Consider the following 57,671-nt stretch of genomic DNA (forward strand, 5'->3'; position numbering starts at 1 on the left):
GACAATTTCATGGACTTTTTGTTTTTTGAAATCTTCACTAAAATAACGTCTTGACTTTAACTTAAATTGTGACCGTCTATTTTTCATAAGTTTCAATTTTTGAATTGTTTTAAAAATCGTTCAAAAACGGTCAACCTATTTCAGGACGGCACAGGAGGCGAAGAGTAACGAAGTCCCGCAACGCGGAACCGGAAGAAACCCCATAACCATAAACCTTAAACTCTTTAACCCTTTTAATCTGTAACCTCAAAAACAAACCATCAACAATCAACCCTGTTACCTTGTCACCTTGTCACCCTGTTACCTTACAACCAAAAACCATTCAACCATAAAACCATGTCCACCCCATTCACTGAAACTCTGATTTTAACTGCCAAACTCGCAATTTACACCACTGTAATATTGTTGGTTATTGGTATGCCCATCAGTTATTTCCTGGCATTCTCGCGTTTCAGATTTAAACCAGTTGTTGAAGCGCTGGTGAGCATGCCCCTGGTGTTGCCCCCATCGGTCATTGGATATTACATTTTGGTAGCATACAGCCCAAACTATTGGTTTGGCAGCTTTTTAAGTGATGTGTTTGATGTTCACCTGGCTTTTTCGTTCGAAGGGATACTGATAGCTTCTGTTGTTTTTAGTGTCCCATTTATGGTACAACCTCTTACGAACGGTTTACGGGGAATACCCGTAAACTTGCGGGAAGCATCATACACTCTTGGAAAATCAAAAGCAGAAACATTCTTCAGAGTACTCATCCCAAACATTAAACCATCACTCATTACTGCCATAGCTTTAACATTTGCCCATTGCATTGGCGAATTTGGCATCATACTGATGGTGGGAGGCAATATTCCCGGCGAAACACGTGTGGCCTCCATTGCCATATACGATGAAGTACAGGGATTGAATTTTGATATGGCCAATCGTTATGCCCTCACCCTGTTTCTCATCTCTTTTGTGATTCTGACTTTAATTTACACCATTAACCGGAGGAGTAAAACATGGAAAATGATGTGATTACCATTGATGTGCAAAAAGAACTGATTTCAGCCTCCGGCCGCATGCAATTAAACATCAGCACCGTTGTGCCAATGGGTGAATTGGTTGTGCTATTTGGAGAATCGGGAGCCGGAAAAACCACTTTGCTGCGAATGATTGCCGGATTAACCAAACCCGACAAAGGGTTTATAAAAGTGGGGAATTCTGTCTGGTTCGATTCAAAAAAAGGCATTAATAAATCGCCCCAGGAACGTAACATTGGATTTGTTTTTCAGGATTATGCGCTTTTTCCGAACATGACCATATTTGGCAATGTGGCTTATGGACAAAATCGCAGAGATGAAGCTTTGGTGAATAAACTTCTTGCAAAATTCGGTTTAACCGAATTTGCAGCCAGAAAGCCCGACAAATTATCGGGAGGCCAAAAACAGCGCGTTGCACTGGCAAGAGCCCTTGCCCGGAAACCTGACTTCCTGCTGCTGGATGAACCATTGTCGGCACTGGATTCAAGCATCCGAACATCGCTCCAAAATGAAATATTAAAAGCCCATTCCATTACCAATGCCACAACCCTTTTGGTGAGTCACGACCTCACAGAGGTTTTTCGTTTGGCTCAAAAGGTTATTAAAATAGAAAACGGCAAAATTACCGGAACCGGAAAACCCGACGACATATTTCTGAACAACAGCATAAGCGGCAAAGTACAAATCACCGGGAACATTGTAAAAATTCAAAAACAGGACACCTTTTATCTGCTCACCGTAGTTACAGGCATGAACCAAATAGTAAAGGTAACCGCTTTTGAAAACGAAATCCATGATTTGGCCGAAGGCGACAAAATCATGGTTTTCTCAAAGGCATTTAATCCGCTTATTATGAAAGTTCAGAATTAGTTAAAAAAAACTACACATAGAAGGGGGATAAGGTGACAACCGAAAGACTCAAAAACAGTGAGTTTTATATCAGCCCCACCCCGTCCATAAGGGCAAAACCGCCTTAAAATTAGAAACTCACTCACATTATACGAATCCAACAGTATGTCCTTCCCGATGGGGCTGGGAGGTGAACACATAAAAAAGCAACTCCCCATTAGCCCATTGCGCTCATTGGGTTTACTTTGAGTCCATTGTGGTTAAAACTTATATGACTTATGTGGTTTAAATTGTACACCTAAAGCGTGCCGCGGTTCAATATGGTTGTTCTTTTTCTATTTTCTATCAACATTTGTCACCTACGGCGACACAAAAAACGCCCCGATTACAAATCGGCGTGAACCAAGTCTGATTCACTATTAAAAATCTCTTCCAAACGAGTACTTAACTCCTCCCCCCTTAAGTCTTCAGCAATAATCACCCCTTCTTTATCCAGAAGATACATCTTAGGAACATATTGGACTTTATAGGTCATTGGGATGTCTCCATCAAAACCTTGCAAATCAGAAAGAGTCCTCCAAGTCATATTGTAGTTTTCAACTGTTCTTTTCCAGCTATCACGATTTCTGTCAAGAAAAACATTAACTATCTCAAATTCCTTTTCCTGAAACTTTTCATAATTCTTAACAAGAGTTGGAATTTCCATTACACAACCGCCACACCCCGAACCCCAGAATCCCAACAACACATATTTACCTCTAAAATCACTAAGGCTATAACTATTTCCATCTAAATCGGGCAAAGTAAAATCAATGGCCGGGTCACCAATTTCCAAATCATGGCTAAGTGTTAAAAACCTCTCGATATTTCTGCCAAACTCTGAATCTTTTACATCAGAACTAAATGAATCGTACAATTCTTCTATCACCTCGTTAGGGTATCCAGCCATATAACTATTTAGCATATATGCTGAATACAGATATGAGGGATTTGAACGAATAAACTCTAAAGATATCTCATTAGTTCTATTATGCAAATCTCGAATCGTTTCAGAGATGGCTGTTCGTTGCTCAACATCATCATAAGGAAGTGAGTCAAATACGTTCCATAAACTATCTATCTTAGCCATATATGGATTTGTATATGAATCTAGTTGAGCCTTCTGATTCTGAATTTCAGACCCCGTGACAAGTGCCTCTCTAAAACGTTCATTTTCAATTACAATTTCAACAGAATTGCCCTCTTTCCAAAAATCAATATATAGAAAATCATTTTGATTTTGAAAGCCATTATGTAACAAAAAAACCTCAGGAGAGGAATTCTCCACTATAAACTGCAGCTTGCCATTTACAATATATCCCGAATCAATGTTTTGCTGAAGGTTTCGGCTGTATAGGTACAAAACGACACCATCGTCTAACCCCTTAGCCAAAATATTAATTTCGTCGTTATTAGAAGGAGAACTGCATGACAACAAAACTCCCAAAGCAAAAGCAATTACTAAATTTCTCATAATAATGAATTAAAGGTTAATGTTAATAAAAACATTAAAAAACGAAAAATATTTTACTTAACCAAAAAACAGCAATTACGGATAAGTAACAAATTAATTTATTCCCATAAATTTGTTTTAAGATAACAATACAGAATGGGAAAAATGAGACCTGAAACCACCAACCATTACCAGCAAAGACTTAACAAAACGGTTGATTACATCAACCGGCATCTCAATCAGACCATTGACCTGGAAACCCTGTCAGCCGTTGCAGGAATCTCCTCTTACCACTTTCACCGTATTTTTAAAGCTTACATTGGAGAAACACCCGGAGGATTCATCTCTCGGCTTCGATTGGAAAAAGCAGCTCAATATCTACAGGTGAGTAAAAAAAACTTAACAGAAATCGCAGAATTAACCGGATATCAAAATCAACATGCCTTATCAAAAGCCTTCAAAAAGCACTTTGGTGTTAATCCTTCGTCCTTTCGTAACATGCATAACTTTTTCACTTCGCATGTTAATTCGGGTAAACATCCTGATGTTGAGCTGCATTCTGAAATCAGGCATGAAAACCATAAACAGTTGCTTTACATCAGAATAATTGACCAGTATGGAGCAAAATCATACAATGCAGCATGGGAAAAATTATTGAAATATGCTTCACAAAACGGTTGCCTGGACGGGACAAACGATTTCATCGGACTCAGTTTTGACGACCCAAACATCACCTCTCACGAAAGATGCAGATTTTATGCTTGTGTATCACTCAAAAAAAAGTTCAAACCGGAAGGAGAGTTTGGAATATACCATCTCAAAGAAGGAAAGTACTGTGTATTTACGCTAAAAGGTAGTTATTCAGGTCTGGCTGATTTATACAATGCCATATACCGGCAATGGTTGCCGTCTGCAAACTTTGAATTACGGGACTCCATGTCGTTCGAAAAATACCTTAATTCGCCTGGTGGTGTTCCTGAAGAAGAGATATTAACAGAAATCTACATTCCAATTCAATAATCAAAACTAAACCAACCATGAAGAAAACTTACAAATTCTGCCAAAGCTGCGGAATGCCAATGAAACAAGACCCCAAAGGAGGCGGGGTAAATGCCGATGGAACCATTAACCACAAATATTGCAGCTATTGCTACGAGGATGGCGACTATACTTTTAACGGAACTGCTGCCGAAATGCAGGAGTTTTGTCAAAATAAAATGCGAGAAATGGGGATGAACAGGTTTTCAGCGTGGCTCTTCACCAGGGGGATTCCAAGATTGGAGAGATGGAACGCTGTTTCTTAGAAGCGTAATTCCTCGCAGAGAACACAAAAAGCACAAATATCTGTTTACATTAAGATGTCAGGGCTAAGCCCTGACACACTCAATAATGAAATAGATATCAAGGGCCATGGCCTTGATATCAAAATCTTCCATCTCATCAAAAATAACATCTTCCTAAAATTATAGATTATGAATTGTCTGATTTTCAAACTCAATAACAATATCAAACAGCCTTTGCCATGTGCCATAATCATTCACATGCCTTAATAACGAGTTGGCGGCATTTGTACCTTCAAACCAACTGACACCAGCAGCCAACAATTGTCTAAACATAACTTCATGGTCAAATTCAATTGTTTTTTTCAAAACAGAGTTCATGTTTATTGAATGCTCAAATTCAGGGTTTAGAAATACCTCTATAAAATTTTCGGGATTGTTACCAAGCACTACCGCTCTCACTATGTTTTGGGGGCGATTTGTAGAAGCAAGCAAATCAAAACGACTCCACCCGGCCATTTGAAGCAAGTCATAAACTTCATTGGTGGCGAAGGAAAACAGTGCGAATGCCAAGCTCTGATTTTGCAAAAAATCAGAGGCTGGTTTTACTCCTGAATTGAGCAAGTCAATGGTTACCGACAAGTTCTTTTTGAGAATAGCCGTATTAAGCAACCTCCAATTGTAGTAGTAATCATCGAACCCATCCAAATTACGAAAAGCATTTAACACGTCCATAGCTTCACAGGAAACAGCATATTGAATGGCTCTTTCAAAACCAGATGCAAAGTAGGGTCCACGGTAATTTAACTGTTCTTCGCGCCACTCTGCCTTGGAGAGTTGATTCAACAAAATCAGTGACAGTTCCACATCATCAAAAAAGATGGCTTTATTCAGAAGGTTGTAGTTGTTGCTTCCATAATCAACGGCAATAGTCCCGGATTCTATCAAATAATGCAAAATCTCTGTACGCTGATTGTTCATGGCCATATCGAACACAGAATAATATCCATGAATATTATCATCCAGATAGAGGTTCTCAAAATCTTCCCCGGCATCAATGAGTGCAGAAACCAACTCCTTGTTTTGGTGCAAAACAGCCCACGTTACCGGGACTTTCCAAACTTCCCATGATGGTTCAACAAAATCAAGCCGATGTCTGTAATAGCGACTCTTGAAAGAAGCACCCTCGCTTAAAAGCCATTGTGCAATTTCTCCTCTATTGTTGAAAGCTGCCCAATTCAAAAGGCTGCATTCATGCCATTGGGTATCAGAGTCAAACTCACTACTGTCAATCAACTCTTTTACCCGATTAATGTCACCATTATAGATGCTGAAGAAGAGCTCCTTTATTTCTTTACAGGCCGTAACATCATAATTCATGAGCAATAAGAATATTTCCGGGGTTCGATATTGAAGAGCCCTTGAATAGTTCCACATCAACTCCAATTCATTACCCTGTTGAGAATGTTTTGAAATAGCATATTTAAGAGCCTTTCGCATTTCAGAGGGAAGGGGCTTATACTCCTTAACAAAATCGAATCTTTCCTTTTCGGCTATTGAATTATTGCCGGAAAATTGTTCTATTATTTTTACAATATTGTACTCGTAAATATTGTGACGATAGTAGGGAACCCGCTGCTCATAATCTCTTTCTTTAGTTGCTTTATGATTAATAAGCAGTTCCACCAACCCCTCCCTATCAACAAGTGCAGCAATATAAACCAAAGTCCCAGGGTTTGGTAACTCATGAGCTCTATTAAACAATTCCTCTATGAATTCAAGGGGTTTTTCCCGAAAAACCCTCTTCATATAGTTACTGTTTTCATGTACATCAAAACTAAACCTGCTAAGCACCGAATGGTCTTTTTCCAAAAGCTGCACAAGAGCTTTCGGAGTGTCACTTTTCATTGCCTGCTCAAGTTCTTCGGTATAATGTCTTATTTCCTGGTTCTCAAAAAACAAACTACTTTCCAATCCTCTTTGGGAGATATAAGTATTTAAACTTGTGTTTGAATTGAAAACCTGAAAAGCATCCATAGCCTCCGAGGGTATTATAAAATCCAAATCGGCACCAAAATGGATTAAAATTCGCGCTGTTTCATAATTTCTTTCAATTATGGCTGCCGCCAATGGCGACAACCCTATGGGTTGCGTTGTGCAATTAACATCTGCACCATGCAACAGAAGATATGCACAAACCACATCATACCCATAACGTGCAGCGTAATTGATGTATGACTCTGAAAATTCTTGTCTTCTGTATGATGAGATAATTATACCGTTTGGATCTACCCCATTCTGTAATTGCTCTTTAATTTCATGAATATTGCCGGATTTAATGGAATTTGCAAGTAATTCAGCTTGAAAATCTAACGGGGATAAAGGTTTGGCAGCTTTGCTTTGAAAAAGCGAAGCAATTTGATCTGCGTCTTGAATAAAAGGTTTCCTCAAAAGAAATAGCTCGTATGCTGTCTGTCCTCTATTATCAGGAATATTTGGATCAAATCCTTTCTCCAGAAGGTAAGTGATTGCCTCTGAATCTCTTTGTTCTACAGCATTATGAAGAAGAGTTTCTCCATCACGATTTCTAAACCCGAAAAATTCCGGGTTTTGATCAAACAAATAGTCCATCAACCATGACCAACTCAAAGGAATTATCCACTCCCCAAAAATAGAGATGGCGAAGGTGACGTCGGTTCTAACAAGTTGCAGATGATTATCAAAAATATAACGGGCAAAATCCTCATTTTTACTCTTTACTGCCAGTTCAAAAAGAGGAGCGTTATACTTATTTTTGAGATGATAAAACGATTTTAGACGATGATCAGTATGCCCCATCCTTAACAACCTTTCATATTCCAGTAACTCAATATGATATTTAAAAATATCATATTGGCTGTGAAGATACCGCAACGACAATGGAGAAAAATCGAAATCCTCGTTCTCTTCAAAATAGCGAATGACCTCACTATTTTCCATTTTCCCAAGAAAACTGCCGGCAAGAACGATTTCCAAGGCCTCTTGACTGCCTGCCTCAAAAAGAAAATAAAGCACATCTTTTAAATCGGGATTTGACTCTTCTTTCATCACATCTTCCGCAATGATTAGTTCAACTAAAAACAAATTATCAAACTTTATTGCTAAAAAAAGTAAATTCACAAGCATTTCCTCATCAACCTCATCCGCAAGTAAACCATACATCTCCGCCACCAAATCATCGGATCCAAAGGCAAAAATCCATCCTGGCAAGGACTCTGCTGCATAAAAAGCCTTTAAAGACCTGTTACTAATACTAAAAGGAGTATATCGATACATCAATCCATCAAAAACAGGAGGATAGAGCATGAGATTTGCACCTAAATCATCTCTGTTGTTTATTAAAAAACTTATGAAATCATCGTTTTCTGCTTTAAGAAGGATGGAAACCGGGAAAGGGGCTTCGCTCACATCATTCAAATCAAAACCTTTTGCCAAAAGCAGATTTAGCAATTCCAAATCTGCATTCCAAAAGGCTACTACCATAAGATCAGAGATTCTATCTGAAAGATTCAATTCGTCCCAATAACCATCTAATGAGATGTTATTGGGATTCATTGCCAAGGCAAATGACTGATTCTCGCTAATTGAAAAACCATCAGACTTATTAATGCTTGCAATGGCCAAATCAATCATGGCATCATTTCCAAAAGCAAGAATTAGGTCAAAAAATGAAACTCCAATCACCCCGGAATTGAAGAGATCATAACCTTGATTAATAAAACGACGCAATCTTCTGGTTTCACTGTTAATAATTGCCAGTGCTATATCAAAGAACAGTTCTTTTTCATTTACTCCACTTCGTGGTATCGTCTTTTTGATAAGTGGAATATAAAATCTTAAGAAATCGACAGGCTCAATATTAAAAGAATAGAGGGCATACAGACTAAATTCAAAATCAACACCTTCAACTGTATCAATTAAACCATGCTCAACCAAGCTCTGCAAAATAGCAGGATTGAAAATATATAAATCGTCGCTTTTTTGTGATACCATTTCATTCCCAATAAAGCTACCCACCAAATAGTCTATAACATTCATTCCTCCGTGGTTGGAAACCACATAAAAAAAACCCTCTGTAAACAACTCCGGTTGACTCTGAAGCAAAAGCTCAACAAATTCCACCCGGTCGAGATAAACAGCCAGACTCACTAAACTCTTTAATTCACCGGAAAAATATATGTTGCTGCTAAAAGCATATTGATTACTGATTGATAAATCTCTGTCATTTTTAACTATTTCCAAAAAATCCAAAACCCGGCTCAATGGTTCAACCATTGCATGCTTATTACCATTAATAATTTGAGTAATCAAATTATTAATATCCTTTTCATACTGCCTCACTAATGGGATTGGAAATGATGTAATCTCTCCATCTGAATAGTGTCGGAGCCATTGCAATAGCTCCGGGTCATTTATCCAATCTTTATCTTCCGAAGAGAAGAGAATGTAAAATTTAGGAAGAATTTCATTCCTTTGGTTTTTAATGGTTCTTAAATCAGGCTCGTGCCCGATATTCATTAACTTATAGATTATTAATGTACTGTAATCAAAATAATCCAAAGCAGGGTGATTTATGAGTTTTTCAATGGTTCCATCTTCGCTGACATAGGTTAAAGGTGGCTCATAGCCATTTTGCAACAAAAAATAGAAAACAGCGTAATTTCCCCTATTCAATGCTTCAAGAATTGCTTCGTGGGACAAACCGGCTTGATAAAGCTCGAAAATAATTGAGTAATAATAATCACTCCCGGCTACATATCCGGGACTAACAAGCTCTCTATAAAGTGCATTCCTCTCTTCCAATGTCATCTCAGAAAGATGTTCTTCGGATTGATTCTCAATAGAGTAAGAAGCTAAAGAAATTAGCACGAAAAACAGTAGGATAGATTGTTTAATCATTCTGTGTTCGGTTAAAGTTTTTTACAATTAAATAATCGTCATTAATAACAGCATCCAACAGCTTATTATTTCAATAATCATCATACAGATTGATATTACTTCCGGCTTTTTTCAAATGTATTTCAATGCTACCAACTGACATGATTGATTTTAAGAGCTCTTCCCCGAAAAATCTAAACAAAAAAAGAAAAAGATAAGGAAGAAAGAAAAAAAAGTCCTTAACATTGCAGAATAGTTAGGGGATTTAAGAATTCTTCGCTAAGATATTAAAAGGTGGCCGATTAACAAAATGAAAATTAAAATACACTCAACACCATTACAAGGGTTCACCGATTTTCGCTTCCGAAACAATTTCCATAGGTTTTTTGGAGGGATTGATGCTTATTATGCACCGTACATCAGATTTCAGGAAGGTTTACAAGTTAAATCATCCTATCATCGTGATTTATTGCCGGAGTACAACATTGTTCCCGAACTGATTCCGCAAATCATGACCAATAGCGCAGAAGAATTTCTTTTTACTGCCAAATATGTGCAGGAAATGGGTTACAAGGAGCTAAACTGGAATCTTGGTTGCCCCTACCCCATGGTTGCCAAACGTGCTTTGGGGTCAGGATTGATAAAAGAGAAAGATAGAGTTGATGAAATCCTTAAAAGGATTTCATCTGAATCCGACATCAATATTTCAATAAAACTTCGTTTGGGATATGAAAACAACAGAGAGATTCTGGATTTACTGCCTGTGCTGAACAAATACCAAACCAAAAACCTCATCATCCATCCCCGCATTGGAAAGCAACTCTACAAAGGGAGTGTCGATTTAGACACTTTTCGGCGATGCACCGAAAACACCAATCACAACATCTGTTTTAACGGAGATATTGATTCGCCCGAAACCTTTTCAAAGCTCCAGGGAGAGTTCCCAAACATCAGAGAATGGGCAATAGGACGAGGAATCATTGCCAACCCGTTTTTACCGGCCATGATTCGAAACAGCGAATCCCACAAGCCCGAAAACTGGAGCGAGGTCTTTGGCAGGTTTCATGATGAACTATTTCGGGAATATGAAGAATCCCTCTCAGGTTCATCGCATATCTTAGTAAAAATGAAAACCTATTGGGAATATTTCTCGCTCATGTTTTCAAATCCGCATAAGGTTTACAAAATCATAAAAAAAGCAGGCAACATAGAGAAATATAAAATCGGAGTCAGTGAAATAATTCAACAATATTCTTAGGCACAAAAACATAAAAGTATAATCAACAAAAATTCAACATCATGTATAAAGTAAACGAGTATTTCGATGGCAAAGTAGCCTCCATTTCACACAACAGCGCCGATGGCAAAGCCACCGTTGGCGTTATGGCAGCAGGGGAATATGAATTTGGAACCTCTTCGGTGGAAATCATGACTATTATTGCGGGAGAGATGAAAATTAAACTGTCTGGAGAGACCGAATGGACTACTTACAAAAAGTTTGACTCATTCAGAGTTGAAAAAGATACATCCTTTCAAGTCAGCGTGACTCACGACACTCCTTACCTTTGTTTGTATCTTTAAGAAAGGTTACCACAAATTACCTGATTGGCAAGAAAGTATGAAATACAAAAATCTCAAGATGTGCTACTTTAGCACTCCTGATTTGATATAATTAATTCTTACTTTTCGGTCTTTTATCTTTACTGACAGAAAAATTGTATATTTGTTCCATCATTGGTTTCCGATTTTGGCAATTTGCTGAATAGGAATTAAAAGGGAATGCCGTGAAAATCGGCAACAGTTCCCGCTGCTGTAAGTCTCTGGTTGCCTGAGCAACCATGTGGCTTCTGAAATTAAACCACTGTTCCAGCAAATTGGAACGGGAAGGATTCAGAAGCCGGGATAAGTCAGAAGACCTGCCTTTGATACATAGATTTTGCAGCCTGCGGTGAACGGGTTAGCTGGTCAAATGATGTTTATCAGGCACTTTCTCTCCTTATTACCATCGTTAGCTGCAAAATCGGTTATTATTTTTAACTCAAAAAACAGCAACGATGGAGAAAACAAAAATCAATCTGCGTTTTGGTGTATTAGCATTAATAAATCAACACCAATTACAGGTATTGATGCTGTTCTTAAAAACACACTTATGAGCAATAATTTACTTGATATGATGTGTCTGGACATTTACCTTTCAGGCTTTGGTCAAAAAGAACATAAAAAAATCAACGAACCAATTGTAAATCCACGCAACATCCCGCCATTGATGTGTTGGGAGTTTTTTTATCCCTCTCACCTTCTCAGAATAAAAAAGTTAAAGATGGAAAAGGATATTGGAGCATTGAGGGTACTTGCCAAAGAATTCAGATGGGAGTTGGATTTACATGACATACTAAGCAGAAATCCTTACGATGCTTTGGTTATCACCCAAAGCGACAAGAAAATTCTTTGGGTAAATGACGGGTTTTCAGAAATGACGGGATATGCCAAATCAGAAGCAATTAAACAAACGCCGACCTTTTTACAAGGTGAATTGACATCCGAAAAAGCAAAAATAAAAATCAAGAACCAAGTGAGCCAACAAATCCCATTCAAAGAGGAGCTTATTAACTACAGGAAAGATAAAACCACTTATAAATGTGAAATAAATGTTTTTCCCCTTAAAGGGAAAAACTGTGTCCATTTTTTAGCTTTAGAGCGAGAGATATCTTACTAATTATCACATTACGAAAAAATAAATAATTAAAATCAAACAACCATTCCGACCTCCATCACTTATTAACACCACGTGTTAATAAGTAAAGTTGGCTTTTCTTTCTCCCAAAGTTAATATTTCGTTATTTTGAATAAGAAAATTACCGGTTCTGATAACTTTAAGCTATCATCAGATTAAAAGGGAATCCTGTGAAAATCAGGAGCTATCCCCGTAGCTGTAAAGTCCGGAGTACTGTTTTGGAGTTCTTATTACCACTGGTAAATCAGTATTCAGTTATCAGTGTTCAGTTACCACTGTTCACAGTTTACTGCTTACTGAAACCGGGAAGGTTTCCAAAAACAGGGACAAGCCAGAAGACCTGCCGGTGATATGTATTTGTAGCTTTCGGGTGAAAGGCGAAGGATAAAGCATCTGTCTGACTTTATTTTTCTACATTTATTCATTAGCTACCATTTTTCCAATTTATTAACCCGTTTCGGGAAGTCTGGAATAATGGGCAGGCACGTTGTATATGTGTAACTAACAAGCTGTGCTTCTGCTGCGCACCATTCAAACTACCGAAACTAAAAACAAAAGTTATGGAATTAAATGGTGCTTTGCAGGAGATAAAACTCCGCAAACGAGACGGACGCATCACCGGTTTTGATGCAGAAAAAATTACCTACGCAATCTTCCGTACTTTACGAGCCTGCGGAAAACCCAACCGACAACTGGCTGAAGACCTCATGCTGGATGTTTTAAAAGCTCTGGCTGTTTTTGAAAACCCCGCACAGGCCATTACAGTGGAACAGGTGCAGGATGAAGTGGAGATGGTACTTTTCAACAACAAACTGTTTGATGTTGCAAAAGCATACATTCTCTATCGAAAACAACATGAAAGTCTGCGCAATTCAAAAGAATTGCTCTCCAACACCAACCTGGTTGACGATTATCTCAACCTAAACGACTGGCGCATCAGGGAAAGCGCTAATTCATCGTATTCGCTTCAAGGGCTAAACCAACACCTGGCTACGGCGCTCAGCTCTCAATACTGGATGGAGCGCATTTATCCAGAAGCAGTTAAAGAAGCCTTTCTGTCAGGAAAAATCCATATACATGATTTGGGATTTTTGAGTGTATATTGCGTAGGATGGGATTTGGAAGACCTCCTTCTGTCGGGGTTTACCGGGGTAACCGGCAAGGTTGAAAGCAAACCTGCAAAGCACTTTCGTACTGCGCTTGGGCAAATCGTCAACTTTTTTTACACCATGCAGGGTGAAGCAGCCGGAGCACAAGCCTTTTCAAACTTTGACACTTACCTGGCTCCTTTTATCCGTTATGATAACCTTTCCTTCCAACAGGTGAAACAAGCACTTCAGGAGTTTATGTTTAACATCAATGTTCCAACCCGGGTAGGTTTTCAAACCCCATTTACCAATATCACCATGGATTTGAAAATCCCTGATTTTCTAAAAAACCAGCCGGTCATCATCGGGGGTAAACCTCAGAATGAGGTTTACGGAGGTTTTCAAAAAGAACTGGATGTTTTTAACCGGGCTTTTGCCTCAGTTATGGCTGAAGGCGATGCCAATGGCCGTGTATTTTCATTTCCAATTCCAACCTATAACATCACGCCCGATTTTGAGTGGGACAACCCCGCTTATGAAAAAATATGGGAAATTACAGCGAAATATGGAATTCCGTATTTCTCCAACTTTGTAAACTCGGATATGAGTCCCGATGATGTACGCAGCATGTGTTGCCGTTTGCGGCTCGACAAAAGAGAACTGCAAAAAAAAGGGGGAGGCCTGTTTGGTGCAAACCCGCTAACCGGAAGCGTGGGTGTGGTTACCATCAACCTTCCCCGCATAGGTTACGAAAGTAAAAGTGAGGAAGAGTTCTTCCAGCGACTGGATAAACTCATGGAACTGGCCAAAGAGAGTCTTGAAATAAAACGTAAGGTCATTGAGAATTTAACCGACAATGGACTCTACCCCTATTCAAAATTCTATCTGCGCCATGTAAAATCCAGAACCGGAAAGTTTTGGACAAACCATTTCTCAACCATTGGCATTGTTGGGATGAATGAATGTTGCCTGAATTTCCTTGGAAATGACCTAACATCTCAATCAGGTTCCGAATTTGCTTTGCGTGTAATGGACATCATGCGGTTAAAACTGGAACTGTTTCAGGAAGAGACCGGTAACATCTACAACCTGGAGGCCACGCCGGCGGAGGGAACCTCTTACCGTTTGGCAAAAATGGACAAACAGCTTTACCCGGAAATTATGGTTGCCAATAATAAAGAGTTGAGCAATGGTGCCAAACCATACTACACCAACTCAACACAGCTGCCCGTTGGTTATACCAACGATATGTTCGAAGCACTCTCCATTCAAGATAAGTTCCAGGTAAAATACACGGGAGGAACGGTGTTCCATACATTCATAGGTGAAAGTCTGTTATCCAATGAGTCGGTAAAAACCATCATAAAAAAAGTGACCCATAATTTCAGGTTGCCTTACATGACCATCTCTCCCACTTTCAGTATTTGCCCATCGCACGGGTACATTTTTGGCGAACACCATCAATGCCCCAAATGTGCTGAAGCGGGAGAATCGTCCACATGTGAAGTCTATTCACGTATTGTTGGATACATCAGACCGGTAAACCAATGGAATGATGGGAAACAGGAAGAATTTAAAGAGCGTAAGCTTTTTCATGCAACAAATGAAGCATGAGAATTGGAGGATTTCTTCCCCAAAGCCTGATTGATTACCCCGGAAAAATTGCAGCCGTGATATTTACTCAGGGCTGCAATTTTCGCTGCGGGTATTGCCACAATCCTGAATTGGTTCTGCCTAAGTGCTTTAACCCAATGCTGGATGAGGATGAAATATTGCACACCATCAGTAAAAGAGCCGGCTGGCTTGATGCCATTGTGGTTACAGGCGGCGAACCAACCATTCACGTTGATTTACCCGATTTTTTAAATCGATTAAAAAACACCGGTTTACTGATTAAACTTGATACCAACGGCAGTAACCCCAAAATGCTTAAAACAATTCTCGATAACCAATTGGTTGATTATGTAGCCATGGACATCAAGAATCTTTTTACACCGTCTGCTTACGGCAAAGTAATTGGTGTAGAAAACTGCGATAAACTCCTGGAGTCAGTCAAACACTCTTTTGAGATGATTAAATCATCTCAAATTGAAACGGAATTCCGCACAACCTACATCCCGGGCATTCATAATCATTTTGTAATAAAGGAGTTAAAAAATGCAACAGAAGGATTCAGGTATACAGTGCAGCAATTCAGGGAGGGGGAAAACGTAAGTTGTTTACATAATCTCTCTGGTCAAAACTGACAAATAGATAAGATTATGATGTCTAAAACTCTCGATAAACCAGAATTTACGATATCCCTTTAACATCACCCTCTCCGAACAATGAGATGATTGACTTAAATCGTTAAGCTCAAAAATAAAATGCAACAATGTTGCATACATGAAAGCAACAATGTATATTTGCAACACTATTGCATTTAAAACATTATTGCACTCATGAAACCTGCTGACATTTTATCGACCCATAATTTAAAACGTACCAGCTGCCGCGAAGGGATAATCAATGCCATCGCATTGAGCGAATCTGCTTTATCGGAACAGGAGATACGCAACCATCTTGAAGGCACTTATGACCGTACAACCTATTTTCGCTCGTTTAAAACCCTTGAGGATTCCGGCATCATTCACAAAATAGTAATTGATAACCAAACCATTAAATACGCACTTGGTTCCATTATCAAGGAAAAGAGAAAACATGCCCATTTTTATTGCAGCAAATGCAAAAAAGTTAAGTGCATGAGCTCTGTATTAACACCAGAAGTCAGATTGCCTGAGGGATACCACATTTCTGAAACAGAACTCATAATAAAAGGAACCTGCAACAATTGTAACTGCCATGATGAATGAGAACAAGAAACCAATTCCGGTGACCATTGTCACCGGATTTTTGGGAGCGGGGAAAACAACATTCCTAAATAAGCTGCTTAAAAAAAATCAGAAAAAAAAGTTCCTAATTATTGAAAATGAAGCCGGAAACATCAACATTGACGGCGGCTTAATTGATAAAAAAGAGAATGTTCTGATTGAATTGACCAACGGATGCATCTGCTGTTCACTCAACTCTGAATTGGGATCTCTGCTAAACAGTCTTATATTATCTAACACATGGTACGACAACATCATAATTGAGGCCACAGGTATGGCCGACCCATCTGAAATTATACAACTTTTTATGGGCAACCGCGCTCAACAATATTTCAGATTGGATGCTGTTATCGGATTGGTTGATGCAGGCTTGTTCTCATCTCAATTTGAAAAATTCACCGAAATACGTCGTCAAATAGCACAAAGCGACATCATTCTTATCAATAAAACCGATTGCGTTGAAGAACAAGTGCTGACTGACCTCACCAATCAAATCCATGCCATCAATCCATTTGCAGAACTCCATAAAACGCAATACGCCGAAACGGGCGAAATAAAAATGATTGACAGCTTTTCATATAAGCCCGGAAAAATTGAGAAAAAAATCTCTGACTTTTCATCATTCAAACCTGCCGTATCAGCAAATAATAGTCACGGCATCAATACATTTGGGTTCTCTATTGAGGGCAAGCTGAACGTGGAAAAGTTTTCTTTCTGGCTCGAAGATTTTATATATACCAATGCAGAAAATCTGCTCAGGATAAAAGGTGTGCTTAATGTTCCCGACATGAAACATAAAATAATTCTACAATCGGTATCAGGGCATTTTCAGGTTCTAAACGGATCGGAGTGGAATAAAACAGAACCTCGCATAAATCAATTGGTTTTTATAGGAACTGATTTAAACAGGGAAGAGATAGAAAAATCGTTATTTGAATTTATTAACTAAATAGTAATTTTTGCCATGGATATTAACAAGTTACCGGTTACAGTGTTGAGTGGGTTTTTGGGTGCAGGGAAAACCACTTTGTTAAATCACATTTTACACAATAGAAATGGACTGAAGGCTGCCGTGATAGTAAACGACATGAGCGAAATAAACGTGGACGCTGCGTTTATTGAAAACCAGGGAGGGTTATCCAGAACCGAAGAAAAACTGGTTGAGATGAGCAACGGCTGCATTTGCTGTACACTGAGAGAAGACCTGGTGAAAGAGGTTGAAGCTCTGGCGCGTCAAAACCGGTTTGACTATTTGCTGATCGAAAGCAGCGGTATTTCAGAACCCATCCCCGTAGCACAAACATTCACCTACGCTTTTGAAGACCTTGATATTGACCTTTCACGATGGGCTAAACTAGACACCATGGTTACGGTAGTTGATGCGGCCAATTTCGAAAGAGATTTTGGAAGTATTGCCACCATTGGAGACTTACAAACCAATGACGACGAGCCTTATGACGACCGCTCCATCGTAAATTTGCTAACGGATCAAATAGAGTTTGCCAATGTGGTAATTATCAACAAGGCTGACTTGGTTTCATCTGCAAAAATTGAAGAACTAAAAGCCATTATCAAAAAATTCAACCCTGAGGCTCGTATTCTGACATCAATAGAAGGACAAATAGATATTAACAAAATTGTTAATACTGGTCTCTTCGATTTTACCAAAGCATCGCTGGCAGCAGGATGGATAAAAGAACTGGAAGGTGAGCACACCCCTGAGACGGAAGAGTATGGAATATCCTCTTTTGTATTTCGGGACAGAAGGCCTTTTCACCCCGCTCGTTTCTGGAAATATGTAAATCAAGATTGGGATGCTTCCATTCTTCGAAGTAAAGGACTCTTTTGGATTGCATCCCGACCGTCTGACGCACTGAACTGGAGTCAGGCCGGAGGCTCGTTAAGAGCCGATAAAGCAGGAGTTTGGTGGGCTTCTCTTGATTTAAAAGAACGAAATCAAAATCCTGTGTTTCAACAAAACGAAGAACTTATATTGCAAAAATGGGACAACGTTTTTGGCGACCGGCTGAACGAATTGGTATTCATTGGCCAAAACATGAATGAACAAGAGATACGAAAAGAGCTGGAAAATTGCTTATGTACAGAAAAAGAAATTCAGGGCATGCAATCGAAAGCTCATGAATTTTTAGACGAGTGGCCTGTTTAGTATTTATTTCCTATTTTTGATTAGACGCAAATCATGATATATACCAACGAACTAAAATTCAAGTATCCGAAAGAGAATACGCTGTCATTTAAAGACATTTCACTGTTGGCCGGACAGCAGACCCTGATAAAAGGAGTTTCCGGCTCAGGAAAAACAACCCTCCTGCACTTGTTATCGGGTGTATTGACACCCGAATCAGGTTCAATCATCATCAATGATATCCATCTGGAGCAGCTTTCTAATCAGCAAAAGGATAGGTTCAGAGCCAAAAACATTGGAATCATATTCCAAAGAAATTTGTTTATAAAATCGCTCAGCATGTTGGAGAACATGCTTCTGGCTCAACGCATTGCCGGCAATAATACTGACAAGGAAATACTTGAAGAGATTCTTCGTGAGCTTGATATCAGCAACCTTTCAGGAAAAATACCACATCACTTGAGTCAGGGAGAACAACAACGCTTCTCAATTGCTCGTGCACTGGTTAACCGACCTAAAGTCATTCTTGCAGATGAGCCAACCTCAAGCCTTGATGATGTCAATTGCGTTAAATTCACAGAACTTCTGAAAGAAGTCTGTGAAAAATTCCGCGTCACTCTTGTAATTGCCACACACGACTCAAGGTTAGAGCAAGCATTTAACCACATCGTTGAATTAAACCATAAAAAATGAATCTCATTAAACTTGCATTGGCGCAACTCACATCAAAACCGCTTCAATCGTCATTAAGCATTGCTCTTTTTGCATTAGGAATGTCGGTTGTTTCTGTTCTGATTCACTTTGAAAGGCAAGTTCAACAGCAATTTCAAAACAATTTGGCCGGAATAGATTTAGTTGTGGGAGCAAAAGGAAGCCCTATGCAACTGATTCTATCATCGGTGCTGCATGCCGACAATCCAACGGGAAACATCCCGTTGCACGAAGCTGAAAAAATAACCAATAACCCTATGGTAAAATCAACCATACCAATAGCGTTGGGCGATAATTTTATGGGTTACAGAATCGTTGGCACAACTTTGGACTATGCCCTACTTTACAGCGCAGAGTTGCAATCCGGACAATGGTATAAACACTCAATGGAAGTTGTGTTAGGCTCCGTTGTTGCAGAGAAAGCAGGACTAAAAACCGGAGATGAATTTACCGGCGTTCATGGCTTTATTGAACACGGGCATAGTCACGATGACCATCCATATACCGTAAAAGGAATTCTCAAACCAACAGGAACCGTCATCGACCGATTAATACTGACCCCTGTTGAAAGCGTATGGGAAGTTCACGACGAAACCCACGACGATTGTGAAAATCATCATTGCGAACATCATCATGACCACCATGATTGTGAACATCATGATTGTGACCACCATCATGACCACCGGCATAACGAACAAAAGAGTGAAATTGAAATCATTCTGGGAAAAGTTGACAGGCAAGAAGAACTATCGGCTCATGAGCTCAATCTTTATAACCGCCACAGGGGAGAACTCAGTATCTCAACCAACACCGGACAAGAAATAACGTCATTACTTGTTTTTTACAACACACCCATGGCTGCCGTAATGCTGCCACGAATGATTAATGATAATACGTCAATGCAGGCAGCTTCTCCGGCTATAGAACTAAATCGGCTAATGGGGCTTTTGGGGTATGGCATGAATTTGATTAGAGGTCTGGCATGGATTATTACGCTGTTTTCAGGTATCAATATTTTAATTCTGCTATGGAGTAGTTTAAGTCGCGAGATTCATGAACTGGCTCTGTTAAGAACTCTTGGGGCAACTAAATCAAAAGCATTTATGCTTTTGATAACCGAGGGTATCGTACTTGCAACTTGCGGATGGACTTTCAATATTATCATTACCAGAATAACAGGCATAATTGTTGCTGCTAATTCTGACTGGATTTCCATAAATTCATTCCCTCCAATTTTAAAGGAAGAGATTTTAATGTTGGTTTATGCTCTTATAATAGGAATATTCGCAGCACTCATTCCTGCTATAAAAGCATACAGAACAGATATTCATTACATGTTGCAAAAGCTATAGATAAATGAAGATTGTCGTTATCACCGTATTATTACTTGCGTTGAATTCGACTGCCACACTTATCCATGGGCAGGATATGGCTTATAAGAAAGAAAATCTTTGGGATTTTTTAATGTATGACGTAAGGGTGAGATACGGTTATGCTGTAAACTATAACGCCTATTTCCCTCGTCCGCGATTTGGCAGAGAATTGAGAACAATGGACGGTGAGTCCGTGACCCTGCAAGGATTTTTCCTGCCTGTTGATGTCACCGGATCAGCTTTCGTTTTATCATACTATCCCATGAACATGTGCTTTTTTTGCGGGGATGCAGGCATTGAAACCATCGTAGAAATCATTCCAAAACAGGATCACGTTAGGCGATTCCAACGGCTCCGTACAGATAATTACATAAAAATCAAGGGAACATTAAAGTTGAACCAGAACAACTATAATCACCTGATTTATATAATTACTGACGCAGAGCTGGTGGAAATTCTCAAACACTGAATTAATTGCTACCCTACCCTACTTTATCTCAACCAGCACTGCTCCCTTTGCCACATTCTCATCTTTTGCAATGTTTATCTTCACTACCTGTCCCGAAACTGTTGATAAAATACTGTTCTGCATTTTCATGGCTTCGAGAATCAACAGAGGTTCTCCCTGCTGAACTTGCTGACCGGGCTCTACAAGGATGTCAAGAACTTTACCGGGCATAGGAGAGGTAATGGGCTCGCTGCCACCACCCGGGTTTAGCGTAGCCAAAAGCTTGTTCCGATTAAGTGAAAATGGCGTTTCAACAGCAAAAGTGTAGCTTACACCGTTTACCAGAACTTCGTAATGATTCTGCCGGCGTGATACGATCTCAACCGGATATCGCACCCCATTGCACGAGAGGATTGTAAAACCATCAGGTTCTTCAATGAGTTCTACAACCAATTTCTCCTTTTTATAATTATACTCGTAACGATTTTTGACTGTAAAGCTGTATCGTTCTTTATTTTTACCTGTTGCAATCAGTCTTTTGGAATTTGTTGTCTTCATTTCCCGTAAAACTATAAGTTTCTAATTCGTTTTTTTAGCACCCATGGATCAATCTGAACTTCGTCAGAAGTTATGGGAGTGGTATTGTGCGTTTGGGCATAAACCGACAACAACGCAGCCAGAAATTCTTCCTGAGGCTCACGGTGCACGGGCGAGTCCATGGCCGTCTCAACAAAAGAGGTATCAAAATATCCCGAACGAAACAACGGATTACTTAAAACAGCTTTGCAAAAAGGAATGGTAGTTTTTACCCCTTTCACATGAAACTGCCGCAAAGCTTTCATGGTCTTTTCAATAACTTCTGCACGCGAGTTGCCATGAACAATGAGTTTGGCCACCATAGAATCAAAAAACGGGGTAATTTCTGAGCCAGGACGCACCCCAGTATCAATGCGAATATTATTTCCCTGCGGCAAACGAATGCCACGGATGATGCCCATAGACGGAACAAATCCTGACTGCACATCCTCAGCATTGATTCGGCATTCGATGGACCACCCTTTAAATTCAACTTCTGACTGTTTCACCGGCAGTTTAGCTCCGGATGCTATCAATATCTGAAACTCAACCAAATCAAGCCCTGTAATCATCTCTGTTACCGGGTGCTCCACCTGCAAACGAGTATTCATCTCCATGAAATAATACTCCCCATTTTTATCAAGCAAAAACTCCACAGTACCAAGACTTTTGTATTTTATCGATTTAGCCAAAGCCACCGCTGCTGAAGTCATTTTTTTTCGCAAGCGACCATCAAGCGCAGGTGATGGCGCTTCTTCAAGCAGCTTTTGATGCTTACGCTGCACCGAACATTCGCGCTCGCCCAAATGAATCACGCTGCCATGATTATCAGCAACAATCTGAACTTCTATATGTTTGGGATTCTCAATGTATTTCTCAATATAAACCGATGAATTTCCAAATGCATTGAGCGCCTCAGAAGTGGCCTGGGAGAACATCAACTGCATATCCTCCGGAGTTGAAACAATTCTCATGCCTCGTCCTCCTCCCCCGGCAGTTGCCTTTATGATAACAGGATAACCAATTTTTTCGGCCAGAACTTTGGCATCATCAACCTTTTCAATAGGTGATTTACTGCCACCAGGCACATTCACGCCACTGTTCATAGCATATGCACGAGCCTTAATTTTGTCACCCATGGCATCAATCACCTCAGCCGGAGGCCCGATGAAAATGACTCCCGACTTTTTACAAGCAGACGCAAAATCTGCGTTTTCAGATAAGAAACCATATCCGGGATGAATGGCTTCAACCCCATTGTCAACGGCCAATTTAACAAGCGCATTAATATCTAAGAATTCAGAAACAGACAATTCTGTATCTGGAAAATCCAGCACAACATCGGCAGCTGTTAAATATAGAGCATCAGGCTCTTTCTTCGTCCTGACGGCATAAACAATAACTCCCATCCGGCGCGCCGTTCGTGCTATGCGAATGGCTATTTCTCCGCGGTTGGCTATTAAAAGTGATTTTATCATATTTTTCAATTAACAGTGAGCAGTTATCAGTGAGCAATTATCAGTGAGCAATTATCAGTGAGCAGTTATCAGTGAGCAGTTATCAGTGAGCAATTATCAGTGAGCAGTTATCAGTGAACAATTACTGGTAACTGACAACTGAACACTGGTAACTGACAACTACAAAGGTGTATTTCCATGTTTACGTCCGGGCAGGCTCACCGACTTCTTCTCCAATATTTTAAGAGCCCTGTAAATTTTTGTGCGCGTTAAAGCCGGATCAATGACTTCATCAATAAAACCTTTCTCGTCGGCTATGTATGGATTGGCAATTTCATCACGATACTTCTTCACCAACTCCTTTTTTAGAGTTACCGGATCCTCCGATTCAGCCAGTTCCTTGCGATTGACTATCGCAATAGCTCCCTCGGGACCCATCACGGCAATTTCTGCCGAAGGCCAGGCAAAATTAAAGTCGCCGCCAATGCCCTTACTATTCATAACAATATAGGCCCCTCCATATGATTTGCGAAGAATAACCGTAATTTTGGGAACCGTAGCCCGAGTGTAAGCATACAGCAGTTTGGCTCCATGACGAATGATGCCATCATGTTCCTGATCGGTACCGGGTAGAAACCCCGGAACATCTTCAAGTGTTATGATGGGGATATTATAGCTGTCGCAAAAATTAATAAACCTGGCGCCTTTAACCGAGGCATCGATATCCAGAGCTCCGGCCAGCACATTGGGTTGGTTGGCCACAAGGGCAACAACAAACCCACCCAGTCGCGCAAAACCAACCACCATGTTTGGTGCGTAGTTTTCAGCCACTTCAAAAAAAGTGTCCTTATCAAAAACAAGATTTACCACATCCCGCACATCATATGGTTTATCCGGGTCGTCGGGTACAATGCTCCTAAGCAACTCTTCGGAACGATCCACGGGATCGTCGGTATTCACAAATGGCGGATTTTCAATATTATTGGATGGAAGGTAAGAGAGTAACATTTTGATACCCGCGATGGTATTCTCATCATCGTTATATACAAAATGTGCCACGCCCGATTTAGATGAATGAACACGTGCACCGCCCAGTTCGTCGGGTGTTACCTGCTCATTAAGAACCTGCTTCACCACATCGGGACCGGTTACAAACATGTAACCGGTTGAGGATGTCATAAAAATAAAATCGGTGAGAGCAGGTGAATAAACGGCTCCACCGGCCGCAGGACCCATTATGGCAGATAATTGCGGCACCACACCCGATGAGAGCACATTTCGTCTAAAAATATGTGCATAACCTGCAAGACTGGCCACCCCTTCCTGAATGCGGGCTCCTCCCGAATCTATCAGCCCGATAACAGGAGTTCCGGTCTTTAAGGCAATATCCTGAATTTTTACAATTTTCGCAGCATGAGCCGAACCAAGCGATCCCCCCAACACATTAAAATCCTGTGCAAATGCACAAACCTGACGACCGTTAATTGTCCCAAACCCGGCAATCACTCCATCACCCATTGATTTTGAAGATTTGCCGAACGACACATTGGCAGGAGGGACAAAAGCATCCATCTCTTCAAAGGAACCTTTATCGAAAAGCAACAGAATTCGCTCCCGCGCCGTTAGCTTTCCTTTTTTGTGTTGCTTATCAAAGTACGTTTTATCATACTGGTTATTAAGCAATTCATTTCTTTCCTGAAATTTATCGAAGGATCTTCCCATATGAAATAAAATAGTTAAAGTAGAATAAGTGAAAAGTGTGTGATTATTGTCTTAAATAAATAGTTTATGGGGAAATGTTGCTCAATCCACTAATTGAGCATAAACAAGAGCAATAATATTGGTGCATTTATAAACTGGCGGACTATCAATAGCCTCGGATATCAAGCCACAGTTTTTCAAATAAGTTAACCCGTTATATTGAGTCAGCATAGAAATGGACATAACCAGATTGACAATTTTAATAGAACATTAAAGAGCATTTTTTGTAAACCAATGAACTGAGAAATTGTTCGCATGAAACAATTCCTTAATCCTTTAAACAGTGAGGAGTGCTGTAGAAGAGATAATCCGAAATTAATTCTGTTTGGATACTTCGGGTTATAACAACCTAGGATTTCTAAACCCAGGATTGAAGCGAAAAAAGCAACAAAACTTTTAAACTTGTAGCGGCTACCAATGCGCGGATAGCCCAAATTGTGTGTTTGCATTTTTAAAACTTTTAAGTGAATTGATTACTTAAAAGTTCTTTGCAGAACTTCACTGATACTCTCAAGAAAAAACAGGAATTCCCAGATAGATAGAAAATGCCAAACAAAAGGCACAAGATAACTTTCTGACATGGCTTTTTTCGCGAAAGCATCGTCAATCCTAATATGGCAGGTCTCCTGGCTTGTGTCATTTTGGCCATCCTTCCCATCCTGCTAAACAGAACAGTGGATATTAACTGGCAAAAACTTTGTGCGACACTTACAGTTGCGCGACAGCCCGTGATTTTCACACGGTTCCCTATTAATCCGGTTATTAAATAGAATCCGGAACCATAAAGGAAAATGAAATATGAAAGAACTTTTGATGGGGGCAAATATAGAAAAATAATAGAGACTATAACCAATAAACATGATTATAATAACACAACACACCTCCATTGCTTTCTCACCAATAAACATTCATATGATAATTAAAATAATAGACGTCCGGTGAAAAATGAACAAAAACATCAAAATAAACACTAAATTTAAACATCCTATACTAAAAGAATCAGCGGAGTTAACCTTGGTTTTGACCCGGCAACAAAGAAGCATCAAATACTCATTTCTTTTGTTGAAATCATATTAATGCATTTCAACAATCAACGCAAAGCCCCAAAACCAAACTAATTAAACATGAAAAACATACTCCTGGATTTAATCGACTTTAAAAAACTGGAAAACCTCCTTGAAGGTTTCAACAAAACTACGGGGTATGTGTCTGCTGTTTTAGACCTTGAAGGCAATATTTTGTCCAAATCTGGCTGGAGGCAAATATGCACTGAATTCCACCGGATTCATCCAGAGACATCTAAAAATTGTGTTATAAGTGACACCGAGCTGGCAATTAGACTAAATACAGGAAAAAATTACTGTTCTTATAAATGTTTAAACGGGTTGATGGATGTGGCAGTACCAATAGTCATCAACGGAGAACACATTGCCAATCTGTTTACCGGACAGTTCTTTTTTGAGGAACCAGATCGTGATTATTTTAAAAAACAGGCTAGCAAGTATGGGTTTGATCAAACAAAATACCTGGAGGCTTTGGAAAAAGTTCCGATTGTTTCCAAAGAAAAAGCTCAGGAAATTGCTGGATTTCTGACAAACATCACCCTGCTTATTAGTGAAATGGCACTCCTAAAACTGGAGCAACCAAAACTCTATAATGAAGTAGAAGAAAGAAAAAATCAATATCTCAACTTGGCAAATTCAGGGAATGCACTTATATGGAAAGCCGGAACCGATAAGCTCTGCAACTACTTTAACGACCCATGGCTTAAGTTCACCGGACGAATACTGGAACAGGAGGTTGGAAATGGATGGACCGAAGGCATTCATCCCGATGACCATAACAGATGCATTGAAACCTATACTAAAGCGTTTGAAAAACAGGAACCCTTTGAAATGCAATACCGCTTGCGCCACGCAAGCGGTGATTACAGAATGGTTCTGCAAATCGGAACTCCAAATTTCGACAGCAAGGGGGAATTTACCGGTTACATAGGTCATTGTACAGACATTACTGAGCGTAAACAAGCCGAAGAAGCACTTTTAAGAAACAACACACAACTTGAGCATTCTCATTACTTAATGGATTATATCATTAAGCACAACAGAAGCGCGGTTGCTGTTCATGACAAAGATCTAAAATACATTTATGTTAGCCAAAGGTACATTGATGACTTCGGAATAAAGGAGTCTGAAATAATAGGCAAACATCATTATGATCTGTTTCCAGACCTGCCTCAGAGGTGGCGGGAGGTTCATCAAAAAGCCCTTTCCGGAGAAGTCCATAGTGCTGAAAGAGACCCTTTTTACCGTAAGGACGGAAGTATTCTCTGGACACGCTGGGAATGTCGTCCATGGTATGAGTCAGATGGTGAAATTGGAGGAATAATAATATATACGGAGGAAATCACTGAGCGTATAAAGGCAGAGGAAGAATTAAAATCCAATTATGATCTGCTACAGATTGCCGGAAAAACAGCCCGTTTTGGTGGGTGGAGCGTTGACCTGGAGAAAATCATCTGCACTTGGTCCGATGCTGTGGCAGAGATTCTCGAAGTGCCACACGGGCATAAACCAACTTTAGAGGAAGGTATGGATTTCTATACTCCTGAATGGCGCCAAAGAATAAAATCTGTATTCTCAACATGTGCCCAAGAAGGCACTCCCTATGATGAGGAGATGGAGATTCTCACAAAGAAAGGAAAGCGTTTGTGGGTGCGATCCATTGGCAAAGCAGTTAAAAACGATAAGGGCAAAATCATAAAAATACATGGTTCCTTGCAGGACATTTCCGAACAAAAAAAATCGGAGGAAGCCCTTAGATATAGTGAAAACCGCTTTCGAAGTTTACTTCAGAATATCCCATCCATATCTGTTCAAGGTTACCAAATGGATGGTACACTTATATATTGGAATGAAGCTTCGGAGAAGCTTTATGGTTACACCAGCGAGGAAGCCATTGGAAAAAACATCCTTGACCTCATTATCCCACATGAAATGCGAAACGAAGTGGCAGCCGAAATAAAAAACATGTCCAAAACCCGAAAAGCCATTCCTCCATCGGAGATGTCTCTTTTAAGAAAAGACGGCTTTCAGGTGCCGGTCTTTTCCAGCCACACCATGCTTAACAGCGATGGAGATAATCCGGAGTTGTTTTGTGTGGATCTGGATCTTACTAAAATTAAAAAAGCAGAGAGTTTAAACAAATTACAATACAATATTGCACATGCAACCATCACCACAAAAAATCTTAAGGAGCTCCTTGAATCTTTAAAAAATGAATTAAATAACATAATTGATGCAAAAAATATTTTTATTGCTTTTTATAATGAAGAGACCGGGATTTTGAGTGCAGATATTGATGAAAATGAAAAAGAAGAAATATCTGAATGGACTGCCAAAAGATCACTCACAGGCTATTTAATTGCACAAAACCGACCGTTACTGTTACGAAAGAAGGATGTTTTGCATTTATACGAAAAGGGAATCATCGATTTATATGGCACAATCGCAGAAGCATGGCTTGGCATTCCCTTGAAGGTAGAAGAAGAAATCTTAGGTGCGATTGTAATTCAAAACTATGAAAATCCTGATATTTATGACCAATCGAGCATAAAAGTAATGGAGTTGGTAGCACATGAACTGAGCTTGTTTATTGACCGGCAGCGTATTGAAGAAAAGTCCAACAAACTCTCAAGAGCGATTGAACAAAGTCCCCTGTCGATAGTGATCACCAACAAAGAGGGGATTATAGAATATGTCAACCCATTTTTTTCAAAATTATCAGGGTATAGTTTTGATGAGGCAAAGGGGAAAAACTCTAATATTTTAAAATCAGGGCATCACTCCTCTGATTTTTACAAAGAGCTTTGGGAAACGATTCTTTCCGGCAAAGATTGGGAAGGAGAAATACTTAACAAAAAGAAAAACGGTAGTTTATACTGGGTAAAATCTATTATTTCAACCATCACAAACAACAAAGGAGATATCACAAATTATATTAGTATCAAGGAAGACATCACCGAAAGAAAGAAGATGCTCGAAGAATTGGTTTCAGCCAAGGAGAAAGCAGAAGAAAGCGACAGCCTGAAAACAAAATTCCTCAACAACATGTCGCACGAAATACGCACTCCAATGAACGGCATTATTGGTTTTTCTGACATGCTGGATGATCCGGGTCTATCTGAAGAAAAAAGAAAGAACTATTCCAAAATCATACAAAACAGCAGTCATCAACTATTACGAATTATTGATGATATACTTGAAATAGCTGCTCTTGAGACAAAAAAAGAAAAAGCACATAAAACTGAATTCAACCTCAACGATTTTTTAATGAACCTGTTTTCAATTTTTAATCTAAAGTCTAAAGAACGAAACATCCCTCTTTACTTAAAAAAGGAATTGCATGATGACCAAAGCTTCATCATTTCAGACAAAACTAAACTAAATATTATTATAAGCAATCTTTTGGAGAATGCATTGAAGTTCACCAATACTGGGTTTATTGAGTTTGGATATTTTATTGAAAACGAAATATTGAAGTTATTTGTTAAGGATACTGGAATTGGTATTGCATCTAAAAATCATCATAAAGTTTTTGAGCGATTTTCACAGGAAGATGAAGAAATATCCAACACACATGGTGGCTTGGGATTGGGACTATCCATATCAAAGGAATACGCAATTCTATTAGGAGGGGATATTACTTTGGATTCGGAAAAAGGCAAAGGCTCCACATTTATTGTATCAATACCGTATATCCCTTTAAGAAAACAAGAGGATTCAAACAACCATTATGTGAGCTCAATCGGAAGTGGCGAACATAACATTCTTGTAGCCGAAGATGAAGAAGTAAATTATTTGTACATACAGGCTTTATTTGAAACAGAAACGGACGGAAATTATAACCTGACACATGCAAAAAACGGTCAGGAAGCCTTGGAGATATGTGTTAAAAACAAGAACATTGATCTTGTCTTAATGGATAAAAAATGCCTGTAATGAACGGACTTCTAGCTACGGAAAAGTTAAAATCCAAATTCCCGGACCTCCCAATTATAGCTCAAACCGCCTACTCAACAGAATCTGACAAGCAATTGGCTTTTAAACATGGTTGCGATGATTTTTTATCAAAACCAATTGATAAGCAAAAATTACTCGGACTAATCAGCAAATATCTCAAAAACAACAAACAACAAAAATCATAATAAATACTGGCTCTTTCGATATTAGTATTTCTATACACCTGTAATCGGTCCTTTTGACTGTAAACTACCTCCACCCTAAATTTGTATAATTACATTTACTACACATCTGTTTACAGCAAAATCTGACAACTTTTTTGTTGCAAGCTCTCCAAGCATTTTATAAAACGCCTCATCCTCTCCAAAAGGAATAAACTCCTGAATGGCATTGGCAAGTGTGAGCTGTGATATTTTGGACACAATTTCAGCACTATAACCACAATCGCGAGCCAGTTGCGATGCAAATGCGGAATTAAATGACGATACGGCACTATGGGTGTTCAAGTGTCCTTCGGCAAGTTTGATGGCCTTGCCGGGCATGATGCCTACGGTTATTTTGGTGATGCCATTTTCAGCCGCAAGTTTTACCGTATCGCCAATAAAATTGCCATGATGAATAAATGCCTGTTGCGGCAAATGGCTAAACAGGTGGTGAATAAGTTTTTCGGTGCGCAATCCGGCAGTAGATACCAACTCATTAATGCCCATACCAGCAACAACTTTAATCTGTTGTTCAATGGATTTAAAAAATGCTGCGTGCGAGAGCGGTTTAACCTCTCCCGACGTGCCTATTATACTTATTCCACCGACAACTCCAACTCGAGGGTTAAAAGTTTTTTGCGCCAAATCTTCCCCCTTAGGCACAAAAGGCGTTACAATAACTCCTCCATGGTAATCGTATAAATGAGATAACTCCTCAATAACACGAATCATCATTTTTCGCGGGATTTCGTTTATGGCCGGTTCGCCGGGCTTTACCTGTAGACCGGGCAGCGTAACAACACCCACTCCAACACCTTTTTCGAACGTAATGCCCGGCTCTTGCGAGAGTTCAACAGTGCATCCCAAAATAGCAGCGTGCGTAACATCGGGGTCGTCGCCGGCATCTTTAATCACGCTACACGATGCCGAATTTTGATTTATATTATCGGGGTATGTAGCTATTTTTAATGTTTTTCCCGATGGAAGGTTAATATCCACATCAGTCGGAAACCTGCCTGTGAGCAATGCCTCAAAAGCTGCTTTGGCAGCAGCCGTTACGCAGGTGCCTGAGGTGTATCCCGATTTAAGGTTATTTTCATCCTTCCATTGCTCCTTGCGTATTTTAAGTATTAATTGATGTAGGTCGCGAACCTCGTCAATACAAAATGAATATCGCGGTAATTCAGGTTTTGACACTACCCAGAACTCTATACCATATCTATCTGCAATTCTTTGTTTCAAACTGAAATATCCACTTTCGCCACTCTCTTTGGTGATGATTATCTTAGGCTTAATTTTATTTATGAGGTTAATTAACGACTCTTCGCTAATATGTGCAGGTGAGGGATGAATAAGTTCTCTATTTATTCCGGTTTGCAATGCTGTTTCTAATGATTGTTCGGTATCTAAAATTCTGAAATGCATGGGCATTTTATCCCACAAAGCTGAAAAGTGTTTGATGGTTTGAACGCCTGTTAAAGCGAGTATTGTTGCGTCAGATGTATGTGTCAGATGTTTTGCCAGCTCTTCGAACGAGGCAAAACGCACTACAGATTCTTCATCTAATGCCGGGAAATTCCGCTCAAACCTAATTGTAGCGACTCCGGTTTTAAGAGATGCTTCGGCAACATTACGGTGCAGTTCAGAGGCAAAAGGATGGGCGGCATCAATTATAAGCTTTACAAAATTCATTTGGTACAACTCAACCATTTGCATGACGGTTAATGCGCCATGTAAATGAAGCCCCTCCACATTTTGAGAAGTTTTTGTCTTAGTGTGGTATATATAGGGCTCGTTAAGGATATCCAGTAAATTTGTCACCAACAATCCTTCTGTGGTTCCGCCAAAAATTAGTATCATTGATAAGTGATGTCGCCCCGTTGGGGCTCTGTTCTATTATTCGTTAAGTCCTGTAACATACTAAATCCTGTGTGTCAAGCCCCAAAAGAGCGCAATCCCCTAACCCGGGGTAAAGCCCGGGCAGAAGAAACCCACCTCTATCTATACAAATGCTTAAACTCAGGAGCATACAATCTCGACAACCCTTCTCTATTATTAATAGCTTTGCCAACAACTATTAAAGTTGTGAGGGTAAGTTTTTTTTGTGCTACAGTTTCCGCCAGATTAATTAAGTCGCAATGCCATAATTTCTCGTCTTTCCATGTTAATTTATGGCAGATAGCTACCGGAGTGTTAGCCGGGTAGTGCTCCAATAATTGTTGCTGTACTTTTTCGGCAAGTGTGGCGCTCAAAAATATGCATAACGTGCTTTGCGACTGAGCCAGTTTATTTAATTGCTCTTTTTCGGGTACAGGAGTTCGACCCTCTCCCCGCGTAAGAATAATGGTTTGCGTTTCATCAGGGATTGTAAACTGCGACTTAAGCGCAGCAGCGGCGGCCTGAAACGAAGAGACCCCCGGTGTTATGCGGTATGGTATTTTATACTTATCAAGTTCTGCCATTTGCTCTTGTATTGCACCATAAATACAGGGATCCCCGGTATGCAACCGAGCTACAAGCAAACCCCGATCGGCAAATGATTTCATAAGCTCAATTTGATGAGGTAGATCCATACCGGCAGAACTTCGAACCGTACATCCTTTTTTTGCGTAATGAGTCAATTCAACCGGCACCAAACTGCCTGCATATAATATTAAATCGGCTGTTTGCAGTATCATTTTACCTCTAACGGTAATTAGCAGCGGGTCGCCAGGCCCGGCTCCCACTATCTCTACAAAACCTTTACGTTCTCTATGGTTGCAAATCGAAAGTGATATGGTTGCAAATTTATCGTTTACTTTTAATGTATGTTTTGTTATTACAGGAAGATTATTGCCGAGTTTAAAAGCCGCCGCCTCCGATACCGATGGAGTTCCGGTAACATCGTTAACAAATTCTGATGGAGAATTACTATCGTAACTTGCAAGTTCTTCGGCAGAAAAAATGGTTAGTTTGGTACCAAATGACTCAGCCAAAAGATTAAGAGCCTTTTCATCCTTTTTTAGCTCTACAGAACCCACCGAAGCTATTGATGATGGCGAAAAACAGTTATCAATTAAAAAACTGTCAACACTACTTTTCAGTACCTCAGAGTTTATATCCTTTTGGCATCCCATGCCCAAATGCAACATCTTTGGGCGATAATAAATAACTTTCTCGCCCAATGGTCGCAGATAGGGTGTTACCGCGATTATAACATCAAATTTTTTAACATCAATATCCTTATAATCGAAAAAACAAGTAACATGCTCCGGTAAGCTCTCCTCCAAAAATAAAGTTCCGTTGTCACGAGCTTCGAGCAACAGAGCCGTGGGCTGCTCGTTTACAAAAGCTGCCATCAGCTTTGTGAGCGATGAGCCTGTCTCCATGACCCAGTTATAACGTTTGGGCAGTAAATCCAACGGCCATAAGTTTACAGTATCGCTAACAGTGGTTATAATAGGTATTGCTCCTAAAAGAGCAGCAATTTCTTCGGCCAATTGGTTTGCACCTCCCCTGTGACCACCGGTTACAGGTTGCACATAGTGACCATTAACATCAATATTTATAATTGCGGGGTCGCTAACCTTATCTTTAAGAAATGGCGCAATTTGCCTCACGCATATTCCCAAAGCCCCTATAAAAACTATTGCATTGCGCAAGTTAAACAACTCTCCAATATTTACCTCTTTCGACGAAAAACAATCGGCCTTTAATCCGTATGAACATAAACGAAGAGCCAGGTCGCTGCCTGCATTAGAAAATGATACTATGGCAATTTTACTTTGCATTGGTTAAACTTTTTGAGCTGTTAGTATATTGATGGTGTTATTATTATCAATCGTAATTTCGGTGACAGATAAATCTTTAAAAGAATTCCGATTTATCCATTCCATAAAATTCGACTTGCTATCGTCTGACACTGCATTAAAAGCAATCACGCCTCCTATTTTCAAATATTTATGGCAATGATTTAGAACTTGTTCCATCTTACCACCGTATCCGCCAACAAATATGGCATCTGGTTGTGCAAGGTTTTGATGATTGCCGGCACAAAAATCGCCCGTAATGAGGCTTATACCCGGAGCACCAAACTTTCTACAGTTAACAGGGATTATATCAACACTTTCAATTCTTATTTCAAAGGCACTAACCTCCATATGAGGCGCTTGCAGTTTTGCTTCAATGGCCATACTTCCCGTGCAGCTACCCACATCCCAAAACACTTCACGCCGGTGCAATTCCATTAAAGCCAGCGTGGTTATGCGAATTGGCATTTTAGTCATCATTTTCGGTCGTTCCTCAAGAATATGAAAAAGATTGTCGGGTATACCCTTTTGTATAAGCCCTTTAGATGTTTTCTCTATTAACAAACAGTTGGGATGATTAAAATCACGACCAATCATATCAGAAACCGGAGCTGAGGTAATTCTTTCGTTTTCACCGCCCAGACACTCACCAACGTGAAAACTGTAATTGTGATACCCGTATTCGCACATTCGTGTGGCTATTGCCGATGGCGTTTTAACTTTATCGGTTAATACGGCCATGTGCGTTTCTCCGTTAATAAGAGATTGGTCGAAAAGATGCCAACTACGACCTGTTAGCGACAAAGTGCGATAAAGCCCATAGTTAACCTGTAGTTTGTTTGCCAACGATTGCAGTGAATTTGCCACCGGAAAGGATTCAATACTTAAGTTAGGAAATCTGCTTTTAATTGTATTCCCGATTCCAAAAAACAGAGGGTCGCCCGATGCAAAAACAACTACATTTTGCGAACAATCTTCAAGCCGAGATAAAAAATCATCCAACGGCACACTAATCATTAACCATTTAGCGTTAGCCGGCAGCAAATGAGCAACCAGACCATAATGCCGGGATGCACCGGCAAAGATGGCAGCTTCCAAAATTATCTCTTTAATTTGATTGGAGAGATCGGGCTTATTGTCGCTAATGCCTATTAATGTAATGTGCATGAATGGATAATGTTAGTGATTACGCCCCTTTGGGGCTTTGATTTCCATTACTCGTTCTTTCCCGGTCCGTTACACCGGGTTAATGGATATCGCTCTTTTGGGAGTTTTATAAAGTCCTGCTAAAACTATACTTCAATAAATACTAAACGTAACTTACATACCCTCGCCGGGGTTCATGTTTTCGGCCTCATCCCAACTTAAAATTGCGTTTATGATTGTCGCAGCAAGGTTGCTTCCTCCGCGTCCTCCTTTAATAATCACTTGCGGAATATTGGGCAAACCATACTTCAGCATGTGTTTACTCTCTTTCACGTTAACAAAACCTACCGGCACACCAATCACACCTGTTGGGCTTGCATGCCCATTCCTGCTCAGGCGAATAAGCTCCATTAATCCGGTAGGAGCATTCCCAAACACAAATATGGCATCGGGGTGCTCTTCTATGGCCACATGAACAGCCGCCTGTGCACGGGTAATGTTCTTTTCATTTGCCAGAGCTAAAGTTTCTTCATGGTTAATATAGCACTTAACCGTTAAGCCAAGCTTATCAATCATACCTTTACGAATACCTTCGGCACCCATGTTCGAATCGGTAATAATAGCAGGTGACTGACTGCTTTTTAATTTGTTGTGCAAAACATCCACACTACCCGGTTTCACATCAATTAAAGATGATATTGAAAAATCGGCACTGGTATGAATGCAATAAAGAGCTACCCACAAATGCTCCGGCGAAAGGTTAGACACATCACCCATTTCATCCAAAATCTGATGAAAACTGCGATGCATTATTTGTCGGCCGGGCTTGATCTCACTCTTATCAACCCCATATTTATTGCTGTATCCGCGAGGCGTAATTAATTTTCCGTTAAACAATTGTGTTTGAGAGTTTCCAATAATAACCATCGACAGCATATCAATTGAAGAAGCATCAAGTTGTTCGAGAGTTGTTACCGATGTTTCCTCTTCAGGGCGCCCCACCTGCCTTGCAATGCCAACAGGTGTATGCGGACTGCGGTGTTGCAGAAAAATCTCTTTCAAACGCATCAATTGCCAAAACCTGTCCTTACTCACCGGGTTATAAACGGCAGTGACAAAGTCTCCCATTGCGGCAGCTAAAGCTCGCTTTTCAATGGTTTCCCATGGCGTAAGCAAATCCGACATAGAAACAGCGCAAAAATCGTGTCCCAACGGTGCCCCCAACAATGCAGCCGCGGCAAACATGCTGCTTATACCCGGAATAACCTCCAGTTCAATGGGCGAGTTATTCTTCATCTTCATCTCCCACAACAAAGATGCCATGCCGTAAACCCCTGCATCACCACTGCTAACCACGGCCACGGATTTCCCTGATTCGGCCAGTCGAAAAGCCTCCTCTGCCCGCTTCGTTTCCTGCTTCATCCCCGATGAAAACGTCTCCTTTCCCTCGGTTAATGGCGCAATCATTTGTAAATACAATTTGTATCCTACAAAAACATCGCACCGGTTTAACGCATTAAACGCCTGTGGCGTTAAATACTTAAGGTCACCGGGACCAATTCCGGTTATAAATATTGTATTGCTCACGATAAGTTTTTTCTCGAACGGTGATTAATTCTTTGATGTAAAAATTATTAAAGAGAAATATGGCATCTCCCGATTTTCTAATTCTGCGGCATTGGTGGTTGTGAACTGTTCCGGTGTTCCAGCCTTTTCGATATAAAAGAATGACCTATTGCAGCTTTTAAGAAATTGAGCCCAATCATCTTTAAGAATACTCATTTTCATAACAACCACCGTGCTGTGCTCTTCTATGGCCTGTTCTACTTGCGAAAACGAATCAGGTCGGGCAATAACAGTCATATCTTCCTGTTCCTCAACCAAAGGCAATTGTCCTATTGATGCAGAATGAATAAACGCAGGTATGCCCGGAATTAACTCACATTTTATAGAATCTTCTTTAAACATCGGCAAAAGATATCCAAAAGTACTGTAAAACAGCAAATCTCCTTCACTTACTACCGCAACTTTCAATCCCTGCAATGCATCTGTCCTGATGGCTTTATATGCGATTTCATAGTATTCAACCCGCCGTTGCGATTTCATAGGAAACAGCATCGGTTTGAGTTGTGCTTTGAGATGATATGTTTCTAAAATTTTTAAAGAATAACTGATAGTTCTACCCTCATTCTTACTTGTGGCCGGATAATAAACCACATCTGCCTGCTGCAAGGCTTTTAAGCCTTTTACAGTAATAAGTTCCGCATCGCCCGGACCTAATCCAACGCCAGTTATGGGAAAATTCTGTTGATTTAACGTACTACTCATTATTTTGCCTTAATTGAAAGAAGATTTAATAACTCACTCATTTTATGCTTCTCACCGCAATAAAGATGCATATAAGAAGCCAAACAATTTTTCTTTTTATAAAAGGGCATATCAACCTAAGCCCCTTGTGCAATTTTTACACTGCAAGGATAGGGTTTGTGCTTTTCTTTTAAAGTTGAGTAATGAAATTCATGACCGGCAATTGAGGCAGCCTCAATTGCCACATGCCTGTAGCCGTATCTTCTCCACCCAAACATCCACTACCTCATCCATCAAACCCAGAGCTGTTTTATTTATCATTACCTCAAAACCTTGAGATTCCAACACAGATTTCCAGCTGTTTTCATTATCGCCGGCCATATCATTCAACACGTGGTCGCCAGCACTGGTAAGAAGAGGCATCAACCAGATACGCCTGAAGCCATTCTTCTGAAGTTGTGGGATGATGTCCTCGATGGTCGGAAACGCCTCGATGGTTCCCACAAAAATGGAGGAATCAATTCTCCTGAAATACTCCTGCAAACCGGCATAACAGATATTGGCCGAATGGTTGGTTCCATGCCCCATTAAAACAAGAGCCTCATCATTATTTTTAAATGATTTGGAAAACCTGTGAATGGCTTCGGAAACTCTTACGTAATCATTATGCTCTGTTAGCAGCGGGCTACCCACTGTCACCTGTTTCAAACCTTTGGGAAGCCCGTTTACTCCTCGGACTATCTGTAATAGATCGTGGAATTCATGTCCCGGAATAACATGCAGGGATTGAACCGAAACATGCGTAAAACCATCGTCGGCCATCTGTGTAAGAGCCGCAGCAGGAGATAAAACAACCCGCCCTCGCTCTGTCAGTTTTTTTCGCACAATGGTTGATGTGTAGGCTCTACGCACCTCAATATCAGGATAGGCGTTTTGAACTTTCTCATGAATAAAATCATAAGCCGTATGTGCGTCAATTACCGATGACCCAAAAGCCACAAGCAGAATCCCGGTTTTCTCAGTTTGTTTTGTCATACATAAAAAGTTAATTCAGGTGTTTATAGTTTAAAATTTTATAGACCAGAAGCCTGCTCCGACTTGTCGGAGTAACTCGTCCCGAAGGCTCGGGACGAGTTACATGATTATAAATACCCCTAATGAAACAAATATCAATCTCTCAGTCTATGACCCCCAAATTCACAAGACCATTTATTGCAATTCTCTGTAAGAACAATAAATCCCGAGGATGTATAAACAAACAAATTAGAAACTATAAAAGAAAATAATTGCATTTTGCTTGAATGTTCACTTCTAATCCCGGAAGTTGTTTATTCGTTTGGTTTAATAATGGCAGGTCTTCTGACTTTCCCGACTTTTAACGCCTTCCCTTGGAATGTTTCCGAAAGTGGCCTGAAGTGTTAAAAGCTTTTTATGCTGAGCATAACGGAATTACAGCAGCGGGTACTGTTGCCGATTCTCACGGCATTCCCTTGCAAACTGATTTGGAACAAAACAGTTTTACCATAATCGAAAAACAAAGATAAGGCTTTTTACGCTGCAATATTTAATCTGCCCTAATATTTCTTTAAACTTTAAGCCCTGAATAATTATTGCTCGAAAAATGTGTAGAAAACACCCTCCCTTGTTTTGTTTCCCCCAAAAAAAACCACCCACACACGAAATTTACTGTATGCAGGTGGTAAAGAAAGGCTAAAAGAAAATAGATAGAAATAATCAATTAAAACAGCTCTTCAAATCGGAAACCCAATTTTCAATCCGGGTGCTTGACATATCACTCTCATTGTCCTCATCAAGCGGGAGGCCGGCAAAGCGGCCATCTATCACTGCTCGTGATTCTGAGAAGTTATAACCATCAACCGGAACCTGACCAACTACCCGGGCTCCATTCTTTACAACTGTCTCATATAAATCACCCATCGCATCAACAAAAGTATCCGGGTAAGCTTCAGCATCTCCAAGACCAAAAAGAGCGATGGTCTTTCCTGTTAAATCCATCTTTTCCAGGTTTGGAAGAAAAATCTCCCAATCATCCTGAATATCGCCATATCCCCACGTTGAAACCCCAAAAATCAGTAAATTAAACCCAGAAACATGCGAAGGTTCTGCATTGGCAATGTCACCAATGTAAACATCATAACCATTAAGTTGTTTAGCAATCGCGTTGGCAGCTGTTTTGGTATTTCCAGTTGAGGAACCATAAAAAATTGCAATTTTATCCATTGTATTGATTTTATAACGATTAAGGTAAATATTGACAAATTCACGAAAAGCATTTCGGGAAATCAGTTCAGCGCTATTCCTTGCTCCACCAGAGTGCTGTTATTTAATAAACCCGGTTTCTTCCTTAAAGACAACAGGTCATTCAATTCTAAAAATTCTGAAGAATTAAGGCAGAAATACATCTTTCGGGCTCCAATATTCAACAACAATTTACGCCTGTTAAACGAATCTTTATTGAGATTCAGGTAATGTTCATGGTCGATAGAACAAACATAACCATGCATCTGCTTCAACTCTTCGTAACTGAGAGTGAGCAACAAATTTCCAAACTCCAAATGAAATAGATTGGCGCATGGGCAAAAAGTAATTTGTCCATTGGATGACTTACAAATGAGTTTCATACATGTAGTTTTTGTTAAGGATGATGTGGTAAAGAATTATGCACTTCGTGCATAATTCGCATATTAACCACCTGATACTATTTAGATTCTTTCTATACAAAGTAAAGCCTAATTGTGAGCATCATCAATCACCTATAGTTGGGATTTTTTTGAACAGTTATAAGGATAAAAAAGACAAAAACACTCCAAAACACTATATTTAGGCCAATTACACATATCCCCAATTATGGGAATAATTGAAATTTAATTCTTTTTGTACAGTCATTTTCTTTTCAGTATCTTTACGGTTTAGTAGCGGAATGTGAAAATTCCTACTCTAGCTTCAGAAAAAATCGAAAAAGATAAATTCATACATTATGAAGATTGATAATCTGCGCGGCTCCATTGTCGCAATAGTAACGCCTTTTAAAGAAAACGGTGATATTGATTTTGAAACTTATGACTCGCTTGTAGAGTGGCACATTGAACAGGGAACCGATGGTCTGGTAGTTTGCGGAACCACCGGCGAAACTCCGGCTCTTTCGGAAGAAGAGGATGCCATGATGATTGAGCGTACGGTAAAAATAGTCAATGGCCGCATACCTGTCATTGCAGGAACAGGAAGCAACTCCACTAAAGATTGTATAAAATATTCAAACACTGCGAAAAAAGCTGGTGTAGATGCTCTTCTTGTAGTTGCCCCATATTACAACAAACCATCTGACAAAGGGATGTATCAACACTTTTCGGGTGTTGCAAAAGCGGTTGACCTGCCAATTATTCTTTACAACGTTCCCGGACGAACCGGCAGCTGCATTTCGGCAAAACTGGCTATTCAATTGGCAAAAGACCATAAAAACATCATAGCCATTAAAGAAGCAGGCGGAAGCATGAGCGTATTTGCTGAATTACTGGCCAACCGTCCGGAAGGATTCAAAGTATACAGCGGCGACGACTTTTTGGCTACTTCGGCAAACCTTTTGGGAGCCGATGGCTGTATCTCAGTAGTGGCAAATTTAGTTCCTAAAGATTTTCATGAACTAATGATTGCTTCTTTGGATGGAGATGTGAAGAAATCGAAAAGCTTATTCTTTAAATACAAGGCTTTAATGGAGCATATGTTTGCAGAATCAAACCCATTGCCTGTAAAAACAGCTCTGGCATTAATGGGAAAGGTGAATGAAACATTCAGGCTTCCGCTTTGCACCATGGAGGATGCCACTAGAAATGCATTGAAAGATGAATTGCAAAAGCTTAAGCTCATTTAAGAATATAACAGACAAAAGGAATAGGCTGTCTCAGAAAGGGGCAGCCTTTTTTTATCCTAAAAAATCCCTGATTGCATTATAGGATTTTATTGAATTGAAGTGATTGCTGTTTTGTTTTTCGTGCCATTTCTGTGCGAGCTCTTTATAAAAACCATCAGCATGTTCCAGTAGCATTTTATTGCTTTTACAAAAACGAGGCATGCCACTGTCGCGAATGTCTTTTATCCTATCTTTTGGACAACCTCCCAAACAATATCTGTACCATGAACACCTCCGGCACTTTTGAGGCAATACTGATTTTAGCTTACCAAACTGCTGTTGCTTTTGTGAGTTCAAAAGATCGATTAAGCGGGAATTCTTTATATTGCCCAATTTCCATTTTGTTTCTACAAAAAAATCGCATGCAAAGACATCACCTTTATGCTCAATTGTGGGGTATGTCCCACATTCTGCCTGCATGTAACATTCAGGAGCCTGCATTCCCACATAGGCAAAAAACAAAGATTCAAATTCACGTATATGAGTGGTAGGCTCACCATTCTCAAAATCACGAGTCCACAAATCGAATAATTCAATTAAAAAGTGTCCATAATCCTCGGCCGTAACCGAAAATTCAGCTGCATAACGGGTTCCATTTCGTGAGGTTTCCACAATTGGAATAAATTGCATCCATTTAAGTTGTTCAGCTTTAAAGAAATTGTAAATTTCTTCGGCAAATTGAGACGAATACGAAGTTAAACAACTCATTGCATTAACCGACACATTATATTCCTTCAACAAAGACAAACTTTGGTACACTCTTTCCCATGAAGGGGCTCCATTAGAGAACTTGCGATAATTGTCGTGTACATGCTTAGGTCCATCGATGGATAAACCAACAAGAAAATTATGATTGTTTAAAAACGCAGCCCACTCCTCATCAACCAACAAACCATTGGTTTGCAATCCATTACCAACAACTTTACCTCTGCCATATTTCTTTTGAAGTTCAATTACATTTTCATAAAACTCAATGCCCATGAGGGTTGGCTCACCACCCTGCCAGGTAAACGATACATGCGAACCCGACTGCTCCATTACTTGTTTTATTAATATCTCAAGTAAATCGAAACTCATACGATGAGTCTTGCTTTCATTGAATAGTTCTGATTTATCGAGATAAAAACAATAAGTACAATTGAGGTTACAATCGGGACCCGCTGGTTTTACCAACACAGAATTTAATGGCTTAAATGATTTCATGTGTCTAAAATTTGATTTTAAGTAACCACACGGAACTCGTCCCGAAGTCTCGGGACTCGATTCATCTTATAATTATTTTCTCTTTCGAAATACAAAACACACATGTAAGTTTAAAAAAACAACAAATATAAAACAAGTGAAATTGCAGATACTATCCATTTTTCTTGCTCAACAAAATCATTCTCTTAACTTTGATGTGCACAGGATGCTAAACCATTTCAGACAGATAAGCATATAATTAAACCATAAAATTGCTGCTATGATATTTAAACCATCTCTACACTCTATAGCCAAAACAAGCAGTTTATTTGGAGCCGGACTGATACTCTTTAGTTGCCAGGAAGCTGTTGACGAAAATTCTGTTTTACCTTTTCGTCCAAATATTCTGGTAATATCGTGCGAGGACATAAGTCCTTTTCTTGGAGTTTATGGCGACCCTGTAGCTCAGACTCCCCGGCTTGACCAACTGGCTGCTGAAGGCATAAAATTTACCAGCATGTATTCCAATAACGGGGTGTGTGCCCCAAGCCGGGCATCGCTCATAACCGGTATGTACCCAACAGCTATTGGAGCCAACCACATGCGAAATTACAGCCCCGATGGAAGTGACTATAAATGGATTCCAGAGAATATAGAGGTATACGAAGTGGTTTTGCCTACAGGGGTTAAATGTTTTACCGAGTTTCTAAGGGAGGAAGGATATTACTGCACCAACAACAGTAAAACCGATTATCAGTTTGCTTCACCCTTAACTGCCTGGGATGAAGATGGGGATCAAGCCCATTGGAGAAATAAACCGAAGGGTAAACCATTTTTCTCAATTTTCAATTTGTTTGTATCACACGAATCACAAGTATGGGCACGTGGCCATTTACCCCTTACAGTTGACCCGGCAGATGTTCCGATTCCACCCTATTTTCCCGATGATTCAATAATCCGCCATGATATTGCAGTGATGTATAGCAATATACATGAAATGGACAGACAGGTCAATCATTTAATAAAGGAGGTAGAGGAAGCCGGGCTATTGGATAGTACAATCATAATTTTCTACTCTGATCATGGAGGGCCTTTACCACGACAAAAACGGAGCATCAAAGAAAGTGGAACACATGTGCCGTTTATAGTCTGGTATCCTAATGGATACAGAGCCGGCGAAGTTGAAAACAGATTAGCTTCATTTGTTGATGTGCCGCCTACAATATTGTCGTTAGCCGGAATAAAACCCCCTGAATACATACATGGCAAATCCTTTTTAGGAAAATATACTGAAGAGCCCCGCGAATATGTATTTGGCGGCAGAAACCGAATGGACGAACAAATTGACAAACAAGGCTTTGTTAGAGATGAACGCTACAGATACATCAGAAATTACTATCCTAATCAGGTGGAATTTATGCCTGTAACATATCGCATGCAAATGCCTATGATGAAAAGGATGATAGAGCTATACGAAAACGATGAATTGAACGAAACACAACGAATTTACTTTGAAAACATTAGAGGGGAGGAAGAATTCTATGATGTGCAGAACGATCCACATGAAATAAGGAATTTAATTGAGCATCCCGATTATCAGGAACATATCTCCCGATTGCGGAATAAATTTGAGAAATGGGATACAGAATACAACGAGATGTGGCATATCCCCGAGGTAGAAACCCGCGAGATGTTTTATCCGCATAATGAACAGCAAGTGGTTAAAAAACCCAGGTTTGAAATGGCAAATGGAAAGCTGCATATAATAGCTGCTACTGAAGGATCTTCAATTGCATATCAAATAAATGGACAGGGACATCATCCCGATCACTGGTTCTTATACACTGAAGCAATTGAGCTCAGCGAAGGCGATTTGGTTTCGGCCATTGGAGTAAGAGCCGGCTTTAAAAATAGCGCTGTTGTATATCATAAATAAAGACCAAAAATTTAGATGAGACATATAATAATTCCAAGTATGCTGGGCAATGCATTGCTGGTTGCTTTACCGCTTCAAGGCAATGCTCAGAATGAAAATACTGAAAAGCCAAATGTGCTGTTTATTGCCATTGATGATTTAAAACCTAAAATGGGAGTATACGGTAACGAGATGATTCAGACTCCTAACATGGATCGCTTGGCCAATATGGGGACAGTATTTTTGGAAAACCATTGTCAGATGGCAATTTGTGCACCATCTCGAGTGAGCATAATGACAGGTAAACGCCCCGATTATACTCAGGTGTGGGATTTAAACACCCAAATGAGAGATAAGCGCCCCGATATTATTACCATACCTCAGCATTTTATGGAAAATGGTTATAAAACCTTGGGAGTAGGTAAGGTTTATGATTTTCGGTCGGTAAATCAACAACAGGACGAACATTCGTGGAGTGAGCCATATTTGAGGACAAGCAACGAATATTATGATAATAATCAGCGCCCAATGCTGTATTGGTATCAAAACCCCGAGAACAGAAAAATTGCTCAAAAATATATTGAAAAGGCAAATGACAAAGGCCTAAGCGGAAACGATGCTATACAATATGCATTACAATACTTCAAACCCTCTGTTGAATCGGCTGAAGTAAAAGACAATGCATACAACGATGGGGCAATGACTTTATTGGCTCTTGAGACTCTTGCTAAACTTGCCACAGACAATGAACCTTTCTTTTTTGCAGTAGGTTATCAATTGCCTCATCTGCCATTTGTTGCTCCTCAAAAATATTGGGATTTATATGATAGAGAGGAGATGCCAATTGCTCCGTTTCAAGAAAAAGCAAAAAACAGCCCGGCCATTGCATATCATAACTCGGGAGAACTACGTTCGTATACCGACATACCCCCTTTGGCAAGTTTTTCGGATCAGCCATACGGAATAGGACTTCCTGAGTATAAACAGAGAGAACTGATACATGGCTATTATGCATCAACATCTTATGTTGATGCTCAAATTGGAAAGTTATTGGATTACCTGGAAGAATCAGGCTTAATTGAAAACACTATAGTTGTTCTTTGGGGTGATCACGGATGGCATTTAGGCGATCATGATTTGTGGTGTAAACACACCAATTTTGAACAAGCTACTCGTTCACCACTCATTATATCTGCCCCCGGATTTCAATCGGGAGTAACAAACAGTGTTTCTGAATTTGTAGATGTGTTTCCTACTCTGTGTGAACTTTCCGGAATTACCTTTCCTGATAATCTGGACGGAGTAAGCCTTGTCCCAGTGTTAAAAAACCCTGAACATCAAGTCAAAGAAATTGCTGTAAGTCAGTATCCCCGAAGAAATGGGGACGTAATGGGGTACAGTATCAGAAACAATAGGTATCGCCTAACTTACTGGATCGGGGATGGTTTCAGAACAACACAACCATATAATGACTCGTTGCTAATTGCTAAAGAAATGTATGACTATAAAAAAGATCCTTTGGAAACCGAAAATGTTGTGGATCTGATTCAGTACAGGCATGCTTACAAAAAAATGACAAATCTAATATTGGATTTCTTCGAAAGCCAAATTGCAAAATAAGTATATAACATCTGTAATTCTATAATTGATTTAAATTCTGCCCATTAAAGATTGTCTTACATAAAGCGAACCATGTCCAACGCTTCAACACACTGGAGCATGAATATAGGTGAGTTCTTCCGAAGCATCAGAAGCAACTTAAAAACAAAAATATAAACAGAGTCCAATTTTGTTGCTACTACCCAACTATTTTATAATTTCGATTAATATTATATCCAAACAATAATACTATGCAGACCATTGACGCATTAAAAGCACACCGCTCCATTAGAAAATACAAAAATCAGAAAGTTGAAGAACAGCTGCTCAACTCCATCCTCGAAGCCGGATGCCGTGCTTCCACCACCGGCAACATGCAGGTTTACAGCATTATTGCTACCACCGCTGAAAAAATTAAAGCAGAATTAGCTCCGGCTCATTTCAATCAGCCGGGAGTATTGCAGGCTCCTGTAATTTTAACATTCTGTGCAGATTTTAACCGGTTTAACAAATGGTGCAAACAGCGAAAGGCAGAACCGGGATACGACAACTTTCTCTCGTTTATGACGGCTGCCATTGATGCGTTGCTGGTGGCTCAAAATGTCTGTATAGCCGCGGAAGCCAAAGGTCTTGGAATTTGCTACTATGGCACCACAACTTACAATGCTCAAAAAATAATAGATGTTCTGAAACTGCCAAAAGGAGTCGTTCCCATCACCACCGTCACACTGGGATATGCTGATGAGCAACCCGAACTCACCGACCGCTTACCACTTGAAGCTGTGATCCACCACGATACCTACAAAGATTACTCTCCGGAGGATATAGACCGGATTTACCAGGAAAAAGAGAACAATCCGAAGTATCAAAATTTTGTAAAAGAGAACAACAAAGAGACATTGGCACAGGTTTTTACTGATGTCAGATACAAAAAATCAGACAATGAGCACTTTTCCAATGAGCTGATGAAAGTGCTTAAAAATCAGGGTTTTTTATAATATATATCCAAAATCAGTTTTCGAAAAACCTGTGAGGTTTTTCGAAAAGAAATCATAAAATTGTATAACCGCCAAAATATTCTCAGTAAATTAGACTACGCATAACTATATATAATTAACAACTGTGGTCGACAAAAAAATAGCGGTAATCGGACTGGGACAGTTGGGTTCCGCAATTGCTAAAACACTGGCAAAAAGAGGAATTGAAGTTTTAGCAATAGATATTAACGAACACTACATTGATGAAATTGCCGACAGCGTGGCTGTCGCCGTTGCACTTGATGCCACTGAGAAAAAAGCACTGCTTTCAGTTGACATCCAATCTTTTGATGCTGTTGTTGTTGCCATTGGCGAAGATTTTGAACAATTGCTGCTCACCACCACCTTGTTGATGGATTTAGGAGTTAAAAGAATCATGGCAAGAGCTCGTGGCAAGAATCAACAACTCATTCTTCAGAAAATTGGAATCAGTGAAGTTTTCCTTCCCGAAGAAGAGGTTGGAATCAACGTGGCTGAACACCTGATAAACCCTTCCATTGTCTCTTTTCTTGACTTGCCGGAAGATTTCTGTATCATGGAAATTCATGCACCTGAAGGAATCATTGGGCAGACTCTTGCTGAAATTAAAATGCGCAGGCTCCATTCAATAAACCTGGTAACCACCATGAAATCAGGCAAAAACTCTCATAAAATAATCTCAGGCATCCCCACTGGAGATACCGTTATTGAAAAAGAGGATGTTCTTGTTCTTTTTGGAAAAAGAACAAACATTGAGCGATTTATTGAAACGAACCAGCTATGAATTTCATGCGTTTTCGTGAAAATGTAACCATTTTCATCTACGACAACAGAGCTATTGCATCACTTGTTATTAACAGGTTAGTGTTGTTATTTTACCTGTTTGGAGCAGCTGTGCTGATTTATTATCATGGGTATTCGCACTCGCTTGAAAAAAACATCATGTTGATGTGGATTTTTAGGCGCAACCTCGATTTCTTTATCATTTCCTTCATATCCAAGCTGTTTTTCTCAATTTCTTACAAAAAAACAGTCCGAAAAAAGATTAACCAATTCCTGATTGTATCATATTTAAGCCTTGAACTCATTTACTATTGGATTTCAGGCTCCAACCTACTATTAGATTTATTTTCCTTTCTTGACATAAAGGATTACTTCTCTCTCCTACAGTTCTTTTTCATCATTCTGTTTTTCAGCACACTTAAAGAAACTTCTGTCAGGTTGCGAGCCATTCCTTTAAATCCGGCAGCGTTGCTGGCCTTTTCATTTTTAACCTTAATAATCATTGGAACGATTCTTTTGCATCTTCCGGAAATGACAACTACAGGCACCATTTCCTGGATAGATGCATTATTCACCTCAACCAGTGCCGCGTGTGTTACAGGACTTACCGTTGTTGATACAGGGACATATTTCTCCTTTAAAGGGCAAGTGGTAATATTATGTCTCATTTTCGCCGGGGGCTTAAACATGCTAACCATTGCCACCTTTATTGGCAGTTTATACCATAAAGCCGGAAGCTTACACGCAGCAGGTGTTATAAAGGGATTTCTTGACACCGACCAAACGGCCAATTTACAAGCAATTCTCAGAAATGTAGTAATATACGCCTGCATCATTCAGTTTGCAGGCATATGGTTGGTTTATTTCTCATGGGGGCAAGAAGTACAATTCGCAAATTTCACCGAAAAGTTTTACTTCTCATTGTTTCATGCCATGTCGGCATTTAACAATGCCGGCTTTTCCTTGTATGCCGACAATCTCTATCATGAAGGTATTCGTCATCAATATTTTATGCACATGGCAGTAGCTCTCCTTATTGTAATTGGCGGATTGGGATTTCTGGTGCTGCAAGATATGTTTGCTAAAAAAAACAGAGAAGACAGAAAACGCCATCCATGGAAAAAATTACTGGTAAACACTCGACTGGTATTATACGTTACTGCAGCATTAATCATCACAGGCACTGTACTGTTTTTTCTATTGGAGCATAACAATGCGCTTAAGGATTACCCATTGCACGGAAAATTGGTTGCCTCACTGTTTCAGTCGGTCACCACACGAACAGCAGGGTTTAACACAGTAGATACCTCAATCCTGTCATCACCATCAATTTTTCTGTTTATGTTGTTGATGTTTATCGGAGCCTCCCCAGGCTCAACGGGAGGCGGAGTTAAAACCACCACCTTTGCAGTCGCACTTAAAGCGGCATGGGCTAACCTCAGAGGCAAAGAGCATGTGGAATTTTTCAACCGGAACATATCATGGGTTTATGTAAATAAAACTTATGCAGTGCTTTTCTCGGCAGTATCATTAATCGTTCTGTTCACCTTTCTGCTTTTAATTGCCGAACCTGATTTCAATTTTAAAGTCATTTTCTTCGAGTTAATTTCTGCTTTTGGAACGGTTGGGCTTTCATTGGGCATAACACCAGAACTTGGCTCAACGGGAAAAACCATCCTGGTTTTTGCCATGTTTGTAGGCCGAATTGGGTCGTTAACACTTGGGCTGGCTCTTACCCGACGGGTAATTTATACCAAATACAGGTATCCCAACGCACGATTAATGATTGGATAAATTTTGAAAGGTTTTTGATTCAGTTACGCAACCTTAAATCTATCCTGCATCTTAAGAAAAACAAACCCGATAAATTCTCTAATTATGAAGACGACCATAGCATTTTCAATGTTGGCATTGCTGCTCACAGGAGCATCCTGCGATAAAAACGATTACGAACCGAAACCCATCAGGGAAAAGGTTGAATTTACCACCAAATCTCTTCAGGTGATAGAAGAGGGCGAAGCTTTTGGATGGAATCTGTTCAGACAACTTAACGACATGGCAGAGGCTGGAGAGAATGTAGTTATTTCTCCACTGAGCATCAATCAGGCCTTTGGAATGGCCATTAACGGTGCAACAGGCGAAAACCTGGAAGAGATGCTTGATGTTCTTGGATACCAAACTTCCAATGAACTAAACGGAGCCTTTAAAAATCTCCGCGAAGCACTGGAAACAGCGGACCCAAAAGTTGAATTAGGCGTAGTCAATTCAGCCTGGTACAGAGATGGCTATGTCATAAAAGATGATTTTTTTCAAAGTTTAAGAGATTACTACAATGCTGAGATAACCGGTTTGAATTTTAACGATGCCACCAATTCCCTTAATATCATAAACAATTGGGTAAAAAATAAAACAAAAGGAAAGATACCTTCCATTGTTGAAGAGATTACTCCTGAACACATCCTGTTTCTCATTAATGCGGTTTACTTTAATGGTGAATGGGCATCACGATTTGATAAAAAACAAACCGCCAATGCACCTTTTTATCTTTCAAATGGAGAAACTGTTTCGGTAAAAATGATGCATCAAAAAGAAAATTTTGAAATTTTCCATCAGGAAAATTTCAGTGGCATCAAATTGCCTTACGGCAACGAAAGCTATTTCATGACCATTTTACTCCCTCATGAAGGAATCTCTACAGATGATATCATATCCGGGCTTAGCAAAGAAACAACAGACTTCTTAAAAAATGATTATGGCAAAATAGAGGTGGAAGTTTTTCTGCCACGCTTCAAAACCGAGAGCAAATTTAAGTTGATTCCAGCTTTGCAGGCCTTAGGAATGGAACGGGCTTTTTATGACGTAACCGGCTTTCACAACATTGCCAACGACAAAATCATCATCAGTGATGTGGTGCATAAAACATTTATAGAGGTAGACGAAAGAGGTACCGAAGCAGCAGCGGCTACCAGTATTGGGTTTATAACTACCAGTATGCCACCTGCGACGCCTCAGTTCAGAGTTGACCGTCCTTTTGTATTTACCATCAACGAAAAATCCAGCGGAGCAGTTCTGTTCGCAGGAAAAATTGAGAACCCGTTGAAATAATTAAAAAGCTGTATTACGTCTTATTATAGCTACTTCAAGCAAAGATGCGCAGCGATGTTTCGCTGCGCATCTTTATTTATATTGACCATTACAAAATGTAACAGTCACCTTTCTGATTATAACTCACAAGATAATGTTTCCATCTCTGAAGACCTAAAGTAGGCAATCACTTCCTTTAAATGGGCTGCCTGGTTGGCAAGTTCTTCAGCACTTGAAGAGAGCTCTTCACTAGAGGCAGCGTTTTGCTGTGAAATATCGTTGAACTGCGCCATCACTTCATTAACCTGGGCAACACCTGAGCTTTGCTCAACACTTGCTGCGCTGATTTCCTGAACCATCTGTGTGGTTTCAAATATTTTCGGAATGGCTTCACCCATGAGACCACCGGCTCCTTGAGCCAACTCAAGACTGATGTTACTTTTTTCAACAATCTGGGTAGCTGCAAGCTTACTTCTCTCCGCCAATTTTCGAACCTCAGTGGCAACAACTGCAAAACCACGACCATTTTCTCCGGCGCGAGCCGCTTCCACAGCTGCATTCAGAGCCAATATATTGGTTTGGAATGCGATGTCATTGATAATGGTGATTCGGTCTGCTATATCGGCACTGGCATCCATGGCCTTTTTAGCGCGTTCAGCCACCTCCGAAATCAGACGACTTGCATCGGACGATACTTTCTCTGTATTTTTGGCATTGTAAGAGTTCTGGTCGATATTTGAAGAAATCTCCTCCATGGTTGAAGAAACCTCCTCCACCGAGGAGGCCTGCTCATTGGCTGCCTGTGAAAGCTGTTCGGAAGAACTGCTTAACTGATGACTGGCAGCTAAAAGCGAAGTAGAGTAACCATCAATCTTCAATACAATCTCTTTTAACTTATCAACCAAAACTGCGATAGAGTTATTCATTTCACCCAACTCATCTTTTCTATCGGTTTTTTCAACTTTTACATCCAGGTCACCCGAAGTTAATGAAACTATTTGACCAATAGCCTTGTCCAAGGGCTTTCGTATGGTTTTATTGATGTCTGCAAATAGTAAAAAGCCTATAATTACATTCACAGGTGTTACAAACATTTCCATCGTATCACTCAGCATGTACTTTACAGAAGAGACGTACCCAACATATATAATAAAAACGACCAACTTAAAACCCATGGAAAACATGATGGATTTTCCAAACAACCAACGCAACAAAAACCAGGCAACAGGAATAACTGCTATGCTTGTCAATCCTTCTTTTAAAAACTCATTCATATCCACACAAATATTTATTTAGAAAACTTATTTAGAAACAGCGATTAGTGTAAAACTAATCGCTGTTTATACGAATACATCTTCACGCCAGTTCCCCAATAAAAAGCAAAAACACTTAAAACATCTAAAATAATAGATATATAGAATTATAAACCTAGCAGGTTTTATATTCTACTCCCTTAATCAAAAATAAATACAATGACAATAGAGCACTTTTCACTATATTTGTAAGTACCTGAGCTTGCTAAACAACCAAAATTCATTGTCATGATAGTTAAAATTTACCCGGAGAATCCCAACCCACGCGAAATTCAAAGAGTAGTGGAGGTTTTAAGAGGTGGTGGACTTGTAATTTATCCCACCGATACAGTGTATGGATTGGGTTGTGACATAAACAACGCCAAGGCTGTTGAGCAAATAGCAAGAATAAAGGGGTTAAACCTGAAAAAAGATCACCTCTCCTTTATTTGTCACGACATGAGTCATCTTTCGGTTTACACCAAAGCCCTGGACACCAATATATTTAAAGCTCTCAAAAAGAATCTGCCTGGTCCATTCACTTTTATTCTTCCGGCCAATAACAACGTACCGAAACTATTCAAAAACAATAAGAAAACCATCGGTTTTCGGATACCTGATAATCCAATCATTTTGGAAATCGTAAAAGAACTTGGCAATCCGGTCTTAAGTACCTCCATCCGCGATGAGGATGAAATTTTGGAATACACCACCGATCCGGAATTGATTCATGAAAAGTATGCCAACCAGGTAGATATTGTTATTGATGGCGGATATGGCGATAACGAAGCATCCACCATTGTGGATTGCACCACCTTCCCTTTTGAAATCATCCGACAGGGAAAAGGCGAACTGCAAGAGTAATTAGTCCTTCACCAGGTAAACTTCAATTAGATGTCGTTGCCGATATCCCCGGCTGCCTTCACTGGGGAGGAAATTTCTATCAAAAGAATCGTAACTCTCAAATTCGCAATCACTAAATTGATTCAAGAACTCAGCCTCATGATCTCTATCCACAAAAACAAGAAACTCCCCATTCTGATTATTTAATTCTTTATTTACAATAGGTAATTTGCTGCCTACTTCCCATATTACCTCCGGACTGATTAAGCCAAAACTATAAACCGGCAGTTTTTTGGGGTTTTGAAACTCACTAACCGAACGGTAATTTTCGTTTCTTGGTAAATAATCGATGGCTCGTAAACCGAAAACGGTGATTAACACATGAATTCCAACTACCAAATAGAATGATTTTACCATTTCACGCTTCCAAATGCTGTATAACAAATATCCTCCCGAAAGCATAAACAGAACAGAGCTCGATAAATACCAAATCCAACTTTCAATAGCCTTAAATTCAACCACAAAAATCAAAAACGGAAAAGCCATGGCAGCGAGAGATGAAATGCCAATCAAGACAAAACTTAACAGGCTTGCATTCTTAATCTCCTTGCTTTTTAACATTTTGATATATGTATGCATAAAAATGGCTGTATTAATTGCCATCGGGATCAAAACCGGAACCAGATATCGTGATTTCTTTTCAGGGATGATTGAGAGCAATACAACTGAGAGTAAATTCCAAATCAGGGAGAACTTATACAAATCGGGATTCTCTGCTTTGTTTTTTATCCACGGATAAAAAACAAGTCCCGCCAAAGCCGGAAGTGCCCACACCCCGGATTGCACAAAGAAACTCCAGTAATAATAAAAAGGACGCACATTATAGGAAGTCCAGTTTCCTGTTTCACGAGCTGCCACAACTATAAAAGGCTCATGATCAACCACACGTACATACAAATACCAACTGCCTCCAAAAACCAGAGCTAAAATGAGAAAAACAAATAATGATACAATTTTGCTCTTTAACAACGGTGCTTTATAGACCCAAAACCACGCAATGATAAAAGGTAAAAACAGAGCGTAAATACCCACCGGACCTTTAGAAAGGATGGATAAGCCGGCTAGTATAGAAGCTCCCAACAGGAGTTCCCATCTGATGTCATTGGATTTTAGAAAAAGGTGAAGGCAAAAAAGACCTCCAAGCAACCAAACATGAGTATGGGTGTCAGATGGCGCTTCGAAGCGAATGGCCAAATAGTAAAATGATGTCGCTAATATAAGTGATGCAAAAAGGGATAGACGAATATTCCCCGTTTCACTTTTTACCCAAAAGTAGAGTATAAAAACTCCTGCTAGTGCCATCACCGAATTTGGAAATCGCATCCAAAACAGACTTTCTCCATCTGAAAGTGCCGCAAATGGCACTGAAAACCAAGCCGGTGCAGGCGGCTTCTCGTAACGTGGAGTTCCATTCAATGTAGTTAACAACCAATTTCCGTCATGAAACATCTCTCTTGTTACCAGAAAATTTCTGGCTTCCATAATGGATATCTGAAGTTGTTCCAGATTAAAAAACATCAGTCCTGCTCCTATAAGGAACAAACTTAGCAACGGATTTTCTTCGATTCTTTTAACCATTCTTTTCTTAGCAACATTAAGTTTCTGATATAAACCACACTCCCGAACAAATGGCCGGCTATTAATACCACATCCTGCCTTAGAATACCATAAATCATGATTAAAAGCGAGCCGGACAAACTGATAAGCCAAAAGCCTAAAGGTAGATGTGAAACTTTTGTAACTTCACAATAAATCCACTGGTAAACAAACCGGAAAGTAAATAATACCTGAGCGGTAATTCCTAAAAAAAACAGAGCCAATGGAATATTTCTTCGGATGGTGATCATATCCATCTCATTGATGGAATTGAAATTAAACCAGGCAATCACCATCAGTGGGAACACCAAAATAAGAGTCCTCAAAAGTTTTGGAAAGAACTTCCATTCTCCCAAAATTTGCAGATTCCTGATATAGATAAAATAAGTAATGGCCTGCCCAAGCATGATGGTGAAATCTTCACGAAAATAACCGTATGCAAAAAGCAGGAACGAAGCAAACAAACTTAATTGCCAAAAATATTTTGGCGCAACCACTTTCTTTTTCCTTTCAGATGCAAACCATTGGTAAAACGTTCTGGCTGAAAATAGAAACTGAGCTGTAAATCCAATAGATATAACTAACCAAACGGGGATCATCCTCTCTTTTTTACCGTGTAATTAATATATTTTTTCTTCATCCACAGGTAGGCAAAGCAATCCTGCAACGGCCCCCACAAGCGATTGAGTAGTCCAAACTTTGCCTGACCTGCAATACGGGGATAATGTCTTACTGGCACCTGTTTAATTTTTCCGTTTTGCAATAAAACCATGGCAGGAAGAAACCTGTGCAACCCATTGAACATAGGAATGCGTTTGGCCACTTCGGATCTGATTATTTTAAGCGGACAACCGGTATCGTCCATTCCATCGTGAGTAAATGCACGGCGAATTTTATTGGCGATGGTTGAACTCATATTTTTCACAAAGGATTCTTTTCTCCCGGTTCTCACACCCGTAACCAAATCAAAATCATCAATATGCTCGAGAAGTAAATCAAAGTCACGCGGATCCGTTTGCAGGTCGGCATCAATATAACCGGCAAGAGAAGTCTCAACATGATCGAAACCGGCCATTATCGCAGCACTTAATCCCCGGTTTTGAGCAAACTCTATATAGTGAAAATCCGGATACTCTTGGCAGAACTTATCAATAAGCGTCTGGCTTTCATCAGAGGAGCCGTCGTTTACAAAAAGAATTTTTACAAGATAATCGGTTGAGTCCTGATAATTTTTAAGAGCCGATGCAATTCTTTCAATGTTTTCCTCTTCATTGTACACCGGGACAATGATGGTTAGTGATTTTTCCATCTTCTTTTAATGCATGAATTTTTGCTGATACCATTGCACCTGTTTCTCAAGTCCCTCCTGCAAAGTGGTGGATGGCATATAATTTAATATTTCTTTGGCCAACTTTATGTTGGCATGCGTCCGGAGTTGATCGCCGCTTCGGGGAGGCATTTTTTTAATCTCTATTTTTTTATGGAGAATCCGCTCAACTGTTTCAATGCCTTCAGCAGTTGACTTCTCCTCTTCGCTTCCAAGGTTGATGATTTTACCATTAACCTGTTTCATATTTTCAATGGCTGCCACCATACCATCCACAATATCGCCAACATAAGTAAAACTTCGCAAATGATTTTCGCTGCCTTCAAAAAGGGGAAACTCCTCCTGCATTAGCCCACAGGCTATCAACCGGGTAAAAAGTTTATCGGGTCGTTCCCGGGGACCATAAACAGAGTATAAACGCAATGAACAGGCATTCAGCCGATTTAATCTGTATTGTGTCATTACCAATTGTTCGGCAGCCAGTTTTGTAACTCCATACCAGGATACCGGCTCAGGAGCTTCATGTTCCTGACGCGTGGCAACAATCCCATACACCGAAGAGGTTGAAACATTGACAAACATCTGCAGATTATCCAAAGACTGAGCAAAATTTATTAAATTTTGCGTAGCTATAACATTATTGCTCAGGTAATCTTCAAAAGCAACAGTTGAAGAAATTCCGGGTTGTGCCGCTAAATGAAAAATACAGTCAATATCCCGTGGAAGCTTCTTAAAATCACCAGGGTTTCTTAAATCACCACGAACAATTGAAATCAAAGGCGATCTTAAATCGTCTTGATTTAATCGTTTTAATGATACCGGATAATATTCTGAAAAATTATCAAACCCCACAACTTCATGATTGTGGGAAATAAGTCTTTCGGCAAGATGAGATCCAATGAATCCTACAATACCTGTAACAAGAATTTTCACAAGAAATTATAGTTAAGTCCTGCTTTTGATTTTACAAATAATTATTGCTTAAACAGACCTTGAATTCAAGATGATAAATTCATCTTAGAAATAATTGATCCATAAAACTGTTGGCAAAATTAAAATTAATATTTGAAAACCTGAATAATAAGTTAAATTGATTTTAGAATAACTACTCTATGTGGAATTACTCTACATACTGTTGAACAGGGCAACAGATAAAGAAAACCACAACAAACCAACAATCCCTTGTTTTAGTGTCACTTAACAACATAAACAGATTATGGCACAATTATTCCAGTATGGTTTATCACACACACAAATAAATCAATAAAGTTTAATTAAAATTAATCGTCATGAGAAAATTTAAAGCTTCATTACTTGTAGGATTACTTAGTTTTTTTGCTGTATCTGTTTTTGCTGCACCAGCAGTTACCATGCAGGACACCGACAAAAGTATAGTATCTGTTGAAGTTACAGAACTTCCTGATGCAGTGCAAGAAACACTTGCTAGCGAAAAAGCTGACTGGACAGTTACCAAAGCCGTACTTGTTTCAAAAGACGGTAAGAGTTATTACAAAATCACCCTTGCCAAAGATGGTGAGACAAAAGAGGTTAAAGTGACTCCCGAAGGAGAATTAAAGCGTAAATAACCTTTAATCTTAACTCTTTCATAATATACCTGTGATACCTGAGATAGCAAGGGGGCTTCGAACGTAGAGGTCCCCTTTCTTATTATTTTATTTTGGGTTCCCATATGAAACCTCAATTTTTTATATCTTTATTCCATAATTTTAAATTATGGAAAACATTCTCATTGTCGAAGACGATATCGCTTTTGCTAAAATGCTCGAAACCTTTTTAACAAAGAAAGGTTACAAAATCACACATACATCCTCCATAAAAAACTCCACTCAGTTATTA

General features: G+C 39.7%; 45 protein-coding genes, 2 pseudogenes and 4 riboswitches (1 of these 51 running past the window's edge). Of the genes and pseudogenes, 27 read left to right on the top strand and 20 right to left on the bottom strand.

The genetic code is table 11. The features are described from left to right. Positions 1 to 336: 336 nt before the first annotated feature. Positions 337 to 1,017: a molybdate ABC transporter permease subunit gene (gene modB, locus EV194_RS14330; RefSeq protein ID WP_132434779.1), complete on the top strand. Its 681-nt coding sequence runs from the start codon at positions 337 to 339 to the stop codon at positions 1,015 to 1,017. After that, positions 1,002 to 1,892: a sulfate/molybdate ABC transporter ATP-binding protein gene (locus EV194_RS14335; protein ID WP_132434781.1), complete on the top strand. Its 891-nt coding sequence runs from the start codon at positions 1,002 to 1,004 to the stop codon at positions 1,890 to 1,892. The genes modB and EV194_RS14335 overlap by 16 nt, the downstream gene beginning before the upstream one ends. A gap of 364 nt (positions 1,893 to 2,256) precedes the next feature. On the opposite strand, the pseudogene EV194_RS17220 reads toward EV194_RS14335, so the two are convergent. Further along, positions 2,257 to 2,688: pseudogene (locus EV194_RS17220) on the bottom strand (peroxiredoxin family protein); the annotation flags it as partial. Positions 2,689 to 3,048: 360 nt separating this feature from the next. Then, positions 3,049 to 3,384 (bottom strand): annotated as a pseudogene (locus tag EV194_RS17225) (DUF4369 domain-containing protein); the annotation flags it as partial. Between the two features lie 135 nt (positions 3,385 to 3,519). On the opposite strand from EV194_RS17225, the gene EV194_RS14345 reads away from it, so the two are divergent. Together EV194_RS14345 and EV194_RS14350 are read left to right on the top strand one after the other, a co-directional pair. Further along, positions 3,520 to 4,383, top strand: coding sequence for an AraC family transcriptional regulator (locus EV194_RS14345; protein ID WP_207916067.1), 864 nt, complete (start codon positions 3,520 to 3,522; stop codon positions 4,381 to 4,383). Between the two features lie 17 nt (positions 4,384 to 4,400). Then, positions 4,401 to 4,667, top strand: a complete 267-nt coding sequence (locus EV194_RS14350) for a zinc ribbon domain-containing protein (RefSeq protein ID WP_132434785.1) — start codon at positions 4,401 to 4,403, stop codon at positions 4,665 to 4,667. 159 nt (positions 4,668 to 4,826) lie between these two features. Here EV194_RS14350 and EV194_RS14355 read toward each other — a convergent pair whose 3' ends face one another. After that, entirely contained in the window at positions 4,827 to 9,581 is a 4,755-nt protein-coding gene (locus tag EV194_RS14355) for an ankyrin repeat domain-containing protein (RefSeq protein ID WP_132434787.1), read from the bottom strand. Positions 9,582 to 9,870: 289 nt separating this feature from the next. Here EV194_RS14355 and EV194_RS14360 point away from each other — a divergent pair, with 289 nt between their 5' ends. The 11 genes from EV194_RS14360 (at position 9,871) to EV194_RS14410 (ending at position 20,951) form a co-directional block, all read left to right on the top strand. Next, on the top strand, positions 9,871 to 10,818 hold the full coding sequence (locus EV194_RS14360; RefSeq protein WP_132434789.1) for a tRNA dihydrouridine synthase: 948 nt from the start codon (positions 9,871 to 9,873) through the stop codon (positions 10,816 to 10,818). A 41-nt stretch (positions 10,819 to 10,859) separates the two neighbouring features. Beyond that, entirely contained in the window at positions 10,860 to 11,141 is a 282-nt protein-coding gene (ppnP, locus tag EV194_RS14365; RefSeq protein WP_132434791.1) for a pyrimidine/purine nucleoside phosphorylase, read from the top strand. A 137-nt stretch (positions 11,142 to 11,278) separates the two neighbouring features. Continuing rightward, positions 11,279 to 11,498: riboswitch (cobalamin riboswitch) on the top strand. A gap of 211 nt (positions 11,499 to 11,709) precedes the next feature. Then, on the top strand, positions 11,710 to 12,276 hold the full coding sequence (locus EV194_RS14370) for a PAS domain-containing protein (RefSeq protein WP_165921902.1): 567 nt from the start codon (positions 11,710 to 11,712) through the stop codon (positions 12,274 to 12,276). 126 nt (positions 12,277 to 12,402) lie between these two features. Continuing rightward, positions 12,403 to 12,656, top strand: a riboswitch (cobalamin riboswitch). Positions 12,657 to 12,854: 198 nt separating this feature from the next. Next, positions 12,855 to 14,996, top strand: a complete 2,142-nt coding sequence (locus EV194_RS14375) for a ribonucleoside triphosphate reductase (RefSeq protein ID WP_132434795.1) — start codon at positions 12,855 to 12,857, stop codon at positions 14,994 to 14,996. After that, a complete protein-coding gene (locus EV194_RS14380) occupies positions 14,993 to 15,628 on the top strand; it encodes an anaerobic ribonucleoside-triphosphate reductase activating protein (RefSeq protein WP_132434797.1) in 636 nt (211 codons plus the stop codon). The genes EV194_RS14375 and EV194_RS14380 overlap by 4 nt, the downstream gene beginning before the upstream one ends. A 195-nt stretch (positions 15,629 to 15,823) precedes the next feature. Further along, a complete protein-coding gene (locus tag EV194_RS14385) occupies positions 15,824 to 16,234 on the top strand; it encodes a Fur family transcriptional regulator (protein ID WP_132434799.1) in 411 nt (136 codons plus the stop codon). After that, entirely contained in the window at positions 16,224 to 17,201 is a 978-nt protein-coding gene (locus EV194_RS14390) for a CobW family GTP-binding protein (protein ID WP_132434801.1), read from the top strand. The genes EV194_RS14385 and EV194_RS14390 overlap by 11 nt, the downstream gene beginning before the upstream one ends. 15 nt (positions 17,202 to 17,216) lie before the next feature. After that, a complete protein-coding gene (locus tag EV194_RS14395; RefSeq protein WP_132434803.1) occupies positions 17,217 to 18,419 on the top strand; it encodes a GTP-binding protein in 1,203 nt (400 codons plus the stop codon). A gap of 33 nt (positions 18,420 to 18,452) precedes the next feature. After that, positions 18,453 to 19,091 carry an ABC transporter ATP-binding protein gene (locus EV194_RS14400; protein ID WP_132434805.1) on the top strand — a complete coding sequence of 213 codons (639 nt, stop codon included), beginning with the start codon at positions 18,453 to 18,455 and terminating at the stop codon, positions 19,089 to 19,091. Further along, positions 19,088 to 20,461 (top strand): ABC transporter permease, encoded by a 1,374-nt coding sequence (locus EV194_RS14405; RefSeq protein WP_132434807.1) that lies wholly within the window; start codon positions 19,088 to 19,090, stop codon positions 20,459 to 20,461. Before EV194_RS14400 ends, EV194_RS14405 begins: the two co-directional genes overlap by 4 nt. Positions 20,462 to 20,465: 4 nt before the next feature. Beyond that, on the top strand, positions 20,466 to 20,951 hold the full coding sequence (locus EV194_RS14410) for a hypothetical protein (RefSeq protein WP_132434809.1): 486 nt from the start codon (positions 20,466 to 20,468) through the stop codon (positions 20,949 to 20,951). Positions 20,952 to 20,969: 18 nt separating this feature from the next. Here the strand turns inward: EV194_RS14410 and EV194_RS14415 are convergent, their stop codons facing one another. From EV194_RS14415 to EV194_RS14425, 3 genes are all read right to left on the bottom strand, one after another. Beyond that, the gene (locus EV194_RS14415; RefSeq protein ID WP_132434811.1) at positions 20,970 to 21,488 is read right to left on the bottom strand and encodes a biotin/lipoyl-containing protein; all 519 of its coding nucleotides are present in this window, start codon (positions 21,486 to 21,488) and stop codon (positions 20,970 to 20,972) included. Between the two features lie 11 nt (positions 21,489 to 21,499). Then, a complete protein-coding gene (locus tag EV194_RS14420) occupies positions 21,500 to 22,984 on the bottom strand; it encodes an acetyl-CoA carboxylase biotin carboxylase subunit (protein ID WP_132434813.1) in 1,485 nt (494 codons plus the stop codon). Positions 22,985 to 23,143: 159 nt separating this feature from the next. Continuing rightward, positions 23,144 to 24,685 (bottom strand): acyl-CoA carboxylase subunit beta, encoded by a 1,542-nt coding sequence (locus EV194_RS14425; RefSeq protein WP_132434815.1) that lies wholly within the window; start codon positions 24,683 to 24,685, stop codon positions 23,144 to 23,146. 638 nt (positions 24,686 to 25,323) lie between these two features. Beyond that, positions 25,324 to 25,523: riboswitch (cobalamin riboswitch) on the bottom strand. 325 nt (positions 25,524 to 25,848) lie between these two features. Here EV194_RS14425 and EV194_RS14430 point away from each other — a divergent pair. Beyond that, on the top strand, positions 25,849 to 29,724 hold the full coding sequence (locus EV194_RS14430; RefSeq protein ID WP_132434817.1) for a PAS domain S-box protein: 3,876 nt from the start codon (positions 25,849 to 25,851) through the stop codon (positions 29,722 to 29,724). Next, positions 29,724 to 29,930, top strand: a complete 207-nt coding sequence (locus tag EV194_RS14435; RefSeq protein WP_165921903.1) for a response regulator — start codon at positions 29,724 to 29,726, stop codon at positions 29,928 to 29,930. Before EV194_RS14430 ends, EV194_RS14435 begins: the two co-directional genes overlap by 1 nt. A gap of 75 nt (positions 29,931 to 30,005) precedes the next feature. On the opposite strand, the gene cbiD is transcribed toward EV194_RS14435, so the two are convergent. The 8 genes from cbiD to EV194_RS14475 all read right to left on the bottom strand — a co-directional run bounded on the left by cbiD (position 30,006) and on the right by EV194_RS14475 (position 39,831). Beyond that, on the bottom strand, positions 30,006 to 31,808 hold the full coding sequence (gene cbiD, locus EV194_RS14440; RefSeq protein WP_132434821.1) for a cobalt-precorrin-5B (C(1))-methyltransferase CbiD: 1,803 nt from the start codon (positions 31,806 to 31,808) through the stop codon (positions 30,006 to 30,008). A 137-nt stretch (positions 31,809 to 31,945) separates the two neighbouring features. Further along, positions 31,946 to 33,718, bottom strand: a complete 1,773-nt coding sequence (gene cobM / locus EV194_RS14445; RefSeq protein ID WP_132434823.1) for a precorrin-4 C(11)-methyltransferase — start codon at positions 33,716 to 33,718, stop codon at positions 31,946 to 31,948. 3 nt (positions 33,719 to 33,721) lie between these two features. Next, positions 33,722 to 34,903, bottom strand: a complete 1,182-nt coding sequence (gene cbiE, locus EV194_RS14450; RefSeq protein ID WP_132434825.1) for a precorrin-6y C5,15-methyltransferase (decarboxylating) subunit CbiE — start codon at positions 34,901 to 34,903, stop codon at positions 33,722 to 33,724. Between the two features lie 153 nt (positions 34,904 to 35,056). Beyond that, the gene (gene cobJ, locus EV194_RS14455; RefSeq protein WP_207916069.1) at positions 35,057 to 36,469 is read right to left on the bottom strand and encodes a precorrin-3B C(17)-methyltransferase; all 1,413 of its coding nucleotides are present in this window, start codon (positions 36,467 to 36,469) and stop codon (positions 35,057 to 35,059) included. Between the two features lie 24 nt (positions 36,470 to 36,493). Continuing rightward, positions 36,494 to 37,210: a precorrin-2 C(20)-methyltransferase gene (cobI, locus tag EV194_RS14460; protein WP_132434829.1), complete on the bottom strand. Its 717-nt coding sequence runs from the start codon at positions 37,208 to 37,210 to the stop codon at positions 36,494 to 36,496. 213 nt (positions 37,211 to 37,423) lie between these two features. Next, positions 37,424 to 38,224, bottom strand: coding sequence for a sirohydrochlorin cobaltochelatase (locus EV194_RS14465; protein WP_132434831.1), 801 nt, complete (start codon positions 38,222 to 38,224; stop codon positions 37,424 to 37,426). Between the two features lie 297 nt (positions 38,225 to 38,521). Continuing rightward, a riboswitch (cobalamin riboswitch) is annotated at positions 38,522 to 38,730 on the bottom strand. 193 nt (positions 38,731 to 38,923) lie between these two features. Continuing rightward, positions 38,924 to 39,430, bottom strand: a complete 507-nt coding sequence (locus EV194_RS14470) for a flavodoxin (protein WP_132434833.1) — start codon at positions 39,428 to 39,430, stop codon at positions 38,924 to 38,926. A gap of 62 nt (positions 39,431 to 39,492) precedes the next feature. Then, on the bottom strand, positions 39,493 to 39,831 hold the full coding sequence (locus tag EV194_RS14475) for a DUF6686 family protein (protein WP_132434835.1): 339 nt from the start codon (positions 39,829 to 39,831) through the stop codon (positions 39,493 to 39,495). Between the two features lie 356 nt (positions 39,832 to 40,187). Between EV194_RS14475 and dapA the strand changes: the two genes are divergently transcribed. Further along, positions 40,188 to 41,078: a 4-hydroxy-tetrahydrodipicolinate synthase gene (gene dapA / locus EV194_RS14480; protein ID WP_132434837.1), complete on the top strand. Its 891-nt coding sequence runs from the start codon at positions 40,188 to 40,190 to the stop codon at positions 41,076 to 41,078. 51 nt (positions 41,079 to 41,129) lie between these two features. On the opposite strand, the gene EV194_RS14485 is transcribed toward dapA, so the two are convergent. Further along, complete coding sequence (locus EV194_RS14485) at positions 41,130 to 42,320, bottom strand: anaerobic sulfatase maturase (protein ID WP_132434839.1); 1,191 nt, start codon at positions 42,318 to 42,320, stop codon at positions 41,130 to 41,132. Positions 42,321 to 42,579: 259 nt separating this feature from the next. Between EV194_RS14485 and EV194_RS14490 the strand changes: the two genes are divergently transcribed. From EV194_RS14490 to EV194_RS14515, 6 genes are all read left to right on the top strand, one after another. Continuing rightward, positions 42,580 to 44,235 (top strand): sulfatase family protein, encoded by a 1,656-nt coding sequence (locus EV194_RS14490; RefSeq protein ID WP_132434841.1) that lies wholly within the window; start codon positions 42,580 to 42,582, stop codon positions 44,233 to 44,235. 15 nt (positions 44,236 to 44,250) lie between these two features. Beyond that, positions 44,251 to 45,834, top strand: a complete 1,584-nt coding sequence (locus EV194_RS14495) for a sulfatase (protein WP_207916071.1) — start codon at positions 44,251 to 44,253, stop codon at positions 45,832 to 45,834. 230 nt (positions 45,835 to 46,064) lie between these two features. Then, positions 46,065 to 46,811, top strand: a complete 747-nt coding sequence (locus EV194_RS14500; RefSeq protein ID WP_132434843.1) for an NADPH-dependent oxidoreductase — start codon at positions 46,065 to 46,067, stop codon at positions 46,809 to 46,811. Positions 46,812 to 46,935: 124 nt separating this feature from the next. Further along, on the top strand, positions 46,936 to 47,613 hold the full coding sequence (locus EV194_RS14505; RefSeq protein ID WP_132434845.1) for a potassium channel family protein: 678 nt from the start codon (positions 46,936 to 46,938) through the stop codon (positions 47,611 to 47,613). After that, positions 47,610 to 49,406 carry a TrkH family potassium uptake protein gene (locus EV194_RS14510; protein ID WP_132434847.1) on the top strand — a complete coding sequence of 599 codons (1,797 nt, stop codon included), beginning with the start codon at positions 47,610 to 47,612 and terminating at the stop codon, positions 49,404 to 49,406. Before EV194_RS14505 ends, EV194_RS14510 begins: the two co-directional genes overlap by 4 nt. 84 nt (positions 49,407 to 49,490) lie before the next feature. Continuing rightward, positions 49,491 to 50,717, top strand: a complete 1,227-nt coding sequence (locus tag EV194_RS14515; RefSeq protein ID WP_132434849.1) for a serpin family protein — start codon at positions 49,491 to 49,493, stop codon at positions 50,715 to 50,717. 116 nt (positions 50,718 to 50,833) lie between these two features. On the opposite strand, the gene EV194_RS14520 is transcribed toward EV194_RS14515, so the two are convergent. Next, a complete protein-coding gene (locus EV194_RS14520) occupies positions 50,834 to 51,970 on the bottom strand; it encodes a methyl-accepting chemotaxis protein (protein WP_132434851.1) in 1,137 nt (378 codons plus the stop codon). A 267-nt stretch (positions 51,971 to 52,237) separates the two neighbouring features. Between EV194_RS14520 and EV194_RS14525 the strand changes: the two genes are divergently transcribed. Further along, the gene (locus EV194_RS14525) at positions 52,238 to 52,852 is read left to right on the top strand and encodes an L-threonylcarbamoyladenylate synthase (protein ID WP_207916073.1); all 615 of its coding nucleotides are present in this window, start codon (positions 52,238 to 52,240) and stop codon (positions 52,850 to 52,852) included. Here EV194_RS14525 and EV194_RS14530 read toward each other — a convergent pair whose 3' ends face one another. The 4 genes from EV194_RS14530 to EV194_RS14545 are packed head-to-tail and all read right to left on the bottom strand — an operon-like array spanning position 52,853 to position 56,747. Further along, positions 52,853 to 54,469 (bottom strand): ArnT family glycosyltransferase, encoded by a 1,617-nt coding sequence (locus EV194_RS14530; protein ID WP_132434855.1) that lies wholly within the window; start codon positions 54,467 to 54,469, stop codon positions 52,853 to 52,855. It abuts the gene before it with no gap. Continuing rightward, entirely contained in the window at positions 54,436 to 55,086 is a 651-nt protein-coding gene (locus EV194_RS14535) for a lipid-A-disaccharide synthase N-terminal domain-containing protein (RefSeq protein ID WP_207916075.1), read from the bottom strand. The genes EV194_RS14530 and EV194_RS14535 overlap by 34 nt, the downstream gene beginning before the upstream one ends. Beyond that, positions 55,083 to 55,796: a glycosyltransferase family 2 protein gene (locus EV194_RS14540; RefSeq protein WP_132434857.1), complete on the bottom strand. Its 714-nt coding sequence runs from the start codon at positions 55,794 to 55,796 to the stop codon at positions 55,083 to 55,085. The genes EV194_RS14535 and EV194_RS14540 overlap by 4 nt, the downstream gene beginning before the upstream one ends. Positions 55,797 to 55,802: 6 nt before the next feature. After that, positions 55,803 to 56,747, bottom strand: a complete 945-nt coding sequence (locus tag EV194_RS14545; RefSeq protein ID WP_132434859.1) for an NAD-dependent epimerase/dehydratase family protein — start codon at positions 56,745 to 56,747, stop codon at positions 55,803 to 55,805. A 356-nt stretch (positions 56,748 to 57,103) separates the two neighbouring features. Here EV194_RS14545 and EV194_RS14550 point away from each other — a divergent pair, with 356 nt between their 5' ends. Together EV194_RS14550 and EV194_RS14555 are read left to right on the top strand one after the other, a co-directional pair. Next, a complete protein-coding gene (locus EV194_RS14550) occupies positions 57,104 to 57,400 on the top strand; it encodes a hypothetical protein (protein ID WP_132434861.1) in 297 nt (98 codons plus the stop codon). A gap of 148 nt (positions 57,401 to 57,548) precedes the next feature. Continuing rightward, positions 57,549 to 57,671, top strand: the 5' end (the start) of a protein-coding gene (locus EV194_RS14555; RefSeq protein WP_132434863.1) for a sigma-54-dependent transcriptional regulator. Its footprint extends 1,215 nt past the window's final position; 123 of the gene's 1,338 nt are visible here — the first part of the coding sequence; the start codon lies at positions 57,549 to 57,551; the stop codon falls past the right edge of the window.

It is taken from the genome of Natronoflexus pectinivorans (assembly GCF_004345615.1).
GTDB lineage: Bacteria > Bacteroidota > Bacteroidia > Bacteroidales > Marinilabiliaceae > Natronoflexus > Natronoflexus pectinivorans.

Coding starts and splice junctions, on each gene's coding strand:
- modB (WP_132434779.1), top strand. CDS start 337: ATGTCCACCCCATTCACTGAAACTCTGATTTTAACTGCCAAACTCGCA.
- EV194_RS14335 (WP_132434781.1), top strand. CDS start 1,002: ATGGAAAATGATGTGATTACCATTGATGTGCAAAAAGAACTGATTTCA.
- EV194_RS14345 (WP_207916067.1), top strand. CDS start 3,520: ATGGGAAAAATGAGACCTGAAACCACCAACCATTACCAGCAAAGACTT.
- EV194_RS14350 (WP_132434785.1), top strand. CDS start 4,401: ATGAAGAAAACTTACAAATTCTGCCAAAGCTGCGGAATGCCAATGAAA.
- EV194_RS14355 (WP_132434787.1), bottom strand. CDS start 9,581: ATGATTAAACAATCTATCCTACTGTTTTTCGTGCTAATTTCTTTAGCT.
- EV194_RS14360 (WP_132434789.1), top strand. CDS start 9,871: ATGAAAATTAAAATACACTCAACACCATTACAAGGGTTCACCGATTTT.
- ppnP (WP_132434791.1), top strand. CDS start 10,860: ATGTATAAAGTAAACGAGTATTTCGATGGCAAAGTAGCCTCCATTTCA.
- EV194_RS14370 (WP_165921902.1), top strand. CDS start 11,710: ATGAGCAATAATTTACTTGATATGATGTGTCTGGACATTTACCTTTCA.
- EV194_RS14375 (WP_132434795.1), top strand. CDS start 12,855: ATGGAATTAAATGGTGCTTTGCAGGAGATAAAACTCCGCAAACGAGAC.
- EV194_RS14380 (WP_132434797.1), top strand. CDS start 14,993: ATGAGAATTGGAGGATTTCTTCCCCAAAGCCTGATTGATTACCCCGGA.
- EV194_RS14385 (WP_132434799.1), top strand. CDS start 15,824: ATGAAACCTGCTGACATTTTATCGACCCATAATTTAAAACGTACCAGC.
- EV194_RS14390 (WP_132434801.1), top strand. CDS start 16,224: ATGATGAATGAGAACAAGAAACCAATTCCGGTGACCATTGTCACCGGA.
- EV194_RS14395 (WP_132434803.1), top strand. CDS start 17,217: ATGGATATTAACAAGTTACCGGTTACAGTGTTGAGTGGGTTTTTGGGT.
- EV194_RS14400 (WP_132434805.1), top strand. CDS start 18,453: ATGATATATACCAACGAACTAAAATTCAAGTATCCGAAAGAGAATACG.
- EV194_RS14405 (WP_132434807.1), top strand. CDS start 19,088: ATGAATCTCATTAAACTTGCATTGGCGCAACTCACATCAAAACCGCTT.
- EV194_RS14410 (WP_132434809.1), top strand. CDS start 20,466: ATGAAGATTGTCGTTATCACCGTATTATTACTTGCGTTGAATTCGACT.
- EV194_RS14415 (WP_132434811.1), bottom strand. CDS start 21,488: ATGAAGACAACAAATTCCAAAAGACTGATTGCAACAGGTAAAAATAAA.
- EV194_RS14420 (WP_132434813.1), bottom strand. CDS start 22,984: ATGATAAAATCACTTTTAATAGCCAACCGCGGAGAAATAGCCATTCGC.
- EV194_RS14425 (WP_132434815.1), bottom strand. CDS start 24,685: ATGGGAAGATCCTTCGATAAATTTCAGGAAAGAAATGAATTGCTTAAT.
- EV194_RS14430 (WP_132434817.1), top strand. CDS start 25,849: ATGAAAAACATACTCCTGGATTTAATCGACTTTAAAAAACTGGAAAAC.
- EV194_RS14435 (WP_165921903.1), top strand. CDS start 29,724: ATGAACGGACTTCTAGCTACGGAAAAGTTAAAATCCAAATTCCCGGAC.
- cbiD (WP_132434821.1), bottom strand. CDS start 31,808: ATGATACTAATTTTTGGCGGAACCACAGAAGGATTGTTGGTGACAAAT.
- cobM (WP_132434823.1), bottom strand. CDS start 33,718: ATGCAAAGTAAAATTGCCATAGTATCATTTTCTAATGCAGGCAGCGAC.
- cbiE (WP_132434825.1), bottom strand. CDS start 34,903: ATGCACATTACATTAATAGGCATTAGCGACAATAAGCCCGATCTCTCC.
- cobI (WP_132434829.1), bottom strand. CDS start 37,210: ATGAGTAGTACGTTAAATCAACAGAATTTTCCCATAACTGGCGTTGGA.
- EV194_RS14465 (WP_132434831.1), bottom strand. CDS start 38,224: ATGACAAAACAAACTGAGAAAACCGGGATTCTGCTTGTGGCTTTTGGG.
- EV194_RS14470 (WP_132434833.1), bottom strand. CDS start 39,430: ATGGATAAAATTGCAATTTTTTATGGTTCCTCAACTGGAAATACCAAA.
- EV194_RS14475 (WP_132434835.1), bottom strand. CDS start 39,831: ATGAAACTCATTTGTAAGTCATCCAATGGACAAATTACTTTTTGCCCA.
- dapA (WP_132434837.1), top strand. CDS start 40,188: ATGAAGATTGATAATCTGCGCGGCTCCATTGTCGCAATAGTAACGCCT.
- EV194_RS14485 (WP_132434839.1), bottom strand. CDS start 42,320: ATGAAATCATTTAAGCCATTAAATTCTGTGTTGGTAAAACCAGCGGGT.
- EV194_RS14490 (WP_132434841.1), top strand. CDS start 42,580: ATGATATTTAAACCATCTCTACACTCTATAGCCAAAACAAGCAGTTTA.
- EV194_RS14495 (WP_207916071.1), top strand. CDS start 44,251: ATGAGACATATAATAATTCCAAGTATGCTGGGCAATGCATTGCTGGTT.
- EV194_RS14500 (WP_132434843.1), top strand. CDS start 46,065: ATGCAGACCATTGACGCATTAAAAGCACACCGCTCCATTAGAAAATAC.
- EV194_RS14510 (WP_132434847.1), top strand. CDS start 47,610: ATGAATTTCATGCGTTTTCGTGAAAATGTAACCATTTTCATCTACGAC.
- EV194_RS14515 (WP_132434849.1), top strand. CDS start 49,491: ATGAAGACGACCATAGCATTTTCAATGTTGGCATTGCTGCTCACAGGA.
- EV194_RS14520 (WP_132434851.1), bottom strand. CDS start 51,970: ATGAATGAGTTTTTAAAAGAAGGATTGACAAGCATAGCAGTTATTCCT.
- EV194_RS14525 (WP_207916073.1), top strand. CDS start 52,238: ATGATAGTTAAAATTTACCCGGAGAATCCCAACCCACGCGAAATTCAA.
- EV194_RS14530 (WP_132434855.1), bottom strand. CDS start 54,469: ATGGTTAAAAGAATCGAAGAAAATCCGTTGCTAAGTTTGTTCCTTATA.
- EV194_RS14535 (WP_207916075.1), bottom strand. CDS start 55,086: ATGATCCCCGTTTGGTTAGTTATATCTATTGGATTTACAGCTCAGTTT.
- EV194_RS14540 (WP_132434857.1), bottom strand. CDS start 55,796: ATGGAAAAATCACTAACCATCATTGTCCCGGTGTACAATGAAGAGGAA.
- EV194_RS14550 (WP_132434861.1), top strand. CDS start 57,104: ATGAGAAAATTTAAAGCTTCATTACTTGTAGGATTACTTAGTTTTTTT.